General features: G+C 40.4%; 50 protein-coding genes (1 of these 50 cut by a window edge). 14 read left to right on the top strand and 36 right to left on the bottom strand.

Translation table 11 applies throughout. The annotated features are described in order from the left end of the window. The first annotated feature begins 60 nt into the window (after positions 1–60). Positions 61–1,092 carry a lipase secretion chaperone gene (locus tag F952_RS05800; RefSeq protein WP_004923856.1) on the top strand — a complete coding sequence of 344 codons (1,032 nt, stop codon included), beginning with the start codon at positions 61–63 and terminating at the stop codon, positions 1,090–1,092. Positions 1,093–1,223: 131 nt separating this feature from the next. Continuing rightward, positions 1,224–2,192, top strand: a complete 969-nt coding sequence (locus F952_RS05795; protein ID WP_004923853.1) for an esterase/lipase family protein — start codon at positions 1,224–1,226, stop codon at positions 2,190–2,192. A gap of 69 nt (positions 2,193–2,261) precedes the next feature. Here F952_RS05795 and rplS read toward each other — a convergent pair whose 3' ends face one another. The 12 genes from rplS to ispH all read right to left on the bottom strand — a co-directional run bounded on the left by rplS (position 2,262) and on the right by ispH (position 13,609). After that, complete coding sequence (gene rplS, locus F952_RS05790) at positions 2,262–2,633, bottom strand: 50S ribosomal protein L19 (protein WP_004923849.1); 372 nt, start codon at positions 2,631–2,633, stop codon at positions 2,262–2,264. A 141-nt stretch (positions 2,634–2,774) separates the two neighbouring features. After that, positions 2,775–3,524, bottom strand: coding sequence for a tRNA (guanosine(37)-N1)-methyltransferase TrmD (gene trmD, locus F952_RS05785; protein WP_004923847.1), 750 nt, complete (start codon positions 3,522–3,524; stop codon positions 2,775–2,777). A 47-nt stretch (positions 3,525–3,571) separates the two neighbouring features. After that, positions 3,572–4,120 carry a ribosome maturation factor RimM gene (gene rimM / locus F952_RS05780; protein WP_004923846.1) on the bottom strand — a complete coding sequence of 183 codons (549 nt, stop codon included), beginning with the start codon at positions 4,118–4,120 and terminating at the stop codon, positions 3,572–3,574. Positions 4,121–4,139: 19 nt separating this feature from the next. After that, on the bottom strand, positions 4,140–4,397 hold the full coding sequence (rpsP, locus tag F952_RS05775; RefSeq protein ID WP_004923845.1) for a 30S ribosomal protein S16: 258 nt from the start codon (positions 4,395–4,397) through the stop codon (positions 4,140–4,142). A 147-nt stretch (positions 4,398–4,544) separates the two neighbouring features. Further along, complete coding sequence (locus tag F952_RS05770) at positions 4,545–4,979, bottom strand: type IV pilin protein (protein ID WP_004923844.1); 435 nt, start codon at positions 4,977–4,979, stop codon at positions 4,545–4,547. After that, positions 4,979–5,488 (bottom strand): type IV pilin protein, encoded by a 510-nt coding sequence (locus F952_RS05765; RefSeq protein ID WP_004923843.1) that lies wholly within the window; start codon positions 5,486–5,488, stop codon positions 4,979–4,981. Before F952_RS05765 ends, F952_RS05770 begins: the two co-directional genes overlap by 1 nt. Before the next feature lie 61 nt (positions 5,489–5,549). After that, positions 5,550–9,902, bottom strand: a complete 4,353-nt coding sequence (locus F952_RS05760; RefSeq protein WP_004923840.1) for a pilus assembly protein — start codon at positions 9,900–9,902, stop codon at positions 5,550–5,552. Positions 9,903–9,918: 16 nt separating this feature from the next. Next, positions 9,919–10,587: a PilX N-terminal domain-containing pilus assembly protein gene (locus tag F952_RS05755; RefSeq protein ID WP_004923837.1), complete on the bottom strand. Its 669-nt coding sequence runs from the start codon at positions 10,585–10,587 to the stop codon at positions 9,919–9,921. Further along, positions 10,584–11,552, bottom strand: a complete 969-nt coding sequence (locus F952_RS05750; RefSeq protein ID WP_004923834.1) for a PilW family protein — start codon at positions 11,550–11,552, stop codon at positions 10,584–10,586. The genes F952_RS05755 and F952_RS05750 overlap by 4 nt, the downstream gene beginning before the upstream one ends. Continuing rightward, entirely contained in the window at positions 11,553–12,089 is a 537-nt protein-coding gene (gene pilV / locus F952_RS05745; RefSeq protein WP_004923832.1) for a type IV pilus modification protein PilV, read from the bottom strand. Then, complete coding sequence (locus F952_RS05740; RefSeq protein ID WP_004923829.1) at positions 12,086–12,532, bottom strand: GspH/FimT family pseudopilin; 447 nt, start codon at positions 12,530–12,532, stop codon at positions 12,086–12,088. The genes pilV and F952_RS05740 overlap by 4 nt, the downstream gene beginning before the upstream one ends. 126 nt (positions 12,533–12,658) lie before the next feature. Continuing rightward, positions 12,659–13,609, bottom strand: a complete 951-nt coding sequence (ispH, locus tag F952_RS05735; RefSeq protein WP_004923824.1) for a 4-hydroxy-3-methylbut-2-enyl diphosphate reductase — start codon at positions 13,607–13,609, stop codon at positions 12,659–12,661. A 134-nt stretch (positions 13,610–13,743) separates the two neighbouring features. Between ispH and gmk the strand changes: the two genes are divergently transcribed. The 7 genes from gmk (at position 13,744) to F952_RS05700 (ending at position 19,480) form a co-directional block, all read left to right on the top strand. After that, complete coding sequence (gene gmk / locus F952_RS05730; RefSeq protein WP_004923822.1) at positions 13,744–14,367, top strand: guanylate kinase; 624 nt, start codon at positions 13,744–13,746, stop codon at positions 14,365–14,367. A 68-nt stretch (positions 14,368–14,435) separates the two neighbouring features. Then, positions 14,436–14,717: a DNA-directed RNA polymerase subunit omega gene (rpoZ, locus tag F952_RS05725; RefSeq protein WP_004923811.1), complete on the top strand. Its 282-nt coding sequence runs from the start codon at positions 14,436–14,438 to the stop codon at positions 14,715–14,717. A gap of 338 nt (positions 14,718–15,055) precedes the next feature. Then, complete coding sequence (locus F952_RS05720) at positions 15,056–17,170, top strand: RelA/SpoT family protein (protein ID WP_004923808.1); 2,115 nt, start codon at positions 15,056–15,058, stop codon at positions 17,168–17,170. Positions 17,171–17,246: 76 nt separating this feature from the next. Next, complete coding sequence (locus F952_RS05715) at positions 17,247–17,630, top strand: RidA family protein (RefSeq protein ID WP_004923805.1); 384 nt, start codon at positions 17,247–17,249, stop codon at positions 17,628–17,630. 153 nt (positions 17,631–17,783) lie between these two features. Beyond that, positions 17,784–17,978 (top strand): bacterioferritin-associated ferredoxin, encoded by a 195-nt coding sequence (locus F952_RS05710; protein ID WP_026056916.1) that lies wholly within the window; start codon positions 17,784–17,786, stop codon positions 17,976–17,978. A gap of 261 nt (positions 17,979–18,239) precedes the next feature. After that, positions 18,240–18,704, top strand: a complete 465-nt coding sequence (gene bfr, locus F952_RS05705; protein WP_004923799.1) for a heteropolymeric bacterioferritin subunit Bfr — start codon at positions 18,240–18,242, stop codon at positions 18,702–18,704. 302 nt (positions 18,705–19,006) lie between these two features. Then, complete coding sequence (locus F952_RS05700; protein ID WP_004923796.1) at positions 19,007–19,480, top strand: Csu type fimbrial protein; 474 nt, start codon at positions 19,007–19,009, stop codon at positions 19,478–19,480. Here the strand turns inward: F952_RS05700 and F952_RS05695 are convergent. The 7 genes from F952_RS05695 to adhP form a co-directional block, all read right to left on the bottom strand. Then, the gene (locus F952_RS05695; RefSeq protein WP_004923793.1) at positions 19,477–20,394 is read right to left on the bottom strand and encodes a Csu type fimbrial protein; all 918 of its coding nucleotides are present in this window, start codon (positions 20,392–20,394) and stop codon (positions 19,477–19,479) included. The two genes, F952_RS05700 and F952_RS05695, sit on opposite strands and share 4 nt — an antisense overlap. Before the next feature lie 65 nt (positions 20,395–20,459). Beyond that, positions 20,460–22,814: a fimbria/pilus outer membrane usher protein gene (locus F952_RS05690; protein ID WP_004923790.1), complete on the bottom strand. Its 2,355-nt coding sequence runs from the start codon at positions 22,812–22,814 to the stop codon at positions 20,460–20,462. 13 nt (positions 22,815–22,827) lie between these two features. Continuing rightward, the gene (locus tag F952_RS05685; RefSeq protein WP_004923789.1) at positions 22,828–23,550 is read right to left on the bottom strand and encodes a fimbrial biogenesis chaperone; all 723 of its coding nucleotides are present in this window, start codon (positions 23,548–23,550) and stop codon (positions 22,828–22,830) included. 45 nt (positions 23,551–23,595) lie between these two features. Next, positions 23,596–24,048, bottom strand: a complete 453-nt coding sequence (locus F952_RS05680) for a Csu type fimbrial protein (RefSeq protein ID WP_004923785.1) — start codon at positions 24,046–24,048, stop codon at positions 23,596–23,598. A gap of 336 nt (positions 24,049–24,384) precedes the next feature. Next, the gene (gene pglL2 / locus F952_RS05675; RefSeq protein WP_004923783.1) at positions 24,385–26,031 is read right to left on the bottom strand and encodes a ComP-specific O-oligosaccharyltransferase PglL2; all 1,647 of its coding nucleotides are present in this window, start codon (positions 26,029–26,031) and stop codon (positions 24,385–24,387) included. Positions 26,032–26,092: 61 nt separating this feature from the next. Further along, positions 26,093–26,536 carry a pilin gene (locus tag F952_RS05670; RefSeq protein ID WP_004923779.1) on the bottom strand — a complete coding sequence of 148 codons (444 nt, stop codon included), beginning with the start codon at positions 26,534–26,536 and terminating at the stop codon, positions 26,093–26,095. A 367-nt stretch (positions 26,537–26,903) separates the two neighbouring features. Continuing rightward, positions 26,904–27,935, bottom strand: a complete 1,032-nt coding sequence (adhP, locus tag F952_RS05665) for an alcohol dehydrogenase AdhP (protein ID WP_004923772.1) — start codon at positions 27,933–27,935, stop codon at positions 26,904–26,906. An 804-nt stretch (positions 27,936–28,739) separates the two neighbouring features. Between adhP and F952_RS05660 the strand changes: the two genes are divergently transcribed. The 4 genes from F952_RS05660 to F952_RS05645 are packed head-to-tail and all read left to right on the top strand — an operon-like array spanning position 28,740 to position 35,085. After that, positions 28,740–29,603, top strand: a complete 864-nt coding sequence (locus tag F952_RS05660; protein WP_004923768.1) for a carbon-nitrogen hydrolase family protein — start codon at positions 28,740–28,742, stop codon at positions 29,601–29,603. Between the two features lie 59 nt (positions 29,604–29,662). Then, positions 29,663–32,452 carry an aminotransferase class I/II-fold pyridoxal phosphate-dependent enzyme gene (locus tag F952_RS05655; RefSeq protein ID WP_004923764.1) on the top strand — a complete coding sequence of 930 codons (2,790 nt, stop codon included), beginning with the start codon at positions 29,663–29,665 and terminating at the stop codon, positions 32,450–32,452. Between the two features lie 41 nt (positions 32,453–32,493). Continuing rightward, positions 32,494–34,053, top strand: a complete 1,560-nt coding sequence (locus F952_RS05650) for a biotin carboxylase (protein WP_004923761.1) — start codon at positions 32,494–32,496, stop codon at positions 34,051–34,053. A gap of 9 nt (positions 34,054–34,062) precedes the next feature. Then, positions 34,063–35,085 (top strand): C45 family autoproteolytic acyltransferase/hydrolase, encoded by a 1,023-nt coding sequence (locus F952_RS05645; protein WP_004923759.1) that lies wholly within the window; start codon positions 34,063–34,065, stop codon positions 35,083–35,085. Between the two features lie 49 nt (positions 35,086–35,134). On the opposite strand, the gene F952_RS05640 is transcribed toward F952_RS05645, so the two are convergent. From F952_RS05640 to F952_RS05575, 14 genes are all read right to left on the bottom strand, one after another. Next, the gene (locus tag F952_RS05640) at positions 35,135–35,695 is read right to left on the bottom strand and encodes a TPM domain-containing protein (protein WP_004923756.1); all 561 of its coding nucleotides are present in this window, start codon (positions 35,693–35,695) and stop codon (positions 35,135–35,137) included. Continuing rightward, complete coding sequence (locus F952_RS05635) at positions 35,689–36,738, bottom strand: TPM domain-containing protein (RefSeq protein ID WP_011182764.1); 1,050 nt, start codon at positions 36,736–36,738, stop codon at positions 35,689–35,691. The genes F952_RS05640 and F952_RS05635 overlap by 7 nt, the downstream gene beginning before the upstream one ends. A 42-nt stretch (positions 36,739–36,780) precedes the next feature. Further along, positions 36,781–37,371 carry a LemA family protein gene (locus F952_RS05630; RefSeq protein WP_004923751.1) on the bottom strand — a complete coding sequence of 197 codons (591 nt, stop codon included), beginning with the start codon at positions 37,369–37,371 and terminating at the stop codon, positions 36,781–36,783. Positions 37,372–37,504: 133 nt separating this feature from the next. Continuing rightward, positions 37,505–38,395, bottom strand: coding sequence for a metal-dependent hydrolase (locus F952_RS05625; RefSeq protein WP_004923749.1), 891 nt, complete (start codon positions 38,393–38,395; stop codon positions 37,505–37,507). Between the two features lie 173 nt (positions 38,396–38,568). Continuing rightward, entirely contained in the window at positions 38,569–39,990 is a 1,422-nt protein-coding gene (locus tag F952_RS05620; protein ID WP_004923742.1) for an FAD-dependent oxidoreductase, read from the bottom strand. A 74-nt stretch (positions 39,991–40,064) separates the two neighbouring features. Continuing rightward, positions 40,065–44,546: a glutamate synthase large subunit gene (gene gltB / locus F952_RS05615; protein ID WP_004923740.1), complete on the bottom strand. Its 4,482-nt coding sequence runs from the start codon at positions 44,544–44,546 to the stop codon at positions 40,065–40,067. Positions 44,547–44,998: 452 nt separating this feature from the next. After that, positions 44,999–45,850 carry a hypothetical protein gene (locus tag F952_RS05610; RefSeq protein WP_004923737.1) on the bottom strand — a complete coding sequence of 284 codons (852 nt, stop codon included), beginning with the start codon at positions 45,848–45,850 and terminating at the stop codon, positions 44,999–45,001. 9 nt (positions 45,851–45,859) lie between these two features. Beyond that, positions 45,860–46,948, bottom strand: coding sequence for a 3-dehydroquinate synthase (gene aroB, locus F952_RS05605; RefSeq protein WP_004923735.1), 1,089 nt, complete (start codon positions 46,946–46,948; stop codon positions 45,860–45,862). A gap of 21 nt (positions 46,949–46,969) precedes the next feature. After that, positions 46,970–47,512, bottom strand: a complete 543-nt coding sequence (gene aroK, locus F952_RS05600; protein ID WP_004923733.1) for a shikimate kinase AroK — start codon at positions 47,510–47,512, stop codon at positions 46,970–46,972. Positions 47,513–47,548: 36 nt separating this feature from the next. Next, a complete protein-coding gene (locus tag F952_RS05595; RefSeq protein ID WP_004923730.1) occupies positions 47,549–49,678 on the bottom strand; it encodes a type IV pilus secretin PilQ in 2,130 nt (709 codons plus the stop codon). 59 nt (positions 49,679–49,737) lie between these two features. Then, positions 49,738–50,262, bottom strand: coding sequence for a pilus assembly protein PilP (locus F952_RS05590; protein ID WP_004923726.1), 525 nt, complete (start codon positions 50,260–50,262; stop codon positions 49,738–49,740). After that, complete coding sequence (locus tag F952_RS05585) at positions 50,262–50,999, bottom strand: type IV pilus inner membrane component PilO (RefSeq protein ID WP_004923719.1); 738 nt, start codon at positions 50,997–50,999, stop codon at positions 50,262–50,264. Before F952_RS05585 ends, F952_RS05590 begins: the two co-directional genes overlap by 1 nt. Beyond that, positions 50,996–51,634: a PilN domain-containing protein gene (locus tag F952_RS05580; RefSeq protein WP_004923716.1), complete on the bottom strand. Its 639-nt coding sequence runs from the start codon at positions 51,632–51,634 to the stop codon at positions 50,996–50,998. Before F952_RS05580 ends, F952_RS05585 begins: the two co-directional genes overlap by 4 nt. Beyond that, positions 51,631–52,692, bottom strand: coding sequence for a pilus assembly protein PilM (locus F952_RS05575; RefSeq protein ID WP_004923715.1), 1,062 nt, complete (start codon positions 52,690–52,692; stop codon positions 51,631–51,633). The genes F952_RS05580 and F952_RS05575 overlap by 4 nt, the downstream gene beginning before the upstream one ends. A 165-nt stretch (positions 52,693–52,857) precedes the next feature. Here F952_RS05575 and ponA point away from each other — a divergent pair, with 165 nt between their 5' ends. Continuing rightward, positions 52,858–55,416 (top strand): penicillin-binding protein PBP1a, encoded by a 2,559-nt coding sequence (gene ponA / locus F952_RS05570; RefSeq protein WP_004923711.1) that lies wholly within the window; start codon positions 52,858–52,860, stop codon positions 55,414–55,416. Between the two features lie 12 nt (positions 55,417–55,428). Here the strand turns inward: ponA and F952_RS05565 are convergent, their stop codons facing one another. The 3 genes from F952_RS05565 to F952_RS05555 all read right to left on the bottom strand — a co-directional run. Continuing rightward, on the bottom strand, positions 55,429–56,250 hold the full coding sequence (locus F952_RS05565) for a putative RNA methyltransferase (RefSeq protein ID WP_011182767.1): 822 nt from the start codon (positions 56,248–56,250) through the stop codon (positions 55,429–55,431). Between the two features lie 65 nt (positions 56,251–56,315). Next, positions 56,316–57,434 (bottom strand): phospho-N-acetylmuramoyl-pentapeptide-transferase, encoded by a 1,119-nt coding sequence (gene mraY / locus F952_RS05560; RefSeq protein ID WP_004923704.1) that lies wholly within the window; start codon positions 57,432–57,434, stop codon positions 56,316–56,318. Beyond that, a protein-coding gene (locus tag F952_RS05555) for a UDP-N-acetylmuramoyl-tripeptide--D-alanyl-D-alanine ligase (protein ID WP_004923703.1) crosses the window boundary here: on the bottom strand, positions 57,435–57,671 show its final stretch. It continues 1,170 nt past the right edge of the window; only the last 237 of its 1,407 coding nucleotides appear in the window; its start codon lies beyond the right edge, outside the window; its stop codon occupies positions 57,435–57,437. It lies immediately after the preceding gene.

Genomic DNA, 57,671 nt, shown 5'->3' with positions numbered 1-57,671 from the left:
TTTTATAATCATTCAATTCAATGATGAAATAAAAATTGCGTCGTATTGGAATATAAAAACATGAATGGATCGAAAAAAATTTACCTAGGGATTGGGTTAGTCGCATTATTAATGATATTCATCTATTGGTTAATGCCAAAAGATACTGCCAATGCATCCTCTCAAATTGAGAGTACGAATGCCTCAGCAATTATAGCAACCAGTCCAGGGCAGCAGAATCAACTTTCTGAAAATACGACACCATTTGGTAGTGTAAGTCAGCATGATACTCAAGTGAATTGCCAACTTCAGCTCAATGCAGCTAACCACTTAATCGTCAATGAACAAACACGTAACTGCTTTGAATATTTTCTTACGCAATACGGCGAGAAAAGCCTGACTCAAATTGATCAAGACATCAAAAATTACTTCACTCAAAGTCTTCCCCAGCCTGCACGCGATCAGGCACAAGATTTATGGCAACGTTATCTCAAATATCGCGAAGAACTCGGAAATTTAAAAGAACCAGCGATCGCCAAAACTGATATTGCTTATTATCGTGCAGTATTTACCTCTAGACAGATGCTCAGACAACGTTTTTTTTCTGCGACAGAAATTGCAGGGCTGTTCGGCTCAGAAGATATTTATAACCAATATACCCTGGAACGGATGGCGATTCTAAATAATAGCAAACTCAGTGAGATTGAAAAAGCCAAGCAACTCAAAGCATTATTTGATCAATTGCCCCAAGACTGGAAAGCGAATCTTGAACAACTTTCAAAATTGGATGATTTAAAGCAATTAACCACATCAATCAAAAAGAATGGAGGCTCAGCACAAGAGTTACATGATATGCGAACCAATTTGGTTGGACATGATGCCACTGCACGTCTAGAACAATTGGATGTCGAACGCTCAAACTGGAAAAGTAACGTCACTCAGTATCTTGATGAGCGTCAGACTATTTTAAACAGCAATATGAGTGATACAGCGAAACAGAACGCCATCAGTGCACTTAGAAGTAAAAATTTTACTGCACCACAGGATCAGATTCGGGTACAAGCATTTGAATCTGCAAAAGATCAAGGACAAAGCTTACCCTTTTCTGAATAATTTTATATCACTATTTAATCAAGGAGAAAATAGACCTTAATTTAGCTTTACCCGTGTTTTAACGGAAATAATATGCGGTTTGAAAATGGATGAATTTTCAAACTCAGAAAAATGAAATTTAGGGAAATAAAATGAAATTCAAATTATTATTTACAACTTTATTGCTGGTTCTAACCCAACCTGTATTTGCAACCAGTCCAATTCAGAATCCAACTACATCTTTTGTCATATCCGATTATGCAAAGACCAAATATCCGATTGTTCTCTCACATGGACTATTCGGTTTTAATAAATTAGGCACAGAAGCCTTTGGGTTAGATTATTGGTATCAGATTCCACAAGATTTGGCCAGAAATGGTGCCAATGTCTGGGTAACCCGTCAATCTACTGCCAATACATCTGAATTTCGAGGCGAACAATTACTTGCTGAAGTTCAGGACATTCTGGCCATTACAGGCGCACAAAAAGTTAATCTGATTGGGCATAGTCATGGCTCCCAAACTGTACGCTATGTTGCTGGTGTTCTCCCTGCAAATATTGCTTCCGTTTCAACGATTGGTGGCCCTGCCAAAGGTGCCCCACTGGCTGATCTGATTTATAAAACACTGGCTGGCACACCATTAGAAGCGCCTATTGCGACCATTTTCAATGTCGCAATGAATTTTATTACGATAGGACAATTCGATGATCCGCAGAAATATCCAATGAACTCTGTCGGTGCAGCGTATAGTCTATCCACTGAAGGTGCTGGTAAATTTAATGCAATCTTTCCTGCTGGCGTACCAACGACTGCATGCGGTCAAGGTGAATCTTCTGTCAATGGTGTACGTTATTATTCATGGAGCGGTGCTTCTCCATTAACCAATCCACTCGATCCTTCAGATTATGGCCTGAGCTTGACCAGTGTATTTAGTGGCAAAAACAATGACGGGCTGGTACCTTCATGTAGCAGTCACTTGGGTACAGTAATTCGAGATAATTACGTATGGAATCATCTGGATGAAGTCAATCAAATTCTGGGTTTACGATCTATTTTTGCACAAGACCCCGTATCCATCTTTAGACAACATGCCAATCGTCTCAAAGGTCAAAATCTATAATTAAGATGCACCAGATGTAAAAAATGCGCCCAATCAGGCGCATTTTTATGCTGATAAGCGAAGTTAAAATTAACCTCGTTTACGCGCTGGCAATTTTTCACGAATACGCGCAGCTTTACCAGACAACTCACGAAGGTAGTAAAGTTTAGCACGACGCACGTCACCACGACGTTTCACTTCAATTTTAGCAACAACTGGTGAGTGAGTTTGGAAAACACGCTCAACACCAACACCGCTAGAAATTTTACGTACTGTAAACGCAGAGTTTAAACCACGATTTTTCTTCGCAATAACAACACCTTCAAATGCTTGAAGACGCTCACGATCACCCTCTTTTACTTTAACTTGGACAATCACTGTGTCACCAGGAGCAAAAGCAGGGATATCAGATTTTAACTGTGCATTTTCTACAGCTTGAACTAAAGGATGTTTACCACTCATTGTGGAATCTCCAGTATGTGCGGGAGAGAAGAGGTCTCTTACACCGCTGGGGACAGAGGCTAAAACGCATATCAACCCGTTTAACTTTCCCTCTATTACTTATACTCAAGGTATAAAAATAAAGAGCCTATATCAGATCACTCAATTTTTTGAGTCATCTAAAAATGTTAGCCATTTTCTTTGCTGCTTGGTCAACGTCACTTTTTCAACCAGTTCAGGTCGACGATCTAAAGTACGTTGATACCGCTGCAAAAAACGCCATTTTTCAATATTGGCATGATGTCCTGATTTTAGAACTTCAGGAACATCCAACCCTTCAAAATGGTCAGGCTTGGTATATTGTGGACAATCTAAAAGACCATCCACAAAAGAATCTTGTATATGAGATTGCTCGTCAGACATCGCATCTGGTAACCGCCGAATAATACTATCCAGTAACACCATCGCAGGAAGCTCACCTCCCGATAATACATAATCTCCAATTGACCATTCCTGATCAACATAGTGCTGGATCAAACGCTCATCGACACCTTCATAACGACCACACAACACAATCAAACCGTCATAATCGACAAATTGTTGTACCGCGTGTTCATTTAAGGTTTTGCCTTGTGGCGACATATATACCACTGGCGCATGAACACAACCTGCTTGCTCAGCAAGCTGTTTGGCATGAATAATCGCTTTTGCCAGAGGCTCCGCCATCATCACCATACCTGGGCCACCACCAAATGGACGTTCATCCACCCGTTTGTAGTTACCCTCTGCGAAATCACGTGGATTAATACAGCTAACTGTTGCAATCTGACGTTTGGTTGCACGTCCGCTGATTCCATAAGCAGTGATTGCCTCAAACATTTCTGGAAAAAGTGTAATGACTGCAAAAAACATCGCAGACTCCTATATTTTCCAACTGCGTTTGCCATCCATCAAGTGGATTAGTAATCTACGCCCCAATTGACATAAATACGGCCTGCTTCCAGATCAACCCGTTGTACCACATCTTTATGCCATGGGATCATGCGCTCTTCAGCATCCACACTGTCTGCTGTGGCACGGACCACCATCACATCATTAGCGCCAGTTTCAAACAATTCATGAATTTGACCAAGATTGACTTCCTGCTCTTCTTCATCAAGACCTAACACCGTTAAGCCTTTTAAATCTGACCAGTAGTATTCATCAACATCCGTTTTAGGAAGCTGAGACTTGGCAACCCAGATTGTCGATCCAATCAGGCTTTCTGCTGCATTGCGATCACTCACATTTTTCAGCGAAACGACCAGACCTTTGCCATGTGGTTTCCAACGTTTTACATCTACTGTTTGCCAGCCTGCTTTGGTTTCAATAAACCAAGGCAGGTAGTCAAACATATTGCTCATGGGTTCTGTATTGGAATACACCCAGAGCCACCCATTTAATCCATATGCTGAACGTAACTGTCCAATCTGAATACGATCTTCGGGAACATTCTGTGTTGGTGTCATGGGCTACCTACTACAAAACTTATGCAGCAGTCGCAGCTTTTTTAGCTTGAGCAGCTAAAGAAGCAACACGCTCAGACGGTTGAGCACCTTGAGATACCCAGTGAGCAAAACGATCAGCATCTAAACGAAGTTTTTCAGCCTGACCTTGAGCAGTCGGGTTGAAGAAACCAATACGTTCGATGAAACGACCATCACGTGCATTACGGCTATCAGTTACAACGATTTGATAGAATGGACGTTTTTTTGCGCCACCGCGTGCTAGACGAATAACAACCATGATAAAAGCCTTATAATTCTTACGGATTATCCCTGCGCCGACCACCGGCAACACTTCAAACCCCTTTCATAGAGGGCGATATTCTACGTCAAATTTAAAGTGAATGAAAGATTAAATTTTGGCTTATCCACAGTTTTGAATTTGCATTTAACGCCCATCCCAAGTCGAGTTGCTACTCAGGCTACATGCCGTTGCGGCTTTGCTCCAAAATTTTTGCCCATCCTGATTCAGACAGATAATGCCATTACCAGCTTGCATTGTGCTCGATATAGGTGTTGCTGTGAGTACATATCCCTGATTATCTGAATCTACCGCCAAATTTAGTGTGTAAAATGCTGTGCCAGTTACAGGATAACTGGCTGCATTGCCAAGTCCAGCAAGTGAAGCATTGGCATAACCATGATTCACCATTTTATAACTTTGCAATTGCTGTGAAACCCGAATCAGCTCAGACTGTACATCGCTACGATTCACTCTAATTTTATAGTTTTGATAAGAGGGATAAGCAATTGCTGCTAAAATTCCAATAATAGCAACTACAATCATGAGTTCAATCAATGTAAAGCCATGTCTTACTCTCATTACCAACTCTCCGAGCCTGTACCACAGGAGCTTGAACTAATATTAGCCCATGTTTTATTTTTACAGCTAAATCCTGTATTTGTGAGCAATAATGAATAATTATTATTATCTGCACTCATTGCCTTAATCGCCCAGCCCTGTCCAATAGCATTTGCTGAAGTTAGTAACGGATTATTGGTTGTTGTATCTACAACAGCCAAAGTATACTTTGTATTTGATGTATCTAATGGTAGCTGTACAATCTGTTTTGTACTATCAAATTTTGCAAGGGTTTGACCACTTTTATCTTGATATAAATACGTTGCATCAAACCCTTTATAGGAAAAATTTCTAGAGCGATAACGCTCAAGCTGTTCTGCTAGTTTTTGCATTTCCTGTTGAGCCATTGCTAGATTTGAACGACGTATATATTCCTGATAGCTAGGAATCGCAATGGCAGCAAAAATTGCAATAATCACAACTACGACCATCAATTCAATCAGCGTAAAACCCTGTCTGTGATGCTGCATTATGTTCTCCATTGAGCATTAACGCCATACCAAATCATCATTCAGTATGGCGATTTTCAGATTAAGGGGTGCTTTGCTCATACCATTTTAATGGTACGATCTGACGGCGTAGGGTATTTTGCCCAAGTACGTTGGCAGCGTTGGTACGCTCGTCTTTGCTAAATCCACCGATCAATTGTCTCGTCGATTTATTATCCGTTGAGCCTGAGCCAATTGTTACAGGTAAAATCCCTTTTCCGAGTTTTAGCATTCCTGATAAATCGGTCTGTTTTTCACATACGCCATAAGGTAAACAATAACGACGGATGCTACTTAAGCCTTGTATACCAATTGAGCAATCTGCAACACGCCCATCCTGAGCAATCGGATCATAGATACTGACATACAAACTCTTATTGATTACTGCTGTTTCATCCATTACTTTTTGCTGATCAATGAGTTTCACATACCAACCATATTGCGGTTTATTTTCATTGGTCAAAGCCCCCCATTTAGGTAATTGAGAATATGCAACCAGATTTTTATTATCTGTATAGGTATCCCGTGTGGTGAAACTGACTTGAGTTACATCCTTGTCAAAGATATTAAAAATAGCACCCGCACTTTTATCACTAATTGGCAAACTACGATTGCTTGAAGCAATGCTCAAAACTGCAAGCGACTCACTACCATAACCATAAATACTAAATACAGGTGCTTCATAGAAACGGACATTTGTATCTTTAAGATCTGTAGGTCTGTTAGATTGTAAATCGAGAAGAAGCGCAGCCGAAGCAAACTGCTTGGCATCTACACGATTATTAATATCGACTCGCCATAACTGCCCCCCCAAATCACCAAAGTAAAGATGATCTATTAAACCATCTCCATCTCGATCTACTGTATTGATTCTACCGACAACACTGAATTGCATATTTGTATTTAAGGCACTATTCGAAACGTCATTTGATGTCGTTGCCAAATTATTTGCCCACCAAAGCAAATCACCATTTTCGGCATCAAACATGTAAACGCCTGCACCACGCTTATTGGTCTGATTATAATTCGCAAGTTCATAGCCACCGTTATTACTATTGCCATCTGTACCGCCAGCGTCGTAGCCACCACCTACAAACATAACCAACTTACGTTTGCCTTGCCAGTTAATCCAAGCAATGGTCGGTTTTGACCAACTTTGTCCCATATTTTTAATTGCATCAAAACTTTTGCCACCAGGATAGGCATCGGAATAAACCCGACCACTTGCTGGATCGATATAGAATTTGAGTTTTGGTGCAGCAAGATCATTCAGATCAAGCGCATAATAACTACGCCCTCCCATACGCAAACCACCATAAAGATATTGTTTTCCACATGCTCCTGTAAATACACCATCTTTAATACAAACAGCATCAGTAGTAGATTTACCTACAGTTAATTTATTGTCTTTGCTATTCCAGACATATTCGGTATAGGCAGTCCATGGCCCATCTACACCATATTGCATGTTACTAAAACTATCATGGCCTTCAAGACCATTGCCTGTAAATGCTTTACGTTGTTTAGAATTTTCCAGCATTTCATTTGGTAAAAATGCTAGCTTTTCTACGCCTGTATCTGCATTTACAACGTGTAATAGACCTTCTGCTGAACCGAATACAAGATAGTCATCTCGTGTCAAAGAACCATCATCCTTAACTGTGGCAGACTGTGTGATTTTGATAGGTGTTGAATGTAAAACCATACCAATCTTGCGGTACTCAGGCTTGGCAACTAAAGTTTCCTGATTATTGACACTTTGAATCTGGTAGCCCAACAGATTCATCAGATCATTACGGCGCGGATCCGTAGTCTGGCCTGCACAGAGCTGAGTATAGTAATTATTACCAACTGCACTAATCGCATTAGAGACATCGTATTTTTTGGCTTTTGTATCACAAGTCCGATTGATATAAAGCTGACGCGTAGATGCGTTGTTGCCAGAAGCAATAGGTAATTTATCAATCACGCCACCACTCAAAATATTAGTCTGATCAATATTCTGATTACTCCAGACATCTTGAAAAGTTTTAGTCTGGATTGTTTCACCAGTATCTGTCATATATTTTTTAACGTTACCAAACCATGTTTGTTTATCATCTGGAACAAACATATTTTGAAAAACGTAATTATTTAAATTGTATGGTGTTAAAGGATCTGTTGGAATTACTGGTGCTCCCAAGAAAGTCTCTCGTTTCGTAACCCCTAAATCTGAGTAAAATGAATAAACACTATTCGCAATATTCTCTGAACTTGCAGAGTTGTACCATCCACCCTTGCCCAGCACACCCCAACGTGCCAAATTTTTAACATCTTCTGCATCTGTTGGAAATAAATTTCCAAGTAAGTTAGTCAATCCATTCACCAATGGTCCACCCAAAAGCACATTCAAAGTATCTTTAACTAGATTAGGAACAGTCTGTCCTAATAGTGAATTATTCAAGTTACTCATTGATGCTTCAAGTTGTGCAGAATCTTTTGTGCTCGGAATGGTAATAAACTCCCGCCCCACTCCAATCACGCCAGTGGACACATTTTTATCCAGCAATTTTTTGCTGTAATTTCCAATACAACTCCATGTAGCATAATCGCGACTACTGAGAGTTGTAGATTTTAAACCAGCACTCTCATCGCATTGAAAGACACTTTGCAGATCCAATCTGGAAAGATCTGTTGCTTGGGTATCCAATGAACGTCCCATTAAACGCTCTATTGCATTTTTTGTTCCCAAACCTTCTTTACCTGATGGTTGTAGTAAAACATCCGTTGTAGTTGGGGTAATATTTGGAACACCTCCAGTAATCACCATAATTCCGCTGGCATTACATTGTGGCTGATTTGCTGGTGCCTGATAAAACTGATTATTATTTCTGGTTGGAACAGAATTATCTCGATAATTAAAACCACTATATTCAATATCGGCTTGTGAATCATAGCCATAGTAAAGATGTTTCTCTGAGACCTTGATTCCCAAGATGTTACCAACCACACCATTTAAGAGTCCCCCCACCACACCATCACTGATAAGGGAGCTGACCAGATCATCATTTACCTGTATAAGATTGGTTGTTGATATTCCACCAAGCTTATACTGCCAGGCATCATCCTTACACGTCACACCATCAGCTTGCCAGCTGTCTTTTCCATATTTATCACATTTATAATCGTACCAGCCTAACAGCGGAATAAATAGAATTTTTACTGGAATAATTCTCATTGCTATTTGTCTAGCGCCTGTACCCTTGGTCGATGTTCCAAGCAGGTACGCCCCCGTTTCTGCGTAGGTACTTGCTGTTGGAATATTCCCAGATAAACCCAGTGTTTTTAACAAGTCATTAATAACATTTGCTGTGTTTTCAAATTCAAGAAGATCTGTTAACCCTCGAATTGGATTGGTAAGAATTCCTATTAGCTTGTTGAATACATCCCCTACCAATGCAGCAACTAGCTTGGGAACAATCAACAATATATTCTGAAGATTAAATTCACCTTTAGATTGAATACCATTAGCAACTTTTTCCACTAAATAACCACGATAGGTCGTTGCCGAACCCGCATATCCCTTTTCAAAACATTGATTTGATGTATCGCTGGCTTTTGTTGTAGATAACTTACATGCTGGTGCCAGAATCCGACCTGCTCGATCTTTAGTCATGATATCTACAGGCATCGCTGATAATCCAACACTGACATTATCTGGCAAAGGTTTTAAGCCAGTTTTATCATTCCCCAGCAACACATCTGTCAAAGCATTTTTTACACGGGACAATTTATCATAGCAACGATAAACGCCTACAACAGAAACACTGTTTAATAATTGGATATTCGCCTGAAAGTCGCAAGTATTTTCAATATAACTTTTTGCATCTAACCCTGTTGCCCCAAGTAAAGGTTTTAATAAACCATCTAATGTTTTCACTACCAAATCGGTTGTAACAACAGTACAGTAATTACGTGCATAGTTATATTTACTACTGGGTGATTCAGTAGTGATTTTTAAAAGCGGATCAAGACTTCCACCCAGTAAGCCTTGTAAAACAACCTGATCGACCGCACCTACTGTATCGGTCACCAATTCCAGCGCGTCTTTGTCGCCGAGTATGCCTAACCCGCCACCAGAGCCCAAAACATTGGATACCCCTTTGCCCACACAAATTGGATATTCTTTTAATAGATCAAGTGCTCCAGCTCCTCCCATGCTTCGCGACTGATCGACCATAAGCATCAGTCGTTTATCAAACTGCGCTCCCTGCTGGTAAACCTCTACATCGCTTGCCTGCACAACAGAAGTCATGATTAGCATACAGCTAAATACTGAAATACTGAAAATACTGAACTTATGCTGCAAGACCAAATAAAGAGAGTTGAGATACTGAGTGTATATCGATTTTTTCATTGTTATTCTCCCTTTATTATTGTGGTGGTTCAAAATCTGACAAGAAACGATATTCTGCAACTTGCGAATTATATAAAGCTTGCTGCTCACTTAAGCAGGACACCGCATTTGCAGAACTTTTATTTAAACAATTGGCTAAATCGTCCGAAGATATAAATCCCGTTAGCACTGATACAGAGGTTAAGCGTAACCGCACACTACTTTCTGTTTTAGCTGTTGTGATATCCGTACCACGTGCCAGATCTGCAAATGGCTGGTTATTTGTAGATGAGACTTTTGTAATATAAACCTGTGTCACGACCTGATTACGACCACCTGACGCATCTGTACTTTTACAAGAAGCCTGATTGTCTACCTTACCTGAACTATTCACTGTTCCCATTCTGACCAAACGAAATGGATCTGTCTTGTTGAAGCAAGTGACTAGTTCCTGCGTATTGTTGCTGTTATTACGAAAATAGTTAACTACACCATCTGGTGCAGCAAGCGTTGTAGTATTGACGGGGTTTTGAAAATACATTAATGCAGCATCTGAGTTTTGCAACAATAATGCCTGTATCTGATTATTCGATACCATTTTTAATGAACTGATACTTTGCCGAATCGCTAAAGTACCCACCACCATAATCAGTAAGAGAATCATCAATACGATGATGAGGGTCGCACCTTGTTGTTGTTTTTTCATGGCGTTACATACCCCTCTTCAACCCATCCCATCGCATTTCTTAAGGAAATAGTTTGCGTAACTACTTGGCGCAATCGGGTATCCTGATTTTTTTCATTGAGTGTGACAGATTGCCCCAAGACATCGAACGCCTGTTTATTACGATTCCGAACAATGCTGTCATTTCCAGCAGTTTCATTGGATTGCACCAATAATCCAATCTGAATCACATTAATATTTGGCTTAATAGATTGCTGAATTCCATTAATATTTTTTTTGACTGCTGATGTTTTATTGGTATCCAAATAATCACCAATTGAGACATAACTCATGGCAGTTGGATTGTTCAATGCACCTTTAACATATCCAAGTTGAACGCGCATATAATCAACATTTGGAATAATAATCTGACCATTTCCCGAAAGATCCAATGTCGTTTTTGTTTTATTATCCATTCCCGTAATAGTATTTCCAGTCTGTTGGTACTGATCTGAAACACATCGCAAGGCTTTATCACTTCCTATGAAATACCGTTGAACTACATAGGTATTCGCAGGCAATGTCTTACCTGTACAATCATAGCCCGGCTCAACTGCCTGATAGCGAATAGTTAATTGATCACTTTTCTGTGACACGTTTCCATCACCTACAGCAGATTTAGTAAGATAAGCATCATTTAAGGTGAGTAAGGGTTTATTGTCTTTTAATTCACTTACATTACTGCTCGTCAGGATTAATCCTGAATTGGGCTGTTGATCATTCATATATGCAGACGGTGCACTTAAATTGGCTCTACGTACATCATCTAAAATATAATTGACTCCAAAGCTTGCACTGTCCTGAATGCTAGACATCGCTTTTTGCACATTGTAACTGGTGATCCCTGTGATATAGAGCTGAATTGCAGCGGCTGTAACAAGCAAACCCAATGTAATGGCCACCATGAGTTCAACTAGCGTAAATCCTGAATGGCGAGAGATTTTCATTTAGTACGCCTCCAGAAACAAACACGTTGTATTTCGCTCATAACTACTTCCACCACTTTTGTAACAGGTGTCAGAGTTGGTAAAGTTCTGTGCAGTTTTATCCCAAGCAATATAAACACACTGTCGCCCCAAATTATTGCCTGCATTTGTGGCATTTGGACAGGTGTTAATAATTACCGCCATACCTAAAGTATTAGCCTGATTATAGATAAATAAAAGATCACTATTTGCCTGAGCCGTGGCTTGAGTGCTCACAGAACCCGAACAATTTGATGCTTTGGTATAGGCTTTAGTATCTTTAGCCAATGCACCTTCGGTATGATAAAGCTTACATTGAGTAGCTTGAGGATTAGCTCGCATACGTTCAGTCAGATCACGCGCCAAATTCAAAGCCAGAACCTGATTACTCGCCTCCATACTGGCACTTACCGCACGTAATTGTAAGGCGGTAAATCCAAGTACACCTATTGCCAGCAACAGCAGCGCCACCAAAACCTCGACCATCCCCACACCACGCTGTGCTCTCATCTTGCTCATGTACAGGCTCCTTCTTTATAATAGGTATCACCTGTAATCCCTACTTCCACACAGCGAGATTGACCATTTCGTGTTAAGGTAAATTTTGCAGTGGTGATCGGGATGCCCTCTACTCTAAAAGCAATTTGAGTGGCAGAACCTGTACCCGCGACGACATTCTTTTCAAGTTGTGCGATATAAACACGATTGGTCTGATTGGTCGTGATAGAAAGCGCACTCGCACAGTCACTGACCGTACTTAAACAGACCCCCGTCGTTTGACGTAATGTCACCGCTTGTGTTCTGGCTTCTGCAATCTTGGACATTAATTCACGGGTAGATGCATTAAGTTTCTGATTGTTTAAAATACTGTTAAAAGACGGCACTGCAATCGTTGCTAATATCGCAATAACCGCAATGGTGACTAATAATTCTATGAGGGTAAATCCGTTCATTTTTGTCATAAAGTTCCACTCCCCGTCTTATTCTAGCTTAACTTATTTTTTTACATAACCAATACAATCAAGATTAAGTGCATAAAAAAGCGGATGAGTGACACTCATCCGCTTCAGAATATTATTAAAATCACATTACGCTTGCGTAACTTGAATTCTTAATTCTTTAGGCAAACTAAACGTGATATTTTCTTCACGACCATCAAGCTCTTTTGGCGCTTCTGCACCCCAGTCCTGTAAACGCTGAATCACTTGTTTAATCAAGATTTCTGGTGCCGATGCACCTGCGGTTACACCAATTTTAGCCACACCATCAAACCATTGCTGTTCAAGCTGATCTGCATTATCGACCAAATATGCAGCTTTGCCCATACGTTCCGCCAATTCGCGTAAACGATTGGAGTTAGATGAATTTGGTGAACCCACAACAAGCACAACATCACAACGACTTGCAAGATCACGCACTGCATCCTGACGGTTTTGCGTGGCATAGCAGATATCGTCTTTACGTGGTCCCTGAATTTGGGGGAACTTGGTTCGCAAGGCATCAATAACTTTTGCTGTATCATCAATGGATAAAGTGGTTTGGGTGACAAAGGCCAATTTCTCTGGGTGATTTACAGCAAGTGCTTCGACATCAGCCTCATCTTCTACCAGATAAATATGACCACCTTTACTTTTGTCATATTGCCCCATGGTACCTTCAACTTCTGGATGTCCTTCATGACCAATGAGAATCGCTTCGGTACCTTCACGTGCATATTTGGTCACTTCAATATGGACCTTGGTGACCAGCGGACAAGTGGCATCAAATACTTTTAAACCACGGTGCTCTGCTTCTTGCTGAACAGCTTTAGATACACCATGTGCGCTAAAAATAACAATCGAATCGTCAGGCACCTGATCCAGTTCATCAACAAAAATTGCGCCACGCTGACGCAGATCATCGACCACGAACTTATTATGTACCACTTCATGACGCACATAGATGGGTGGATTAAAGCATTCGAGCGCGCGATTTACGATTGCTATGGCACGGTCAACACCTGCACAAAAACCACGCGGATTTGCCAACACAATTTCCATAGAATCCTCAATTATTCGCTAGATATTTCGTTCAAATTTGGCATCTATACAAACTTTTATAGTGGACTATATTCAGTTTAGTCCCGTAGTACACTACAATAGCCAAGATATTTTATCATATCAGGAAAAATATCATGTCGGGTCTATTGTTTGTCGTTTCTGCTGCATCAGGAACAGGCAAAACTTCTCTCGTCAAAGCTCTTCTGGAACGTGTAACCAACTTACACGTTTCTGTATCGCATACTACGCGAGGCCAAAGACCTGGTGAGCTCGATGGTGTTCACTATCACTTTACCACGAAAGAAAACTTTCTCTCACAAGTTGAAGATAACGGTTTTATCGAATATGCCGAAGTGTTTGGCAATTATTATGGAACCTCTCAAGCCACGGTAAAACAACAACTGGCAAAAGGTCATGATGTATTGTTAGAAATCGATTGGCAAGGTGCACAGCAGGTTCGCCGTATTTTTCCTGAATCCAAACAAATTTTTATTTTGCCACCAAGTCAGTTCGATTTACGTCAACGGTTATCCAACCGTGGAACAGATGCGGTTGATGTCATTGAACATCGCTTGAGCTGCGCCGTCGAAGACATGCAACAATATGTCAATTTTGACTATATTATCATCAATGACGACTTTAATAAGGCGCTTCATGACCTTGAATCAGTGATTACTGCAAATCGATTAATGCTTGCTCAGCAAGTACAGCGTCATCATAAGCTGATCGAACAACTCATCACACCAAATAGCGAATAAACTTGAGTATAAATTGAAAGCATTTTATACTTTGCAGTCTAGTCAGATTTACTTAACCGAGAACTTATATGGCACGCGTAACCGTTGAAGATTGTTTAGACCATGTAGACAACCGCTTTGAGCTTGTACTAGTGGCAAGCAAGCGCGCGCGTCAACTTGCTCGTCAAGGCATTGAGCCAACTGTAGAGTGGGACAACGACAAACCTACTGTTGTTTCACTTCGTGAAATTGCAGAAGGTCATGTGACTAAAGATATTTTAAAACAACGCGATCAAGATTATCAAACCTCTTCACTTGATCTGGCATTGTCTGCAAATAGCTTAAATCTGGAAGGTTTTTCATTTCAATAAGCCGAAATAATGAGTATTAAAGCGTCTTTTAAGGCGCTTTTTTATTATCAACATGCACTGCAATCTCATCTTACAAAGAGTTTATTTTTTAGTTTTAATTACACACGTATAAAAAACAGGCAAATTATGATAAAAAAACAGACATATTGTGAAATACTTCTCATTAAAATAGTGCGCTTTAATTCAAGATTTGATACAAATGTAGGTTTACATCGTTTCTCCCTATCTCTTCGATTGAAAAAATTATGCGATTTTTTTTGTGAACAAATTGACAAGTTTCGCAATATGCTTTTCATTAAGAGAGATAAATTTTATCTCCCATATATAAAAGGTGTTTTATGCCAGGTGAAGAGGTCAGCCAAGCTAAGCAACAGCTTAAATTAATTATTGATGCCTACTTAAGTGAAAGTGACGTTGATAATGTGCTTGCTGCCTGCGATTTTGCCGATCTCGCACACAGCGGTATAACACGTAAAAGCGGCGAACCATATATTCTACATCCGATTGCAGTCAGTTGTATTCTGGCACACATGCGTCTGGATGCTGAAACCCTGATGGCGGCACTATTACATGATGTCATCGAAGATACCGAACACACCAAAGATGAAATTGGTGAGCGTTTTGGTGAAGTTGTGGCTGATCTGGTGGATGGGGTAACTAAACTCACTCATTCAAGCGATAAGCAATATAATAAGGCGGCTTCTTTTCGGAAAATTCTGCAAGCGACGCTGCAAGATCCACGAGTCATTATTATCAAGCTCGCAGACCGCTATCATAACATGACTACACTGGATGCCCTGCGACCAGACAAACGTGCACGCATTGCGCAAGAAACGTTTGATATATTTGTGCCTATGGCCCGTATCGTGGGCATGAATGAAATGGGCGATAATCTTGAATTATTGTGTTATCAGAATCTTGATTTAGATATGTACAATAATGTGCAAGAAGCACTCCTTGAAACCAAACCAAGACGTTGTGAATATCAGACCAAATGGGAACATCATCTAGGTGAATTACTTACCACTTATCACATCCATGGTCGCGTTAAAAAGAAAAATAATAATATTGAGCTATTACGCCATTTTGTAAAAAATGAAATCGATCTTCAGGAACTTACCCATAGCCATGCTTTTGAAATTATTTTAAATAGTATTTCAGATTGTGATCGTCTGGTGGATGCCTTAAAAGAAAATTTCCAGATTTTACATTTTGAAGATCATATTCGACGCCCATTACCTGGTGGCAATCAGTCGATCATGATGAAGTTAAAAGGTGAACAAACAACGTTGTCACTCACCATCCAGACTGAACTGATGCGTAAAGCTGCACGCTTTGGTGTGGTACTCGGTGAAAATGCACCGCAAGCTTGCCGCTCCGCGATTCAGGCCTCAATGCAGAATCTCACCACTTTAATTGATGGTGAATGCGCTAAAACGACGTTCAATGATTTGCTGGACTATTTGCATCAAGAAAAAATCTGGGTATATACCCCGCATGGTCATTTGCACGAATTACCGCAAGGTGCGACCGTAATTGATTTTGCCTATTCAGCCAGTTTATTTCTTGGCAACCATGCTGTAGGTGCCAAAATTGACGGTGAAATCCGACCGCTTTCGACACCACTGGTCAGTGGTCAAGTGATTGATGTTATTACCGATGTGCTCGCAACTCCTAATCCTGACTGGCTCAGCTTCATCAATACACAAAAAGCACGACGCGCAATACAAAATATGCTTCGTGATCAGGATATTGAAGAACAGCTTCTGGTTGGACAGCAAGCGTTAAATCGTGCACTCAAATTATTTAATCGTTCTATGCATGATTTATCCGAATCTGATTGGTTAAATGTCTTGCAATGGCGTCATGTCGAAAATAAAGAAGCGCTGTTTGAACAAATTGCGGTAGGCGATTTGCTGCCACAACTGGTTGCCAATCATTTGTATGCTCAAGATACCTCTGATAAAACAGGACATGCGCCTGATCGTCTGATTCAGGGAACAGAAGGGGTCGATGTCAAATATGCACATTGTTGTAATCCAATTTTAGGTGATCCAATACAAGGGCATTTATCACGTCGTGGATTGATTGTACATCGGGCTCGTTGCCATAACTTATTACATGAACAACACCTTCATCCTGAAAACATCATGCCACTGCAATGGACATCCGATGATTTAGACGATGTCAGTTTTACTGCCTATCTCTGTATTGACATGCCACTTGATGGTGAACAGATCTCAGAATTAATTTATTTATGCCGTAAGTCACATACAGGCGTAGAAATGGTGCAACCACATGGGGATCATACCTATGTGAATATCGTGGTCAATAATCGTAAAGTAGTGGCACAAATTATTCGTGATTTGCGTATGCTGTTTGGCTTTCCTCGTGTTTCCCGCTTGTTTACTCCTGCTGCTGTGACGGAATCTGTAAAAATTAAAGTAAGTTAATCAATTATATCGATGATACTTTTGTCATGTGGTTTCATCGATTATGATGTTTTTATATAGAGAAAAGGAGTAATCGATGTCACGCCAAGTTATTCATACTGAAAATGCGCCTGCAGCTATTGGTACATATTCTCAAGCCATTCTGATTGATAACACTTTATATTTATCAGGCCAAATTGGTTTAGATCCTTATAGTATGGAACTGGTCGATGGAATCGAAGCACAAATCCGACGTGTATTTGATAATTTAAAAGCAGTGTGTGAAGCTGCTGGTGGCACACTCGCCGATATTGCCAAGCTCAATATTTTTATGACAGATCTTTCACATTTCCAACTGGTCAATCAAATTATGGGAGAGTATTTTGCTCAACCTTATCCTGCTCGTGCAGCATTAGGGGTTGCCAGTTTACCTAAAGGTGCTTTGGTTGAAATGGACGGAATTGTCTTTATTAATCAGTAAATTAAAATTATTTAATTAACACCACCTATTGCGTGGTGTTTTTTTATTCAAAATACCAATCATAGATTATTTTTTTACAAATGAATTTCATTGACAAACGATAACTATTATCAATAATATCTATTATCCCATTTAAGAATGCGAATGACTCTGATGTACGTTTGTTTGTGTCGTGGTATTACAGATCAAGATATTAAAGATGCCGTTGCAAGCGGTGCTGAAAGTTACCGCGAAGTTCGTGAGCGCTTAGATCTTGGTACGTGCTGTGGACGCTGTGCACCAGAAGCCAAAAGTATCATTAATGAAGAACTTGCAGAAATTGCAGCTCGCATCTCTGTTGCTGCATAGATTGATAAAAAAGACTCAGTTACACTCAAAGAAATTATTAAAACTAAAATAACATCATGATCTTTAGATCATATTCTCCTCCCCGCTTCTGACTCTAAGCGGGTTTATTTTGAGCATCTTCGTGTATTTTATTGTTTTTGATTGCGATTTTCATTTGCTGTTCAATAAAGTACTCGCCAGCATCGCTATTGTTGATTAAACTTAACTCAAATACTGCCTTATTTATCGCTAAGGTATACAGCTTGTTTTTGGAGTCATACTATGAAAGGCAATCGGGATGTTATTAATCAACTCAATCAAGTGCTTTATCATCACCTGACAGCAATTAATCAATACTTCCTGCATTCACGTATGTTTAATGACTGGGGCATTGAAAAATTAGGTTCATCAGAATACAAAGAATCAATTCGTCAGATGAAACACGCCGATAAGATTATTGAACGTATCCTGTTTTTAGAAGGTTTACCAAACTTGCAACATTTGGGTAAGCTTTATATCGGTCAGCATACTCAAGAAGTACTGAATTGTGATGTACGTAAAGTCAAAGAGAATATCGAAACGCTTAAAAAAGCAGTTGAGATCAGTGAAATTCAGCAAGATTATGTTTCACGTGATCTAGTTCAGGAAATTCTTGAAAAAGAAGAAGAATACTGGGACTGGACCACTACCCAACTTGATCTGATTGAAAGTATTGGTATTGAAAATTATATTCAAAGCCAAGTTTAAGTTTTATTGCCACCGTATAAAAAAGATCCCGATATCGGGATCTTTTTTTATGCTCAATCAAATCAAGCCTATTTCGCGGATTGAGAAATTTAATCCCGTATAAACTGTGGATTTTTATTAACAATTCTTAACAAACAAAAAGTAAAATACATCACATTTTTTAAAAAATAAACAATTCGTATCATGATAATTCCTAGCATTTTTTTAATTAATTCCAGGGTTTTATTGTATGCTGATAATTAAGATGATTTAGCAACTTCTATAAATATCTTTACTTTATAAATAACATAAAGCGATTATCCATGAAACTTAGAATTGCCACACTGTTTGGCGTTGTGATGTTATCGGTAGCTTTATCACATGCTGACTCTATTGCAAATACATTCAACGTCAGCATTACTGTGAAAGAATCTTGCGATATACGGACTTTGACGGCCACAGATATTGATTTTGGAACAGTCACACAGGCAGCACAAAATGCCTATAATTCTGGTCAGCTTAACGTTGCCTGTACCAGTGGCACCTCTTATGCTATCGCATTACAAAGTAGCCGCAAAATGGTCAATATTGCGGATCCAACTGTGCAAGTCCCTTACACCTTATTTCAAGATTCAAATTATTCTAAGGTATGGGGTTCAGATTCTGGAACTGGCCTATCTCAAATAGGAACTGGCGAAACCCAAATGATCAAGATCTGGGGTAAAGTTGATGCTCAGGATACTGCCGTACCCGCGGGTCAATATCTTGATACCGTAACCGCCATTGTAACGTACTAATAAGTCAGCTTAATAGTAATGGTATCGCGGTATTCCCCAGCTTTTAGATTTTGATTTTGTGGCAGAATTCGTCCATATACAGGAATGGTAAACACAGGCTGGTAGGTATCCAACTTGAGTACAGAATTGTCAGAAGTTCCCCAAGCTATACTATATGCACTATCTTGATATAAATCATATTGAATAAATTGCCCTGCATTGGTCATACGCCGTTGAGTACCACTGGCATATAACCCTGTATCCAAACCCACCTTTAAAGCAGTATTGGTAGGACATTTCAACTGAATACTGGTTTGCCCATATATGGGTTGATTCAAACTTATAATACTTCCAAAATCCAGTGTGTTTACGCCAACCACTGCACAGCTATTTTCAAATTTTGTGGTTGTTTTCATATAGTTTTGCACCATATTCTGTTGCGCTAATGTTTCCTCAACAGAAGGTACGACATCACCTGTTTTGCTTTTATAAAGCAACTTAACTGTCATGTTATAACTTTGATAATTATCAGCCTTAACATTCTGATTGGCATATACCTTGCCATAAATCGGGATTTGGACTGTCTGCTGGCCGTTATTTTCTATCTGTAGCGACTTACAGAGCAAGTTATTAGGCGCAGCTTTATTATCAATCATTCGAGAAAAAGACGGATCGTAATATAGATCATAATTTAAATAATCAAATGGCCATGATAATGAAATGAGGCGTCTTGGATTGATCCCTAAAGGAGAATTATCTTCAATATAAAAACATAAGTTGAATGAGGTTTTGACATTGTTATATTGATTACACGTTACATCCAGATCAGTTTTGGATGACACTTGTTGCGTGTTGACAGAGCCAAAATTTAATGTAGGTGATGAGATCCAGCAAGAATCGGCATATACACTTTTACAGCCCAAACAAAGCAGCACAACAACAAGGCTCCTAAATAAATATGCATTTTTGGAAATCTGAGCGATTATACAATTGCTGTGAATTATTGACATGTGACTTTCCCCAAATCAACAAATCCAGACTTATCTTTTAATTCAGGTAATGTGATCTGACAATGTTGATGATTATTCTGGATAAAAAAGTGACGCTGAGCTGGGTTTTCGAAATATACGATCCCTTCCCGTCCTACGACTGTTTCAATTTCTTGTTGATCTGACGAGCGAAACACTGGACTTCCCATTTCGACTATATTGCCATTAATATCGATGACTTGCATTTGAATTGAGATCATTTTATAGATCGGAAAATTAACCAGAATCCCACTGGATTGACGAGGAACGCCATCCAGTTGTGTTTCCTTGATTTGTAAATCTAATGGTAACTTTAAAGTATCAATTGAAAGCTTATTATGCTGATAGGCATTTAAACTATTGACCAGCAAAAAACCTTGATCATTGGTATAGCCCACGTTACGATTTTCAAGCATCACAGGCACATGAGGGATCCCCGATGTTGAAACCAGTGCAAATGCCCCCAGACTTCTACGCATCGGTGCAAATTGCCCTCCCATCCACAGCAAAGATCCATCGAGAGATGCGCTTATAGCAGTTTGTTGCTGACCCGAAAACTGTGATTGTTGTAACTCGATTGCCATCTCTGAAGAATTGCCCAGATAACCCAGTCGTCCTAAATAACTCTGTCCATCATCATATTGATTCACACGTAATTGCCCGCCCCAACCACCACGATCCTGATTAATCGATTGCATGAAGGTTGCAGAGCTTTGCTGCCTTCCCGCTGTATTTTGGGTACTGACCGTTACAGATTTACGTTGCGCCCATGGAAATGAGAATCCAAGATAAATTTCATTTTGACGCTGTTCAATATTATAGTTATAGCTCAGACTCAGATTGGCATGTGACTGAAATGTTTGAGACCACGTAAAAGATGCATAGCGACTGGACGTGTGATCAAGAGCATAACGCTGTGCAATATAACTTCCACCAAACTGCCCAAAACGCGTATAGAAACCCAGATAAACCTGATCCATTTTTTCTGGAAAAGCATATCCCATTAATCCAGCAATATCTGTATATGTACCTTGCTGCTTAAAGGTATTGTACGAAAAATTAAAGTTTCTGGAACTCCAGCTATAACCAAGTTGATATAAACCACCCTGATCCTCTTGATGTTGACTATAGGCATAGGCAGCATTGACTACACCACCCCGTGTTCCAAGCTGTTGCACCACACCAGCGCCCAATAAACCAAGCTGCGGACTAAGTTCTGAATGTAATTCCACTGTGGTATGTGCGTTTAAACCATAACGGTAATTACCATTGAATAATGGCTGATCATCATAGTGAAAAGATGCTGTAGCATAGTCTAACTTGGTTACCCCTAGATTAAACGACCATTCATCTAGCCCTTTTTGTAATAAAGATTTTGTACCATACAACTTAAAACTCAAGGTTTTTTGCTCACCATTAATATCTGTAATCACTAATTGAGCATTACCCGCTCCATTCAGTGTAGGCTTGCTTTGAATTTCAAACTGACCAGGTGAAATCGATTGTGTATTTTGTTTTAGACCATCAATAAATAAATCAACTGTCGAAGGCAAAATACTTTCCCCTTTAAACTTTAATAAAGGAGTTACAACACGATACGGCTGCAAATTATAGTTTTTAGACAGGGATATACCACTGATCCGTGTTGAACGTGCCCATGAAAATGCCGCTGACTGTGCATCCCCAATCACCAAGCTCATTAATTGGTCTGGATAATCTTTTTGCCAGTAAGTATCCAGAATATAAGAACGGAACTGATTATTTTCAGATGATTTTGAGAATGTCGAACTTGATGAAATACTTAATAGACCACCTTGTACACCAAATAATCGCATTTCATTCCACAAATTCAACTCGTGCTGGTTTTCGATTGATTGTGCATAAACATCATAATTCATCAACATCCCAAACTTTTGCTGGTCTGGGTTTAGTTTTGCTATTTCCTTTTTATTATCATATGCATATTCATTTTTACGATTCAATAAATTGAGAGAAACATGCAAATTCAGTTTTTGTGCTGCTTCATCATATTCATAGGTTAAACCTGCAACAGTTTTAAGATCAATATGTTGAATATCAGTTTGCGGTGTAAATAATCCAGAGGTATTTATTCCAAGTTTCTGTAATATTTCTAAAGATGTAAATAATGAATTACCCTCTTGAGTAAATTGGAAAATATCTGGAACAGGTGCATTATTTAATGTGACTTCCAGATATAAATCTTGATGTATAGGCTGTTCAGATAAGACATCAGCATATGCATAGGGCGTGACCCATGCATAAGTAATGCCTACACCTGCCCCAAGCAGATAAGCAAATTTAGACATTGAATACTAAAAATTAAGGTGTTAGCGGCAAGGGTTGTGCAATATCATCTGAATTAATCAACGCTTCAAAATGCCCTTTTGGCGAAATAGCAATGCCTTTAGGTATTGGCCATTGCATCATTTGTCCAACCAGCGCATATCCGACCAATCCGCCAAGAACTGGTATGTTCTTGCCAGTTTCATCAATGTAGTTCAACTGACTCAAACGTATATAGTGTGACGACTGATTTTTGACTATTAATTGATGATCTTTAAATGAAAACTGGACGCCATTTAAAGACATTGGCTTTTTAGGATCTGTAATGACGGGTTGAGTGCTAGGGGCTTTAAAAAAAACAGGAATAGAATATTGCAATAAAAGCTGCACACCATTGATTTTAATTGCTTTATCACTTGGAAGCTCATCTACAATTAATCGGAAAGCCTGCTCTGTCGTCAACGTCGGATTGAGTTTAACCACACGAACCAATTGTTTCTGACCCGGTTGGATAGACAAGATCATCGGACTTGCAATCAAATCTTTGGTGTCCTCAAGAACATTCTGATTTTCTTTTTGCGTCCAGCTTTTCGCCCGCACTTGCGCACGAATCGTTTCATCGCCTGTATTCATCAGCCAAAGCTCTTGAATTTTTTCATTCGGATTAAATTCAAGAAGAATTGGTGCGACCTGTAAACTGGCAGCATGAGTAAACATTGCCCATAGGCTTAAAATAAATAAGATGACTCCACGTATCATTTATAACATCCCATGATAAATATTTACCCACACCTTAATCACAAATTAATAAGAAATTTGTGCAGTAACAGTATCGCTATATTGTCCTTCTTTTACATTTGTATTTTGTCCAGTCAATGTTGCTACAACTGTATAATCCTGATTATTACCTGTACCACTGCTTGCTACATTTGCAGTATTATTACTATCAAATTTAATGTTATAACCAAGGATTGAATTTTGATCATTCACATTCTTTAAGTTATTTTGTCCCCACATCGCAATATTATAACCAGTACCTGCTGTACAAGCTACAGTTAAGGTGGTATTTGCAGATTGTGTTTTTAGATCAGAAAGCAATAAATTACCAAAATTAATATCATTTGGTTTTGCAATAGAACATGACTTTAAAACATTAAGTTTTACATCAAAATTAGTTGATGCAGTTTCTGCATTTACTTGAGAAACGACAAGAGAAGAACTTACAGCCAAGATAGCAAGAGATAAAAAACGTTTCATAAGAGACACCAAGAAATAAAATTAAAACAAAATAAATAAACAGTAAGCACATTATAAGACCAAACTTTGAACAAATCTATAAATTTATATTAAATAATTAAAAATATTTTTAGAGCATTAACTCAAAATAAAATATTGAATAAATGAAAAATAAGTAATTGTTTTAATTATATTTTTAAAATAAAGCTATTATTATTTATTTTAAGAAAAATTTAACAATTGTAATATTTAGAATAAAAAAATGAATATTTTAAAAATATATACATTATTTAAATAAATTCAAAAATAAAACCACTCAATATAATAATAATGATTATCAATTGATAATAAAATATATCAATATTCTATTGAACAAAATTTTAACTTAGGTTTTATAATTTTTTGATTTTTTATTACACTATATGCTCTTATAATTTGATTTGCACTTTTTTGATCCATTTTCATTTCAGCAGAAATTGAATAATACTTATAAACAATAGATGCATTTGGATATCGATAAGCAACTTTCTTAAAATCTAATAGTTGATATTTATCTTTCAGTTCACAATAGTCTAAATATTGAAAATCTAATTGTTTAGAAAAGCCATCAAGTATATAGTTTTCTATATTATAAAATTTAACATGATTACTAAAAAGAAATTGTCTAGCATATATTTCATTTTTCTTTGAAATATCTAAAACTTCAACCCAAAAAGCTACATAGCCTAACCAACAACACCCAAGAAACAAAGTCAATTTTCTTTTTGATAAATTAAAATAAGATATAGAATTTTTGATATTTTGAGTAGAGATATAACCACATAGAAAGCCAACAGGAATTAAAAAGTAAGTATATGCAAAAGGATATTCCAATAAACAATGTACAAAAAAAGCCACAACACAAAAAAATAAAAATAAATCAGATTTATTTTTAATTGAAGAATATAGCTCAATCAAAAAGCATAAAATTAAAATAGAGATTATTAAACCTATAAAAAAACCATTCCATAACATTAAATCTAAGAACAAATTGTGTGAGTATGTAAACCATTCTCCTTTTGTTGAAGATTTATTAATTGTTTCTAATTGTGCTACTCCTGTCTGACCCCAACCATATCCGATAAATGGTTTATGAAATACAGCTTTTAATAATTGAGGCCAAATTTCAAACCGAGAAGATCCCATAGTAAGACGATCAAACGTAGAATAGCTATTTTTTTGAAAAAAAATTAAATTAAATAGTAATGGAACACAATAAACTAATGTCCAAAATACAATATTGAAAAAAATAACTCTTCTTAATTCTATCTTTTTTTGAAATTTTAAAAGATATAATAGAGAAATCAGAATTACACTTATCCATGCACTTCTAGACTGCGTCATTACATTAGCAAAAATCAAACAAAAAGATAAAATATTAAATACCATATTATTTAAACTATTTTTTTCTCTTAAATAGCATAATAGAAATAAAGTTATTAAAATCAAAGTCGAAAATTGATTTGGTTGACCCAGATTAGCAGTAGAACGACCATTATATGAGGAGCTAAATAGAAAAAAATTTTGAACTATTTCTATTTTTTGATTTATAGCAATAAGAAATGAAATCTGAACCACAATAATAAAAATCCAAGCAATCTTTTTTACTATTAGGTCATCACCATTTAATCTTTCATTAAAACCTAAAAGAAAACTCAGAAATAGAATTACTAAAAATGAAATTGAAAAGAAAAAATCTTGGAAAAAATAAATCTCACCTACAATTAACTGAATAAAAATTATGAATATGACAAATAAGAACCAGTAAAAATTTTTAGGAATTAGAATTTTTTTATAATCAAAGGACTTCACAGTTAGCAATATTAGCAAACCTAAAACTGCAATTAGCTCTTTATATAAAGTAGAAGATAAATTTGAAGTATTTGGAATTATAAAAGCACTACCAAGGAAAAATACACCAGAAACTATCGTGTAATTTTTGATTTTTTTAAAAATACTATTCATTTTTTATAATTTAAAGAAGAACTTATAAAAGTTCTTCTTTTAAAGCCATATAGTACTACTATCAACCACGACATTCTGATGGTACATATTTTTTATCAGAAGTTGTCGTACATTTCCATGTTACAGCGCCACTAGCATATGTTGGCGTTAATGTTATATTAGCGCCCTTAGCCTTAGTAGTATCCATAGTTACAATGATTTGTCCAGCACTACTCGCTCCACATGTAGCAGTTGCTACGTTCGTAGTGGCATTACTTGCTGAAATTTCTTGGACTCCAACGCAAGATGAGCCTGCAGTTGAAGGAGTACCTGCAACTAATGCACCTGCATTTAAAATATTTTCTGAAACCGTCGTTTTCATGGATGATGCTGCTGTTAATCCTTCAGAAACACGTGCACGGACTGTATAATCTGTATAAGCAGGAATCGCAATCGCTGCCAAAATACCAATGATCGCAATGACAATCATCAATTCAATTAAGGTAAAACCCTTTTGTGCATTCATAAAATTTCTCCACCAATGTTGTGATTTTATTTCGCGTTGGTCGCTGTATAAGTTATTGCATAGAGTGTGCCAAGTTTTAAAAATATTTTTTTAAATAATACAATCATATACTTAAATAAATATTTTAATTCTATCCATCTTTTTTTATTTACATAAAGTGTAAGAAAGTGACAATTTTTGTCAGGTGCGTATTGTAAAAAATTGTCACTTTATTGAGTTATTGTCTTTATGAGACACCTATTCGGAATGATAGATCTACTGTGTATCTCCTATATGATGGATGATAGTCACAAATACTGATTTTATTTCATCGCCTTAAAAATTATAAAACCAGCCTTAAAGACTGGTTCTAATTAAACTATTTAACTTAGAGTTTAAGGTCAATCACAATACGTCCATCAATTTTACCCTGTTCCATTCGCTCAAAAATATCATTGATATTTTCTAGGGGTTCTACGCTAATATGTGCTTTTACTTTTCCACGCGCTGCAATATCCAACGCTTCTTTCAGATCCAGCCGAGTTCCTACAATCGAACCACGCACGGTGATTCCATCCAGCACCATATCAAAAATTGAAAGGTCAAATTTACCTGGTGGTAAGCCGTTTAAAACCATGGTTCCACCACGTCGTACAACGGATACTGCCTGTTCAAAAGCCTTAGGAGAAACAGCAGTCACCAATACCCCATGACAACCTTCACCTGTCGCTTTTAGGACCTCTTCTTTTACATCAACTTTAAGTGCATTGATTCCCACATCTGCACCTAACTGTTTGGCAAGTTCCAATTTGCTGTCATCTACATCAATTGCAACCACATTAAAGCCCATCGTTTTTGCATACTGTACGGCAACATGACCTAAGCCACCAATACCAGAAATTGCAACCCAATCACCAGTTTTGGCTTCTGTCATTTTTAAACCTTTATATACAGTTACCCCTGCACATAAAATTGGCGCGATTTCAAGTAAATCTACGCCCTCAGGAATCACTCCAACATATTCGCCATCGGCCAGACAGTATTCTGCAAAACTACCATTTACAGAGTAACCAGAGTTTTGCTGTTGCTTACATAATGTTTCCCAGCCGGCGTAACAATGGTCACAATGACCACATGCCGAATATAACCAAGGAACACCCACTGTATCGCCAATTTTTAAGTGTGTAATGCCTTCTCCAATTTCGACCACCTCACCTACACCTTCGTGTCCAGGAATGAAAGGGAGACTGGGTTTGATCGGCCAATCACCGTGCATAGCGTGTAAATCGGTATGACAGACTCCCGTTGCAATCATCTTCACCAATACTTTGCCTGAAGTAACTTTCGGTATTTCTACATCCTTGATCTCTAACGGTTGATTAAAAGCAGTGACTACTGCAGCTTTCATTAAACTTCCCATTTTATTATCTCCGTGTATTTTTAAGAATTAAGAACCATATGTAAGAATGATTCTCAATTAAAATAAGATAAGTCCAATAAGGTAGGAGTTTGGTAGGTTATTTCGGATATTTTTCAATCAAACTACAATCTCGTAACAATTATTTCAGTAAGCTTTTCATCGGTCTTATTTCAAAATTGTCACTTTTTCTCCTTGATTCAAAAATTTCATTCTTACAGCTTGATTTACAACTCACGATTATTTCTTGTATTTTTTTACTTTTATAGACTTAAAACCTATTAAGTATTAAGTGATTTATCCACTTTCTTAAAAACTCTGCTTAAAAGCGACTTGAATAGAAAAGCTTTTGTCTGATTGCCTCTAAGCCGATTTTGATCAAAAAAGTTCATCTTTCTTCAAATATGCAAAAATTCTTGCCTATTATTTTTTAATCATTTTTTCAATAAAAATTACAAGACTTGCTAAAACATATTTATTTAACAATACTTTACAATAGCTAAAATTGGCTCCTGATTATTTTTAAAAATTGGCACTTGCTTGAGTGTGATTGAAGGCAGAAATTAACTTTAAAGGTGTCAAAAAAATGATCATGGAGTGATAGGTTTTTTTCAAAAAAAATAGATTTTTTATGCAATTAATTTGATTTTTTTATTGCCAAATTTGATTAATAGTGGCTCATAGATTTGTGTCTTTATTGAAATGGTGCGGATACAAATCAATTCCAGCGATGATGCATTATGTAATTTAACTGTAGGTTCGATGCTTGATGTTCATGATCTCTGGAAAAGCAAGTAAGGAGAAAATATGTTAAGCAACTTTGGTATCGCCGGCATACAAATGCAGGTCTCTGCATTTACCAGTAATGTAGAACAAATGGGTAATTATATGCGTCATATTCGCATGCGTTATCCATGGGTCAAAATGGTTTTATTTTCAGAACTCGCCCCGTTAGGACCAAAGCATAGTACCGCAGAAGTTTTTCCAAGCCAGACCGAAGCGCAATTGGCCGAACTTGCCCGTGAAACGGGACTATGGCTGATTCCAGGTTCATTGTTTGAACGTGTCGAAAGCCCAGAAGGTGACGTCATTTACAACACGTTATCTGTGATTAATCCTCAAGGACAAATTGTTGCACGTTATCGCAAGATGTTTCCATTTCGTCCTTATGAAAAAAGTGTCGCTGGTGGTAATGAGTTCTGTGTTTTTGACGTGCCAGAGGTGGGGCGCTTTGGCGTTTCGATCTGCTATGACATGTGGTTCCCAGAAACAACGCGTACTTTGGTCGCCATGGGCGCGGAAGTGATTTTGCATCCAACCATGACCGATACCATTGACCGTGATATTGAGCTTTCAATTGCACGGGCATCCGCTGCACAAAATCAGGTTTATTTTATTGATATTAACGGTGTTGGAGACGGCGGTATTGGTCGATCTATCGTAATTGATCCATCTGGTTATGTTCTGCATCAATCTGAGGCAGGCCCAGAAATTATTCCTATTGATGTTGACCTTGAAAAAGTACGCAGGGAGCGTAGACGTGGCTTACGCAGCCTAGGCCAGCCTCTAAAAAGTTTTAGAGATCGTGACTGTAATTTTACAGTTTATCAAGATACGACAGCTTTCCCTTATCTGGATAGTTTAGGTCCATTGGTCAAACCAGACGACTAAATTGATTAAAAACTAAAACGTAAAAGATAAAGAAAGATTGATAACAAAGATATAAGCTTATGACGAATACAAATTCATTAAGCCAGCATCGTAGCGTATGGGAGATACGTTCTGATAGCTGGATTAATCTCGTAGAAGATATTGGGTATCTGGCAGATCTTCAGATTAATAACCAAGATCGTGCCAAAGTTTTAACTCGTTTACGGCTCACTCTGGATTTTTTAATTCCAATTGAAAGTTATTGGGCATTTCCAAGCAAGCGAGTTTTTGCTGAACTCTGTCAGTATATTGAACGTGAAGATTTTACTACCGCTCGACAGCTTGCACGCCGTATTCATCGTGCCTTGTCTGCGGGGACTTATCGTCACGATAACAAAGTGCTCCAAAGTGAACGTGAATTACCCTCTCACATTGAAACCACAAGTGAGCAACAGGCACGTCTATCTCAGCCTTATTTTGAAGTGCTCATCGTGGATGAAATGTCTCCAGCAGAAGAGGATGCACTGCGTCGTCGAGTGATTAGCAAGCGCTGTTCTGACGATCCATTTATTTTTGATATTGTGGTTGTTCCGAGCTTTGAAGATGCCCTGATTGCATCCCTAATTAATTTCAACTTACAAGCTGTGGTGATTCGGCACGGCTTTCCAGCACGATCGGTCAATCATGTTGATATGCTGGAACGTTTATTTATAGATGTCGATCAGGATATTGAATCCCTTCCAGAAATGGAGCGTGGAACACTATTAGGCCGCCATATCGCGAAGTTACGTCCAGAACTGGATCTCTATTTAGTGACCGATGCAGGTGTGGAAAATATTGCTTCTCATGCTGGCAGTGAAATCTTTAAACGCATTTTCTTTGGCGAAGAAGACCATATCGAGCTCTACAATGCGATTATGAAAGGTGTGGGTGAGCGTTACCGTACACCATTCTTTAATGCATTACGCGATTATTCCAAACAACCAACAGGTATGTTCCATGCACTGCCACTGGCACGTGGTAAAGCCATTCTTAATAGCAACTGGATTGGTGATCTGGCACAGTTTTATGGCATGAATTTATTTATGGCCGAAACATCAGCCACTTCAGGCGGTCTGGATTCATTACTGGAACCTGTTGGCCCATTAAAACATGCGCAGGAATATGCAGCCCGTGCATTTGGTGCCAAACGGACTTTCTTTGCAACCAATGGAACCTCCACCTGTAACAAGATTGTGGTGCAATCTCTGGTACGTGAAGGTGATATTGTACTGGTAGATCGCAACTGTCATAAATCACATCATTATGGTTTGGTGCTTACAGGCGCCAGTGCCGCCTATCTCGATTCGTATCCACTCAATGAATACTCAATGTATGGGGCGGTGCCAATTTGGCACATTAAACAAACTTTATTGAGCTTTAAACGAGCAGGTACGCTTGATCGCGTTAAACTGGTTCTACTCACCAATTGTACCTTTGATGGTGTTGTCTATGACGTAGAACGGGTGATGATGGAATGCCTGGCCATTAAACCTGATCTGATTTTTTTATGGGATGAAGCATGGTTTGCTTTTGCAAGTTGTCATCCCATTTATCGCCAACGCACAGCCATGGCCAATGCCGCTAAGCTGGCTGAACGTTTTAAAACGCCTGAATATGCCCGAGAATATGCCGAGTGGAAAGACAGTATTGACTGGGAAGATGATCAACAGCTCATCAACACTCGTCTCATGCCAGACCCTGCTTTGGCACGTGTTCGCGTTTATTCAACGCATTCGACACACAAGACCTTAACTGCACTGCGTCAGGGTTCCATGATTCATATCTGGGATCAGGATTTTAAAGAAAAGAGCGAAGAAGCTTTTATTGAAGCTTACATGACCCATACTTCAACTTCGGCCAATTATCAGATTCTGGCATCGCTGGATGTAGGACGGCGTCAGGTTGAAATGGAAGGTTATCAACTGGTACAGCGACAGCTTGAACTTGCGATGAGCCTGCGCGAACAGGTCATGCATCACCCCTTACTCAAGCGTCATTTCCACTTCTTGCGCGTTGGCAATATCATTCCAACTGCTTACCGTGAATCTGGAGTCAATAGCTATTTTGATGAAGGTAAAGGCTGGGCAAATTTAGAGAAAGCGTGGAGCATGGATGAGTTTGTCATGGATCCTACCCGCGCAACGCTGATGATTGGTATGGTCGGGATGGATGGAGATACCTTCAAAAATACCGAACTCATGAATAAATACGGGATTCAAATCAATAAGACCTCTCGTAATACTGTTCTGTTTATTATCAATATTGGAACCACACGTTCTGCAATTGCTTATCTGATTGAAGTGCTGGTCAAGATTGCACGTGATGTAGATCGTCGTGTAGCTGACATGAGCTCAGCCGAGCGTCGCATTCACTTAAAACGTGTTAACTCTCTCACTCAAGAGCAACCACCATTACCTGATTTCTCTGCTTTCCATCGTGCATTTCGGGGTCAAAGTCTAAACCCAGCCATTCAAACCCGTGACGGTAATATTCGTCAGGCATTTTTTCTGTCCTATGAAGATTCGAGCTGTGAATATATTGATATGCAGGAAGCAGCCGTAGCTATTGCATCAGGTCGTGAACTGGTTTCAGCCCTGTTTGTAATTCCATATCCGCCTGGCTTTCCAATTTTAGTACCTGGGCAGGTCATCAGCTCTGAAATTTTAAAATTCATGGCAGCACTGGATGTGAAAGAAATTCATGGTTTCCGCCCTGAACTCGGATTTCGTGTCTTTACACAAGAAACGCTTGATCGAGTTCTACACGCAAAAGAATCTTTTGAATCGATTATGCAATATCAGCAAATCAATAACTTACGTGCTGGATAGATCATTAAAAAACTGAACCCGAAACAGATGGAACACAATATATGAGTATCCAGTATCCACCCTCTATTTGTGCATTCATCCGACACTATTGGCAAAGTCTCTATCCTCAGAAAAGACCAGACCCTAAGGAACTGAATATGAATTATAGTAATAAAGTCACGAGCATCTCTGATATGTTGCTCATGTTTCACCGTAATGAAAGACCAATTTATTTCATTAGTGCAACAAACTTTAATTTATTGGGCATAGACCGTTGGGTGAATCGCTTTCGCTATATCAATTATATTGACTGCTTTGATGGGCGCCATCCTAATGTTTTTGTACCGCCTGAATCATTACACGATGAATTTAACTCGATTGAAGACATCAACAATTATCTACTCCAGCATAAAGATGTAGTTGATCTGATTGAGCGTCGTGGTGGTAATCCCGTTGCAACATTCTTGATGTTTGATGAAAAAACAGAAGAACTGGCCAAAGAAATTGGTCTGGACATTTGGTTTCCACCTGCAGCATTACGCCAGCGCTGCGACAACAAGATGGAGACGGTACGTATCGGCAATAAAGCAGGTGTTTATTCAGTTCCAAATGCATTGGTGAAAGTGGATAGCTATGAACATCTCATGAAAATTGCAGAAGAATATGGCTTAGGTCAAGATTTGGTCATTCAAACGGCATTTGGCGATTCAGGTCACACCACGTTCTTTATCGCAAATCAGCATGATTTCAGTAAATATGAACAAGAAATTATTCAGGATCCTGAAGTAAAGGTCATGAAACGTATCAATTGCCGTGGTGCAACGCTTGAAGCATGTGCTACCCAGTCTGGTACGTTGGTTGGCCCCTTACTGACTGAAGTGGTTGGTGCTAAAGAATTAACCCCCTATCAGGGTGGCTGGTGTGGCAACGAAATTTTCCCAGGCGCATTTTCTGAACGTGTGCGAATTAAAGCACGTGAAATGGCAGAAAAATTTGGTAATCAGCTTCTCAATGAAGGCTATCGTGGATATTTCGATTTAGATTTTCTGATTGATATTGATACAGACGAAGTCTATCTTGGCGAGTTAAATCCACGCATCTGTGGCGCGAGCCCAATGACCAATCATGCTGCTTTTGCCTATGCAGATGCACCATTATTCCTTTTCCATTTACTTGAGTTTTCTGGTGTTCCTTTCGATCTAAATGTGAAAGAAATTAATGAACGCTGGGCACAACCACATTTTATTGACTCTTGGTCACAAGTGGTCATCAAGTACACAGAAGATAAAGTTGATCAGGTGACTCACGCACCACCAACAGGAATTTACCGTATGGCTGAAGACGGTAGTGTATCCTATCAACGTTTTGATTACGCACGTCGCGCAATTGATACAGAACGTGAGGCATTTTTCTTGCGTATCACAGGCCCAGGCGATTATCGCTATGAAGGTGCAGATTTAGGCATTTTAATTACACGCGGTCGATCTATGGATGACAACTTTAGATTGAATATTCGTGCTCGTGACTGGATCCGTGGTATTAAAAGTTATTATGCAGGAAAACCAATTGCAACCACACATCATGAATTAGCCCCTGCTCCAGGATCATTCAAAATATTATAAGGAAAATTTATGTCTGTCGAATTTCAATTTCAGGCGCTGGTCGAAGATACGCCCAACGAAAAATGGAAAGCAATATTCCAGCAACTCTGGCCAGGATACCGTGCCTGGTTTCTACGCAGTGGAGTGACTGGACGCCCCACCTATTTAGAATGTCGACAGGCATTACGCACTTACATGCCAGAATTAGTTCCACTTTGGGAACAATTGATTGAGCTGACTGGGGGAGGTGATGTTGAGTCACGCTTTTTGTCTCTCTGGTGTCCGCCTCCATATATTGCAGGATGTTCACAAGGCGTCTGGTTTGATCCTAAAGGGCAAGAAGAACCCATCTTATTGCGAAATTATGATTTTGCACCAGTTTTACTGGAAGGGAATTTACTCAATACCCGTTGGTTAGATCAACGTGTCATTGCCATGAGTGACTGTTTGTGGGGTGCACTCGATGGCGTCAATGAAGCAGGATTATCTGCGTCCTTGTCTTTTGGAGGGCGCACTGTTACAGGTACAGGTTTTGGAATTCCCCTAGTTTTAAGATATATTCTGGAATTGGCACACACCACTCAAGATGCAGTCAACATTCTAAAACGTATTCCAGTGCATATGACCTATAGTGTCACACTGCTCGACCGTAAAGGTGAATGGAATACGGTTTTTGTGAGTCCTGATCGCCAACCTGAAGTGGTGAAACGCCATGCCGTCACCAATTATCAAAATGCCATTGAATGGCCGCAACATGCGACTGCAACACATTCGGCAGAACGACTGACTTTTTTGGAACAAGTACTACATCACGCTACCAATTCACATGAAGTCCTTCAAGGTTTACTCACCAAGCCGCTCTATCAAGATGCATGGTTAAGAGGTTATGGAACTTTATATTCTGCAATTTACCGACCACTTTCGCAAAAAGTCGAGATTTGCTGGCCGCATGACTACTCGCAGCAGTCTTTTGAACATTTTACCGAGGAACAAAAGTTGATTCTACTTTCTGTAGAGCCAGCCCCGATTCCACCTGCACCTTTACCACTTTAATTTAGATTAGCCCTTTTAAAAGCAGTATGACTATTCACTGATGCTGCTTTTAATTCAAAATAATAGGTTGATTATCCAATTCATCTTGATCATTCTGATTACACCCATCATAAAACTGATCAAGCACTTGACCGATTTCCGTCACGGCATTGACTACTGCCTCACGATATTGATCTTGTTTAAGTTTTTGGATCATTTGTTCACATATCATCTGCCATGCCTGAGTATGTGATTCGGTACAGATTCCTCGATCGACCACCAGTTCTACTTTTTTTTCACATAAATTAAGATAAAGTAAAATACCGCTGTTGTATTGGGTATCCCATACGCCAAGTTCGGCAAATAACTGCTCTGCACGTCGTCGTGTATTTTGATGGTAAGCTTGAGAACAAGGAATATGGCCCTCTATCACCACCTGAATTTCACCAATATGACCGTGCTCTGCCAGCTTCACTGCCGCCGCAATAGCAGCCTGATCTGCCTGAGAAAAAAAGCGTTTACTGGCAGGTAAATAGAAAAAATGCTTAAACCAACGCTTCAAACTTGGTTGATTATTTTCTTTTAATTTTGGCTGGGTAATGATTCGTGTTGTATCTGTTTTTGTTACCATGATCCTGATGCTCCCCCACCACCAAAACTTCCACCGCCACCACTGTAGCCGCCGCCTCCACCACCTCCGAAGCCGCCACCGCCACCACGCCCACCACCCGACGCAAAAATCTGCAAAATGAGTTGAGCAAGTGAAGTAATGAGAAGTAAAAATATTCCAAGTCCGATCAATAGACTGGTGATCAGCCCAACGCCACTGATCACGCCAGCGGCAATACCCGCGACACCCGCTGTTGCAGCACTTAAACGGTTACCTACGATATAAGAGGCAAAAATTCCCACCACCACAATTATTAATGAATACACCATCATTTGTGAGCGGGCTTGTTGCTCGTGCAGGGCTTGCTCCTGACGCTGTTTTAAATCCTGAGCAGCTTGTTGTGCTATTTCTGGATCCATATTCACTATTTTTTCAATTTCATTGACACCAGACTGAATACCCTGTGCATACTGCGCCTGCTTGAAATAAGGCGTGATCTGATCACGGATGATCCGTCCTACCACAATATCAGGTAACACGCCTTCAAGCCCATATCCTGTCAGAATCTGGATGCGCCGATCATTGACTGCAATTGCCATCAGTATGCCATTGTCACGTTTAGCGGATCCTAATTGCCACTTTTCGCCCACACGCATGGCATAATCAAAAATATCTTCCTGACCTGTAGTCGGTACAATGACAACTGCCATTTGCGCCTTGCCCGTTTGATATAATTGACGAATCTGGTCAGACAGCGCCTGCCTTTGCTCAGAACTTAGTAAATTAGCCTGATCAATGACAGGCTCATTTAACGATGGCAAATTACGGATCGATTGACCATCAGCCATATCATTGGCAATTTGAGGCTGCTGAACCGCAACTGCGCTTGCAGATGATGATTTTTCAGTCTGCTGTTGATTCTTAATTATTTTCTGAGCAACCACTAAATCAGTTGCATCATCAGTAGATGTAGTTTCAGCGCTTTTGGCTATACTCGAAAAAGTGATCGTCAAACAACATAACAGCAATGCCAAAAACAGCTGTATGATGAACTGTCGAGACATGGCCATTTTCTTTTGAATCATGATCACCCCAGCTCAGTAAACTTAATTAAACGATACTGTGGGCGCTTTCTCTGCACCCGCGTCAGCACTAAAGTTTTGCTTGGTGTGCATACCAATCACTTTTGCGGTCATCGCCTGTGGGAACTGACGAACGTAAGTATTGTAATCCTGAACCGTTGTAATATAACGGTTACGCGCAACAGCAATACGGTTTTCAGTACCTTCAAGTTGTACCTGCAAATCACGGAACTGCTCATTTGCTTTCAAGTCTGGATAATTTTCAGAAACAGCAATCAAGCGTGACAAAGCACCTGTTAATTGACTTTGTGCTTGCTGGTATTTTTCAAATAATTGTGGGTCTTCGAGTACTTCTTTATCTACTTTTAGACCAGCTACATTGGATCGTGCCTGAGTCACATCAGTCAGGACCTGTTGTTCATGTTTGGCATATCCCTTCACCACATTAACCAGATTTGGCACCAAATCTGCGCGACGTTGATACTGGTTCTGAACTTCTGACCAAGCAGCCGTAACCGACTCATCTTTTGCCTGTAAAGTATTATAGCCACATCCAGAAAATACCAGCGTACTTGCCAAGACAGTCGAAAGTGCTAATTTTTTAAATAAATTCATATAACTAACCTCATGTTTCTTGATATTTTTGCTTTAGAGACATTGTAGCGAGGAATAAAGTCGATTGTTGTGTATTTTCTTTAATACATAAAAAACGGGTGCTTGACCCGTTTCTATGTTTACCCTGTTTAAATCAGCTATAACGCATTTCAATCTGATCTTCCTGAAAACTACTCATAGCATAGTCATCGAGCATTTTTTGTTTCCAGTACGCCACGATTTTACTGTAATCATGCTCGGCCGGATGAAACCCAGATTTATAATAAGATAAATATTCTGGCAGGAGTTGAATCACCATTTTACCCAACAAATATAGGCCAAATAAATTACCACCCACTTTAGGCAAACTTTGGCGCTTATCCTGTAAAAACAAACGCGTCGCAGAATAAAATGTCAGGCTTGCAAAGCCCGTGGTGACACTACGCATCAATAATTTACGAATTTTATCATCGCCATAGACTGCCTGATATACATCAAATGCGACTGAACGATGTTCAATTTCTTCAATCGCATGCCAGACCCAGAGTTTCATCGCATCTTCATCCAGACTGCTGAGAACTTCGGGATGGCGCAATATATAACCGCCAAGCAACGCCGTAAAATGCTCAAATGCACAGGTCATGGCAAGTTGAATTTTAGGATGCAAACTCCGAACATAGATATCCTTACGCGCAAGCCATGCCTGAAACCGATCCAGATTATAATCGTCTGTACGCCAGGCCTGATTAAACTCGGAATGTGCTTTGGAATGCATCGCTTCTTGCCCAACAAATGCAGCAATTTGAGTTTGTAATTGTGGATCTGTAATACGGTCACGTACATTTCTGACACTATGCACAAAGAACTGTTCACCAATTGGAAAAGTTGAAGATAGTGCCGTCAATAAATGTGACATGACAGGAGAATTTGCAAAATAATGACGTTTAATCTTTTCGGGATGAAACTGTAAACGCCTCACGGTGATCCCCAGTGCTTTGGGGCGGTTCTGATAAGCAGGTGATCGATCCATCATTACCGTTGCCATAACATGTTCCTTTTATTTTTCTATTTTTGAGTATGGCGTGATGTATCAGGCATCCCTATGGCGAAAATGCTTAGTAAATTGACAGAATTGCTCAATCTGGGTATGTGTCATACAAAAACACAAAAGCCTGCATCTTTGCAGGCTTTTGAAATGGATCTTTAAATATTTAAAAGTTAGACATCAAGGTAATCCAAAATACCTTCTGCGGCCTCACGGCCTTCCCAAATTGCAGTTACCACCAGATCAGAACCACGTACCATATCGCCACCCGCAAAGATTTTTGGGTTAGATGTCTGGAATTTATATTGTTGCTGTTCTGCTGCCACTACACGACCTGAACCATCCAAGTTAATACTTGATGATGCAAACCAATCTGCTGGACTAGGACGGAAACCAAAAGCAAGTAGCACCGCATCGGCTGCAAGCACTTCTTCCGAACCTGGAATTGGCTCTGGACTACGACGGCCACGGCTGTCTGGAGCTCCAAGCTGAGTAGTGACCACTTTTACGCCTGTCACCTGACCATTTTCACCTACAATCTCGATAGGCTGGCGATTAAACAGGAAGTTGACGCCTTCTTCACGTGCATTTTGTACTTCACGACGTGAACCTGGCATATTGGCTTCGTCACGACGGTATGCACACGTTACTTCTTCAGCACCTTGACGAATGGAGGTACGGTTACAGTCCATCGCTGTATCACCGCCACCCAATACAATCACTTTTTTGCCTTCAACACTAATATAATCGCTCGGATTTTGCTCCCAGCCCTGAGTACGGTTAACATTGGCAATCAAAAAGTCGAGTGCATCGTATACGCCATCTAAGTCTTCACCTGGGAAGCCACCTTTCATATAGGTGTAGGTGCCCATACCCATGAATACAGCATCATAGTCTTCAAGCAATTGCTCGATTGTGACATCTTTACCAATTTCAACATTTAGACGGAACTCAACCCCCATACCCGTGAAAATTTCACGGCGGCGTTTCATAACATCTTTTTCCATCTTGAATTCTGGAATACCAAAGGTCAGCAATCCACCAATTTCTGGACGCTTGTCAAATACCACTGGCTTTACACCATTACGCACCAGAATATCTGCACAGCCCAAGCCCGCAGGGCCTGCACCAATAATCGCAACTTTTTTATTGGTCCATTTAACTGAAGACATATCTGGACGCCAGCCCAATGCAAAAGCGGTGTCATTAATATATTTTTCTGCATTACCAATTGTGACAGCACCAAAGCCGTCATTCAATGTACATGCACCTTCACACAAGCGGTCTTGCGGACAAACACGACCACACACTTCAGGCAAAGTATTGGTTTGATGACACAATTCAGCCGCCTGAAAAATACGGCCCTCTGCAATCAACTTCAACCAGTTTGGAATATAGTTATGTACTGGGCATTTCCATTCACAGTACGGATTACCACAGCCCAAACAACGATGCGTCTGATTTGCAGCAACTTCAGCAGTAAATGGTTTGTAAATTTCCACAAACTCAGATTTGCGGACATCAATATCTTTTTTCTCTGGATCTTGGCGTGCTACATCCAGAAACTGAAAGTCATTATTTAGGCGCTCTGCCATGTCTTGCTCCGTGGGTCAATGTGGAAAACTCGAAAGTTATCCACACCTGCCTATCAAAATATGAGTAAGTGGAATTATTGAGGATCTGCTTTAGTCGCTTTCAACAGGGTCAGTAAGTTAGCAGCTTTTGGCTTGACTAACCAGAACTTACGACTGTAGAAATCAAACTCGTTGCGGATCTTATACGCCCAAGCACTACCTGTTTCCTGAATATGTTCATCAAGAATACGCAATAGATTTTCTTGATGGTCTTCCATCGATTCTGTAGAAATACGAGTCAAGTCAATCAACTCATGGTTATAGTAATCGACAAAGTCATTTTCTAGATCAAGCACATACGCAAAGCCACCTGTCATACCTGCACCGAAGTTATGGCCTACTTTTCCAAGCACAGTCACGATACCGCCAGTCATGTATTCACAGCAGTGATCGCCAGCACCTTCAATGACTGCAAATGCACCAGAGTTACGAACTGCAAAGCGTTCACCCGCAGTACCTGCTGCAAATAATTTACCGCCTGTTGCACCATATAAACAGGTGTTACCAATAATCGCAGTGTTTTGTGTTTGGAATGGCGAACCTTTTGGTGGGAAGATAGAGACTCGACCACCAGCCATACCTTTACCGACGTAATCGTTGGCATCACCTTCTAGTTTGATATGCAAACCACCTGCATTCCAAACACCCAGTGACTGACCAGCCGTTCCTTTCAAATTAAGCACTACAGGATGTGCTTCCATATCAAGGTTGCCATAGCGACGTGCAATTTCACCCGACAAACGCGCACCAATCGAACGGTCACAGTTACCAATTTCGAAATGGAACTCACCGCCTGTACCCGCTTCAATCGCAGGAAGCATCTCTGCAACCATTTTCTCGGCCAATAGACCTTTATCAAATGGTGCATTGCCTTGAACCTGACAGTATTGCGCCTTACCTTCTGCCGAAGGATGCGACTGAATCAATGGCGAAAGATCAAGATGGGCATGTTTGTCGGTTTCACCTGGTAAAATTTCAAGCAAATCGACACGACCAATCAAATCTTTAAGTGATGCAACACCCAGTGCAGCCAGCCACTCACGTGTTTCTTCCGCAATAAAGTGGAAGAAGTTGATCAACATTTCAGGCTCACCAATGTAGTGTTCCTGACGTAAGTGATCTTGCTGAGTTGCAACACCAGTCGCACAGTTATTCAGGTGACAAATACGCAGGTATTTACAACCCAATGCAATCATTGGCGTTGAACCAAAGCCAAAGCTTTCTGCACCTAAAATCGCGGCCTTAATGACATCTAGACCTGTTTTTAAACCACCATCAGTTTGAACACGAACCTTGCCACGCAAATCATTCACACGAAGTGCCTGATGTGCTTCACTTAAACCCAGCTCCCAAGGCGAGCCTGCATGGTGAATCGATGACAATGGCGATGCCGCTGTGCCACCATCGTAACCAGAAATGGTGATGAAATCAGCGTAAGCTTTCGCAACACCCGCCGCAATTGTACCTACACCTGGTTCTGAAACCAGCTTCACTGAGACCATCGCTTGTGGATTGACTTGTTTCAAGTCAAAGATCAACTGCGACAAATCTTCAATGGAGTAAATATCGTGATGTGGTGGTGGAGAAATCAGTGTGACCCCAGGAACTGCATAACGTAGACGTGCGATTAAGCTATTTACCTTACCACCTGGTAGCTGACCACCTTCACCTGGTTTTGCACCTTGCGCAACCTTAATCTGCAAGACTTCGGCAGAGGTTAGGTAAGCAGGGGTTACACCAAAACGGCCCGATGCAATCTGTTTGATTTTTGAGTTGCGAATGGTGCCATAACGTGCTGGATCTTCACCGCCTTCACCTGAGTTTGAACGACCGCCCATCGTGTTCATTGCAATCGCAATTGCTTCGTGTGCCTCTGGTGACAATGCACCAATTGACATCCCCGCAGAGTCAAAGCGCGGTAAAATCTGCTCAACAGCTTCTACTTGCTCAAGCGGAATTGAATTGCCTATTTTAAGTTTGAATAGATCGCGAATCGTTGCCACTGGACGATTGTTAACAAGCTCTGCATATTCTTTGAAGTCTTGATAATTACCAGAACGTACAGCTTTATGTAGTGAATTAATCACATCAGGGTTAAATGCATGGTATTCCTTACCAAATACAAATTTAAGCATACCCCCCTGATCAATTGGCTGACGATTTTTCCATGCAGTTGCAGCCAGTTTTTTCTGGTCGTTTTCAAGATCGTTAAAGGTCGCACCTTCGATACGACTTGGAACCCCTACGAAACAGGTATTCACAACTTCTTTAGATAGACCAACCGCTTCAAACAATTGTCCGCCACGATAAGATGCAACAGTCGAAATACCCATTTTGGAGAGTACTTTGAGCAAGCCTTTTTCTATCCCTTTACGGAAATTTGCCTGTGCATGTACGGGATCGCCCAACAACTCACCTTTAGCGACCAGATCATTGATCACATCATAAGCCAAATATGGATAAATCGCGGTGGCACCAAAGCCCAAGATGACTGCAAATTGATGCGGATCACGTGCAACACCAGTTTCCACAATGATATTGGCATCAGTACGTAAGCCAATATTGATTAAATAATGGTGAATTGCACCTGTTGCCAAAATCGCATTGGCAGGTAAATAGCCTTCACGAATTTTTTTATCAGAAATCACCAATAGTGTTTTGCCATCACGGATCGCTTGTGCAGATTCTTCGCAAATGCGTTGGATTGCAGCCTGTAATCCTTCTGACTCTGGATAGTTCAAATCAATATCCGCAATTTCATAACCCTTACGGCCAAGTGTGCGAATTTGGTGCATTTTTGAATTTGACAGTACTGGACTTGAGATGATCAAACGATCTGCATGCTCTGGTCCCTGTTCAAATACGTTCTGTTCACGTCCCATACAGGTTTCAAGCGACATGACAATCGATTCACGTAAAGGATCGATTGGTGGATTGGTCACCTGTGCAAACTGCTGACGGAAGTAATCAGAAACTGGACGTACTTGGCGAGACAATACGGCCATTGGCGTATCATCGCCCATTGAACCTACAGCTTCCTGACCACTTTCAGCAATTGGACGTAACAATTGATCACGTTCCTCAAAAGTCACCAAGAACATTTTTTGGGCAGCTTTCAGGCTATCACCTGCCAACCCTTTATCAATTAAATGTTCTTCAAGCTCAGGACTACCTTGTAAACGCAATGAATTTTCACGCAACCATTGACGATATGGACGCATGCGTTTGAGGTGATTGCTGACATCCTGAGTATCTAGCACTTTACCTGTAAAGGTATCAATAACCAAAATTTGTCCAGGTCCCACACGACCTTTCGAAATGACATCTTCTGGCTGATAGTCCCAAACACCGATTTCAGAAGCGAGCGTAATATAGTCATTTTTCGTGACAACCCAGCGCGCAGGACGTAACCCATTACGATCTAGCATACAGATCGCATGACGGCCATCCTGAATTACTAAACCTGCAGGGCCATCCCATGCTTCCATGTGCTTAGAGTTAAACTCATAAAATGCACGTAGGTCGGCATCCAATGTTTCAACGTTTTGCCATGCTGGTGGTACAAGCATACGTAGAGCACGGAATAGATCCATCCCTCCGCCAATCAGGATCTCAAGCATGTTATCCAAGCTTGAAGAGTCTGAACCAGTACGGTTTACAATCGGCTTAAGCTCGGTCAAACCAGGCAATAACGGGTTTTCAAATTTTGGTGTACGTGCCATTGCCCAGTTACGGTTTGCCGTAATGGTATTAATCTCACCATTATGTGCAAGATAACGGAATGGCTGAGCCAATGGCCAACGTGGCAAAGTGTTGGTCGAAAAGCGTTGGTGGAATACCACAATATGAGATGCAAGACGCTCATCAGCCAGGTCGGTATAGAAGTCAGCAATTGCTGCTGGCATCATTAGACCTTTATAGCTAATTACAGTCGAACACAGTGTAGTCACATAAAATAATGGATCGTTAGTGAGCTGTTGCTCTGCACGACGACGTGCCAAGAAAAGCTTACGGTTAAACTCAACTTCAGTCACACCCATTGGGCAGTTGACCAAGACCTGTTCAAATGCAGGTAAAGACTGAAGCGCAATTTCACCCAAAACATCGTTGTTGGTTGGAACAACACGCCATGCCAGTACGCGTAAGCCTTCAGACTCGATCTCTTTGGTTAAAATCGCTTTCGCATGTTGTGCCAATGCAGGATCAATATTTAAAAATACCGTCCCTACCGCAAAAATTTCGCTAAGTGTAATGTCACTAAGCTTTTTAGCTTCTTCACGGAAAAATTGTTTTGGCATAGCCAAAAGTAAACCGCATCCGTCCCCTGTCTTACCGTCTGCGGCAATCCCACCACGATGCGTCATGCAACTTAAACTGTGAATTGCGGTCTGAACAAGATGATGACTTGAATCACCCTTCATATGGGCAATCAAACCAAAACCACAGTTATCTTTAAACTCATCCGGTTGGTATAAACCTTGAGCGGGAGCTACAGTGTTAGGCGATGGCAAATGCATAGCGTACCCTTCTTCAACATGGCTCTTTCGAGCGTATAACGATCAATTACTTCGCGACGTTGTCTATCTACTCACGTAAAGCTAAATGTTTCACAAAACATTTTTGCGTTACTTCCTGAATATACGCTTTTTTAGCAGTATATGGCATAAAGTTAATGACAAAAACGTGTTGAGTTATTTCGCACTTTTTTAAAGCAGGCGAAACGACGATTTCGCATGCTAACTGAATTTTATGACGGCTTGGCGCCAAAATAGGACAAATTGATCAATTAGCGCATCAAAAATGCAAAAAGGATGCCAACTTCCTTAAGATTTATTTAAGCTATTTATATATAAAGCAATAATTTTTTTTATATTTTTGCAACTTTAATTCGCTAAGCATTTTACGAACCAAAATAGTGCAATTTATGTTATTTGATCAAAATTAATGCTCTATTTTGGAACTTTTATTATCAATTGAATGGATCACTAATCTCGCGTTCTTGCGTTTTTGGTAACTTCTGTTCTGTAGTTGGTGCTTTCGTAGTTGCTGGAACAGGGTCAACGCTCGTTTTTGATTGACGCACATCCACAACATTACCTTGTGTATCACGTCGTGTGACTGTCGTGCTGGTCGTTGCTGTTGAACTGGTGACCGATGGCGCATTGGTTGATGATGGTGTCTCAACTCTTGGCAGTGCCACTGGATTAAGATTGACCTCATAAAGCTGTGCATTAAGTCCTAATTCATCTGCCCCCAAATCATTAATTAAAGGTGCATAACTTGAAAACAAGACAGTGTGAGGATGTACCGAAGCTGGCAATTTTAAATTCAACTGTTTAAGCTCTAATGCCGCTGCACTGTCACTCGTAAAGTTACCATAAGTCAGAACATACTGTTCTTGTTGCGTATCGCCAGTTAAACGTAAATAAATAAAATTTTTACGGTCATCTCGGGTTTTTAAATAATTTTTGACGATATCTTCATCAGAAGTACGAAAAACCTCAATCGTCCAGTTTTTCTTATTTTCCTGTATGAATTTGGTTCCTCGAAACTCAGACTCATGCAAATTCGCGGTCACAACGCGAGTGGTCAGATCGAGAGGTTTTACTTCATCGGACAACATGCCTAAATGACTGGTCGCGGTTACTTTTTCTGGCTGGATTTGTACTTGTGTCTGGGCAACATCGGAACGATCCATTTCAATCAGTTTATCTGAATCATTAACTGCCCAAAATATCAGCGCCAGAAACAGACAGGCAAGCGCACAGACCAGCCAGCTATAGTGCTGAATCTTTTGCCAAACTGTGCGATGTGCTGTCATGCTTTCACCTTATGTATGACTTGCTTGATTTGCTAGAATTGCTGCTTTCATCATCTCAACATCAAATGTCTTGGTAATGATTGCTTGTCCTAACTGTTGCAATAATACCAGTCTTAATTGTCCATTGAGTACTTTCTTATCATGCGACATGTAAGACAAGAACTCATCCAGTGGAATTGGCGGACATGATATCGGCAAATTGGCACGCTGGATAATTTTTTTTGTACGCTCAAGATCACCTGATGAAATCCAGCCCAGACGGTGTGATAAATCTGCTGCCATCACCATACCTGTTGCAACCGCCTCACCATGTAGCCACTCACCATAGCCAAGATAAGACTCAATGGCATGACCAAAAGTATGCCCTAGATTCAGCAAGGCACGTTCGCCCTGCTCTTTTTCATCATTGGCAACTATTCGGGCTTTGTGTGCACAAGAGCGATATACAGCCTCGGCCAACAAAGTTTCATCGCCTGCAATCAGGCCGTCCATATGCGTTTCAAGCCAGCCTAAAAACTCAATATCCCCAAGTAGCGCATACTTGATGACCTCAGCCAAGCCTGCTGAAAGTTCACGTGGTGGCAGAGTCTTTAACTGTGACATATCTGCCATGACCACTTCAGGCTGCTTAAATGCACCAATCATATTTTTGCCAAGTGGATGGTTAATACCTGTTTTACCACCTACACTTGAATCGACCTGAGATAACAAAGTGGTAGGTATCTGCACAAAATACACACCGCGCTGAAAACTCGCAGCGGCAAAGCCAGCCATATCCCCAATGACACCTCCACCTAAAGCTAAAACAGTACAGTCCCGATTGAAGCCAGCCTTTAGCAATGCATCAAAAATCAGATTAAGGTGTTCAATATTTTTATATTTTTCACCGTCAGGCAATACACAAACCGCCACCTGCTTATCAAGTGCATGTAATGCATCTTGATAATGTTGCAAATATAATTGTTCTAACGTGGTGTTGGTCACAATCATGACCTGACGACCCTTGATATAAGGTGCGAGTAGATTCTGAGGATTTAGCTGACTACCAATAAATATCGGATAACGGCGATCGCCTAATTCAACGTGTAGAGTTTGCATAAAATTTAAACCAGTAAAAACTTAATGTGATCCAGAACTTAAAATCACACGTAAAATTTGCTGAGCCAGCTCTCGGGCAGCACCTTGATTTGTTTCGATAATATGATGTGCAACATCGCGATATAAAGGATCTCTTAACTTTAATAAATCACGAAGACGCTGTTCAGGGTTTTCAACCTGTAATAAAGGTCTATTTTTATCACGATAGGTACGCTGTAACTGAAGCTCAACAGGCGTGTATAAATAAACAACAACACCTCGTGTTTTTAAATAGCTCCGGTTGGCTGGTTGTGTTACCACCCCACCACCTGTTGCTAACACTAAATCCCGTCGAGATGTTAAATCATCCAGCACAATGGTTTCCCGACTTCTAAATCCGATTTCACCCTCTTTTTCAAAAATCCATGGGATGGTTGCACCTGTTCTACGCTCAATTTCATGATCACTGTCTAGAAACTCACGCCCTAACAACTCTGCTAAATGTCGACCGACTGTTGTCTTTCCTGCTCCCATGGGCCCTACCAAATAAATATTTGGCAGGGTGTCAAACTCTTTGCTTGGCAAGGAGTCACCTATTGAATTACTTGAATTAAAACTATATTAATGATTTCCAACAATAGTGTCATTAACTATTCGAGGCGTCACAAAAATTAGCAGCTCATTTTTTGCCTCACTTTTGGCCGTCTTCTTAAATAGGCGTCCAACGTAAGGAAGATCACCTAAAAATGGTACTTTAGTCACGGCATTGTTGGTTGTTTGCTCAAATACGCCACCCAATACTACAGTTTCGCCATTATTCACCAGCACATTGGTGTTAATGGTATTTTTATTTAAAATCGCTTCGCCATTTTGGGCATAACTGTTAATTGAGTCGTTGGCAATGTTGAGTTCCATCAAGATTTTGCCGTCTGGGGTAATATTAGGTGTTACTTCAAGGCTGAGTAATGCTTCTTTAAATGATGTTGTCGCCGTTGAACCAGCAGCCGAATTGGTTGTTGATTGATACGGAACTTCAACACCGGTTGCAACTTTAGCCTTTTGCTTATCTGCCGACATGACTTTAGGTGTCGAAATGACTTCACCATATCCATCTGCCTGCAACGCAGAAAGTTCTAAATCCAGCATAAAATCAGAAAGACTAATCAAACCAAAGGCAATACTGCTTGCACCTGTGGTGGTCACACCAAGATCCACATTCAGATTGTCTGGACGTTCTATCGTATACGTCCCGTTACTATCAGGGTTACGCAAGTTCCAAAGCGTTGTTTCACTCCCGCCCACTAACAGATTGCTATTTTGATTGATACCTTGAGATAAAATCCCCCATTTCACACCCATTTCTTTACTAAAAGATGTCGTCGCACGTACGATCCGTGCTTCAATCATCACCTGCTTGACTGGAATATCCAGTAAGTCAATCATCTTACGAATCTGGTCAATTTTTTGTGAGGTATCATTAATAATTAAGGTATTGGTTCGCGGATCAAGGGAAATGGTTCCTCTTGGACTCAGCAAAGTTCCAACACTATCGCCTAAAGGTTCAACAGTCGCACTGCCATTCGTATTGCTATTGGATGTACCACTATTACGCCCTTGGGTAATTAACTTTTCAATATCTGCAGCTTTAGCATATTTCAATAAAATATATTCAGTTTGTAGCGGTGCAAGCTTGGTACTTTGCGCAATTGCCTTCGCTTCATCTTCTTCAGATTTAATCAACTCTGAAACAGGCGCAATCCAGATCACATTCCCATTACGGCGTTTATCCAGATTTTTTGTTTTTAAAATAATATCCAGTGCCTGATCCCAAGGTACATCTTTAAGATGCAACGTAATATTACCCTGTACAGAATCGGCAGTGACCATATTAATATTGGTGAAGTCTGCAAGTAGCTGTAGTACACGGCGCACTTCAATATCCTGAAAATCTAGAGAAATCTTTTTCCCTGTATAATTCTGATTGTTTTTGGAATTGAGGCGTACATTATCCTGCGGACGTTTTAAACTAATGGTGAGCTTATTTTCAGCCTGATAGGCCATATATTCGTAGCTACCCGTAGACTGAATGGAAATAACCCCATTACTGCCATCATTATAGGAATCTATTGAAGCAACAGGTGTTGCAAAATCAGTTGTATTTAGACGACGAGCTAAATGTGTGGGTATTTTGATTCCTGGGAAACGCACCACCACTTTGCTGCCTTGTTGCTGCACATCAACAGGCGTATTTGTTCCTTGCAAATCAATAACAACCAGCCCTTCACCTTGAGCACCACGCTGAAAACCGATATTACCAATGCCCTGCTGAGGCGCAGGTGCTGACGTTGCAACAGGCGTTGCAGTCGATTGAATATTGTTAATTTTAAGAATGAAAACATTGCCTTCAACGCGTGTGGTGAATGCGCCAGCATCTTTTAGATTAACCACAACTCTGGCGCGTTTATCATCCGAACTAACATCAATTGAGCTAGCTTCATTAGTGGTCACAGGAATCAAGCTTTTTGCAAGCTTCTGACCTGCTTTATCAAAATCCAGAATCAGACGCGCTGGCTGCTCAAGTTGATAGGCTTGAGGCTGAGGCGGCAATCCATTAAACATGACCCGAATTTCTGTGCCTTGTCCTGGAATATTCATTGGAACCACGTTAGTGATTGCAACCTGAGCACTTGCAACCTGCATGATGGCATAAGCAACTGTCCCGATCGAAAATTGACGTATGATCTGTTTCATCGGAGCTCCCCCAGTCGTAAAAACGTTAAAATCTGTTCTCATTGTTATCCCTTTATACTTTAAGGCTTAGGCCCAATTAAGACCAAACTTCGAGGTCGTTCGATATACCCATCATGTCCATCTGGTACAATTTCCATTAAATCAATTTGCGTAGGGGTAATTCGAATAATTCGTCCATAATTTAACCCTATATAGTTGCCGACCTGTACGCGTTCAATTTCATTATCTGGTGTCTGGATCAATGCCATGATTTGTGCATTTATTTTACGCATACTACCTTTCATGGTCAGAGATTCTAGTGCGTAACTTTCTAAAGGTTGTTTCGGTCTCGCAAGGTTCGGATAGACGCGTTTACCCGACATAATCTTAAGCTCGGCAGCCAATGAACTTGGTAAAAATGGATTTCTCAACTGGCTTGCAGAATATTGAAAGCTGGGTACAGGCATAAATACAGGCGCTGGCTCAATAGGTAATGGCGGCTGGTTACGAATAGTCGCCATCTCCTGATGAATAGCATCTATACGGGAGTCGCACCCTGAAAGCCCAAGTATAACTAAACCCAACCACAAAATTTTATTGTTCATTATGGTGTACCTCCTTGTGCAGGAGTTGTCGTTGAGGTATTGGCCTGAACAGCTGATGCATTGCCCTGCTCATCGACACCAATGTAACGATATGTTTTCGCTTTCACAGCGTAATCAACTTCTGGAATATCGGTTTTCTCTTTACTCTGTTTGGCTTCAATTACAAAATCATGCAAGGTCACAATTCGAGGTAATGCAGCAATACCACTCACAAAGGCACCAAAGGCATGATAATCCCCGGTAGCCTCTATTGAAATGGGTTGCTCAATAAAGAATTCCTGCTTAACCTCATTTTCAAGACGAATGTTCTTAAATTTCAGACCAGAATTTACGCCTGTCATATTAATATCTTCGACCAATCCAGGAATTTCGCTTTCTTTGGGAAGTTGTGTGAGCTGCTGATTAAAGCTCGCACGCATTTCTTCAAGCTGATGTTGGTACTGTTGTAAATTTCTAAGTTTGGACTGTTTTTCGCGAAATTCATTTAACAGATTTTTTTCTTGCGCCTGCGCTGTCTGAATATCGTCAAGCTGAGGTCGAATCACCACAAAGTAGCCCAACGCACAGACTAGAAAGAAAATAAAAATCCAGCATGTTATCTTGACTGAGAGCGGCCAACTGCCGTAATTGCTCATATCCAGCATATTGAATTGTTGAAAGAATTTTTCAACATTCATGCGTTTTTTCTTAGGTTGGCCAGATTCTTTTGGGGTTTTATCAAGCTGATCAAGTTTCATGGTTTTACTCCCGCAGTAGGTGGAGTCTGAGGTTGATCCGATGTCGCGAGAGAAGTTCCTAGCTCACCAAGATCGACACTCACCAAGAAACTGCCGTAGCCCGCCTCGACACGTGGCACAACAGAACTTGGGGTTTTATCCTTATTGTCTTCTGCTGCCAGAAACGAGTTCATAAAGGCATTTCGATACCATGCTGATGCCTCAAGATTGCGTAATAATTCGGCCACAGTATTCGGACTTTCAGCTTTACCTTCAATGGTAAACTTATCGCCTGTACGGGTAAATTTAGTTAAATACATATTGCTCGGAGTAACACGTACCAATTCATCAATAAGGCGAACAGTGACTGGTCGCTGAGCCTGTAAACCTTGAATGAGTTTCATCCGCTCCACAATGGCATTCCGTTGCTGTTGCAGGCCATCCAGTGATTTTAATTGTTGATCTAATCCTTGGTTAGTCGTCAAGATGAGCTGATTTGCTTGTTCCTGATCGTTTAATTTATGCCCAAAATAGAACCATCCCATTAATACTGCAGCACAACCCAACAACCCAACCAATATGCTAAATACCAGAAATTCTTTTTTTCTTTTTTCTCGCAGCTTATCTCGCCACGGAAGCAGGTTAATTTTTGTCATTCATCAAAACTCCTCAGAGCCAGACCACAAGCGACCATGAGTGAAGCAGCATCATTTTCGACTTTCTTAATATCGACCTGAGGCGAAAACTCCATTTGTAAAAATGGATTGGCAATCGTCACCCGATAACCAAGCTTTTGCTGTAATAACCGAGATAATCCTAGAATGTTTGCATTGCCTCCTGCCAATAAAATATGGTCAATTTCATTGTATTGCGAAGATGAAAAGAAAAACTGCAAAGAACGTGCCGCTTGCTGGACCAAGGCTTCCAAATAAGGCTCAAAAACTTCCTGAGTGAAATCTTCAGGTAAAGAACCGTCCTTCTTCGCACGTCCAGCTTCCTCATAAGACATGCCATAGCGTTTTTGAACTTCCTGAGTAAGCTGCTTACCACCAAAAACCTGCTCACGCGTATAGATGATTTTTCCTTTTTGCATCACAGACAGGGTGGTCATGGTATGTCCAATATCCAAAATACCGACGGTATTTACGCCCATAGGCAGCGTATCTGCAAATACGCTAAATGCGCGTTCCATGGCATAGCTTTCCACATCTGCGACCTTTGGTGTCAACCCTGCCAGCTCAAGCACCTCAATACGTGTATCTACATTTTCTGTACGGGTTGCAGCAATTAAAACACTCACGCGATTAGGATTGGCAAGAGGCTCTGACATCACTTCAAAATCTAGGCTGACCTCATCCAGAGGAAAGGGAATGTAACGCTCAGCATCCATACGGATCTGAACTTCCCTTTCATCATCGGTCATATCTGCATCCATCTCTATAATCTTGTGTACGACCATAGAAGTAGGAACAGCAATCGCTGCATTGATAGCTTGGGGATTGGCCAGATTGATTGAACGCGTGAGTGCATCTGCAACCGCTTCTGGATTGAGAATATTTTTTTCTACAACACTATTTTCAAGCAACGGCACCAGACCATAGCTCTCAACACGATACTGATTATTCTTTACAGATAGCTCTAATACTTTAACAGAAGTCGAACTAATATCGACTCCCACTAACCCCTTCTTTGGCCTACGATATAACCTGAGCACGATACGATGTCCTATTATTTTTTTATCCCCAAGAAAACAGCATACCAATCCATTTAGGTCATTAATTTTATACGGATACAATAACTCATCTAACAATCCGTATTTCTAAAGGATATACTGACCGACAATTAGTTTGCTATTCGCTCTTATTAAAACCCACTTGTTATGAAAAAGCTATCCAGTTCGGGCCGTGTTCACCCATTTTTTTTGTTGATACTCATGGTACTTGTTTCAGTTCCAATGGGTTTCTACGGCATGTATCTTTACATTGCACCCTCACTTCCTGAAATGAGCTCGCTCAAGAAAGCGCCACTTCTTAAACCATTACAAGTATACACCTCGGATAACCAGCTGATTGCTGAGTATGGTGGTAAGCTTTCTGTGCCTGTTGAATACAACCAGATTCCACCAACATTTATTCATGCTTTTCTGGCAGCAGAGGATTCTTCTTTTTTTGAGCATAGCGGAATTAGCTTCAAAGGTCTGGGGCGTGCCTTAAGCGAGACAGTGACTGGTTCAAATGTACAAACAGGTGGTTCAACCATTACCATGCAGGTGGCTAAAAATTATTATTTATCACCTGAGCGAACACTCAAACGTAAATTGACCGAAATTTTCCTTGCGCGGAAAATTGAACAGAATTTAACCAAACAAGAAATTCTAAGCCTATATGTCAATAAAATTTTCTTAGGCAAAAATGCGTATGGTATCGCTGCCGCTGCAAAAATTTATTATAACAAAACCCTCGATCAGCTTAGTATTGCTGAAATGGCCATGATTTCAGGTTTACCGAAAGCACCGTCAAAATACAATCCTGTGGTTAATCCTGAGCGTGCACTAGAGCGCCGTAACTGGATTCTGGGAAGAATGCTACAACTGGGCTATATCAATCAAACCCAATACCAGCAAGCCGTGGCAGAACCGATTAACCTAGACATGCCAGATCGTGGTGTAAGTAACCGTTATCCGTACATCGGGGAAATGGTTCGTGCCGAACTGGTCGAAAAATTTGGTGAACAGGCTGTTGATTCAGGCTATAAAGTGTATACCACAATCAATAGCCAGCGTCAGGCATATGCCGAGCAATCGGTACAAGATGGTCTCGAAGCCTATGATCGACGTCATGGCTGGCGTGGTGCAGAAGCACACGACAAACCATTGCGCAATTTTATTCCTTATGCAAATACCTTCCCTGCCGAAGTAATTAAGGTTGGAAACAATAGCTTTGATGCCTTAATGCAAGATGGTAAAACCGTGACGGTGCCTTGGTCAGGTATGTCATGGGCACGACGCTATCGTAATGCAAATAGTGTCGGTGAGTCTCCTTCTCGTGCCTCTCAAATTGTAAAAGTGAAAGACATTGTCCGTCTACGTCCAAATGGCGATAAAAGTGCATGGTCTCTGGTTCAGATTCCTAAAGTACAAGGGCAATTAATCGCACTTAATCCAAATGATGGTTCAATCGAAGCATTGGTAGGTGGATATAACTTTTATCAATCTAAATTTAACCGTGCCCTACAAGGCTGGCGTCAACCTGGTTCAACTATTAAGCCATTTATTTATGCCCTGGCACTCGAACGCGGCATGACACCTTATACCATGGTCAACGATAGCCCAATCAGTATTGGGCGTTGGTCGCCTAAAAACTCAGATGGTCGTTATCTGGGCATGATTCCCCTGCGCCGTGCCTTATATTTATCACGTAATACGGTGTCTGTACGCTTACTGCAAAGTGTTGGGGTCGAACGTGCACGTCAGTTACTCATGGATTTTGGCTTACAGGAAAATCAAATTCCACGTAACTTTACCATTGCCCTTGGAACACCACAGGTTTTACCTATCCAGATGGCAACAGGTTATGCCACTTTTGCCAATGGTGGTTATCGTATTCAGCCACACTTTATTCGTCGGATTGAAGATGCTTATGGCAATGTGATTTTTGAAACCAAGCCAGAGTATGCGTGCATTCCTTGTATTAATGAAACAAACAATACCGAAACAGAAATCAAGCCACAAACGCCTGATGATGAAGTGATTGAGGTCAATAACCAGTCTTTAGATGAAGCGAAAACTCTTGTATCTCCAGCAAAAACCAACCCAGACAATAACAACTATCGTCAGGCACAGCGAATCCTGAAATCTAGCTCTGCTTACGATATGGCCAATATTCTGCGTGATGTCATTTTGCATGGTACAGGACGTGCTGCCCTAAAAATTGGACGTGATGATTTAGGCGGTAAAACAGGAACAACCAATGATGCCAAAGATGCATGGTTTGCAGGATTTAATGGCAAATTGGTTGCGGTAGCATGGGTAGGCTTTGACCAGCCAACAACACTGGGCCGACGTGAATATGGGGGAGTTGCGGCACTTCCAATCTGGACCAACTTTATGGATCAGTCTTTAAAAGGCACGCCATCGGCTTGGGTTCGTTTTGATAAAAATGCGAAAGCACCACTTTCACGAGAAAAGCCAACCATTGAAATCCAGAATCGTGAAGATGATCAGGCATCCCCACCTTTAGCACGTCCATTATATGTTCCTGCGCCGGTCACCCCAGCACGCACACCAGACAGTGACTTTGCTGATTTACCAGGCGAAGAAATTTTGGTACCGTCTCAGGGCCAGCCGCCGAGTATGCAGCAACAGCCATCCTCACCAAAGAAAAATGAGACGCCCAAACGAGGCGATGCACTGGAAGGATTGATTAATCAAGTGACATAAAAAAAACAGCCATCAAATTGATGGCTGTTTTTTTATTTTTTGAAAGATATAAATCTGGAAACATGCGGTCAGTTTTATACAAGACTGATTTTCTATCTCTGTTCGTTTTTCTGGTTTAGCCTTGTAAGCATAAGGCGTCATGGCAATCAAATTTTTTAATTGCGCCTGCTCAAGTTCAAAGGTACTTTCCACCATGTGTTGTTGCACCAATGCTAAGCCATCATTCAACTGCTCAACAAATTTTTCTGGCTCATGCAGTTTAACTTCATCAAACAGCGCTGCACGCAAATTATAAAGATGCGAAGGTGCAGGTGTCACAACAATTAGATGACCTTCTGGCTTCAGCACCCGCAAAATTTCTGCTTTGGGAATGGGGCTAAAAAGACTGCTACACACATCCATCGATTGATCAAGAACAGGCAAGATCGCTCCTGTACCCACCACCCATGTCACATCAGCATTGGTTTTGGCAGCCCGCTGTACGGCTGTTTTTGCAATATCCAGACCGATACAAACCTTCGCATGCTTTTGCATGGCATCGGTGTAATAACCTTCACCACAACCAATATCTAGAATCGTTTTTACCTTCAATGCGGATATCTGGGCCTCAATTGCATCACGTAACGGCTGATAGAACCCACCAGAGAGAAACTCACGGCGTGCCTGAACAGATTCAGGTGTATCACCAGGTGTCTTACTATGCTTATGCTGCACCACATGCAAGTTTACATAACCCTGTTTTGCCACATCATAGCTATGGCCTTGTTTACAACGCCAAGTGGCGTGTTGTAATGCCAATTCACCACGACACACAGGGCACATCAACACATTCATCATCATTTTCCTAATAAAAAAGCCGGCGTGGCCGGCTTTCTTCAATTATATAGTGACAGCTTAACTTAACGTAATTTTAAAGTCATTAGACCCAAAACCACCAGCATAATCGTAATAATCCAAAAACGGGTCACGACCTGTGTTTCTTTCCAGCCTTGCTTTTCATAGTGGTGATGTAAAGGCGCCATCAGAAATACACGTTTGTTTCGCATGCGCAATGAACCAATTTGCAAGAAAACTGAAATTGCTTCCATTACAAATACGCCACCCATGATCGCAAATACAATTTCCTGACGGACCATGACCGCAATGGTACCCAACATCGCACCGAGTGCCAGCGCACCAACATCACCCATAAAAATTTGTGCAGGGTGTGCGTTGTACCATAAGAATGCTAAACCTGCACCCACCATGGCAGAACAGATGACCACCAGCTCAGACGTATATTTTACATAAGGGATGTGCAGATAATTGGCAAAACGAATGTCACCCGCCAAATAGGCAAATACACCCAACCCTGCAGCAACCATCACGATGGGCATAATTGCTAGGCCATCAAGACCATCGGTGAGATTGACTGCATTGGAGGCACCATTGATCACCAGATAAGTGAAAATAATAAAAGCAATTCCAAGTGGCACAGCCGAAAGTGGGATCGACAAATTTTTAAAGAATGGAATTAATAAATCCAGCATGTTTGCCGTGTGAATTGGATTGGGTTGATTCTGGGCAATCACATACAATGAAATACCCGCCCCAAGCGAAGCCACCGATGTCCAGAAGAACTTTTTGCGAGCAGGCAAGCCAGCATTATCTTTATAACGGATCTTGATCCAGTCATCGGCCCAGCCCACAGCACCAAACACCACCATAACACCCAGTACAATCCAGACATAAGGGTTGGATAAATCGGCCCAGAGTAAGGTACTAATCCCAATCGACATCAGGATTAATACGCCACCCATGGTTGGTGTACCCATTTTTTTGGCATGGTTTTCAGGTGCAAACGAACTGACTGCCTGACCATATTTTAATGCCTGAAGTTTACGAATCATCACCGGACCAAGCATTAGGCCAATTGCAAGTGACGTCAAAATACTTAGCAATGAACGTAATGTTAAATAACGAATAACTTGGAACGAGCTGTTGTAGCCCGATAGATGTTCAAACAACCATAACAGCATTTAAAGTTTCTCCATCAAGTCAGCCATCAACGTTTCCATATGGGTATAACGAGAACCTTTAAACAGGAAACTCATGGACTGGGGTTGATGTTGTTGAATTAATTCAATTAAAAAAGGAAGTGCTTGGGCCTGAGTGGTAAATGCCTTCAATTTTTCTGGATGATCACTGCTCGCAGCACCCTGCTGCATCGCCCCAGCAAATTCTCCTACCGCAACAATATAGTCAAGCTGCTCATT

The organism is Acinetobacter baylyi DSM 14961 = CIP 107474, assembly GCF_000368685.1.
Taxonomy (GTDB): domain Bacteria; phylum Pseudomonadota; class Gammaproteobacteria; order Pseudomonadales; family Moraxellaceae; genus Acinetobacter; species Acinetobacter baylyi.
This window is presented reverse-complemented; position numbering and strand designations above follow the sequence as displayed.

Coding starts and splice junctions, on each gene's coding strand:
- trmD (WP_004923847.1), bottom strand. CDS start 3,524: ATGTTTTTTGCAGTCATTACACTTTTTCCAGAAATGTTTGAGGCAATC.
- F952_RS05770 (WP_004923844.1), bottom strand. CDS start 4,979: ATGAGAGTAAGACATGGCTTTACATTGATTGAACTCATGATTGTAGTT.
- F952_RS05585 (WP_004923719.1), bottom strand. CDS start 50,999: ATGAAACTTGATCAGCTTGATAAAACCCCAAAAGAATCTGGCCAACCT.
- F952_RS05630 (WP_004923751.1), bottom strand. CDS start 37,371: ATGAATTTATTTAAAAAATTAGCACTTTCGACTGTCTTGGCAAGTACG.
- gmk (WP_004923822.1), top strand. CDS start 13,744: ATGTCGGGTCTATTGTTTGTCGTTTCTGCTGCATCAGGAACAGGCAAA.
- pglL2 (WP_004923783.1), bottom strand. CDS start 26,031: ATGAATAGTATTTTTAAAAAAATCAAAAATTACACGATAGTTTCTGGT.
- F952_RS05740 (WP_004923829.1), bottom strand. CDS start 12,532: ATGACAAAAATGAACGGATTTACCCTCATAGAATTATTAGTCACCATT.
- F952_RS05655 (WP_004923764.1), top strand. CDS start 29,663: ATGACGAATACAAATTCATTAAGCCAGCATCGTAGCGTATGGGAGATA.
- F952_RS05800 (WP_004923856.1), top strand. CDS start 61: ATGAATGGATCGAAAAAAATTTACCTAGGGATTGGGTTAGTCGCATTA.
- F952_RS05580 (WP_004923716.1), bottom strand. CDS start 51,634: ATGACAAAAATTAACCTGCTTCCGTGGCGAGATAAGCTGCGAGAAAAA.
- F952_RS05690 (WP_004923790.1), bottom strand. CDS start 22,814: ATGTCTAAATTTGCTTATCTGCTTGGGGCAGGTGTAGGCATTACTTAT.
- F952_RS05595 (WP_004923730.1), bottom strand. CDS start 49,678: ATGAAACAGATCATACGTCAATTTTCGATCGGGACAGTTGCTTATGCC.
- F952_RS05720 (WP_004923808.1), top strand. CDS start 15,056: ATGCCAGGTGAAGAGGTCAGCCAAGCTAAGCAACAGCTTAAATTAATT.
- F952_RS05620 (WP_004923742.1), bottom strand. CDS start 39,990: ATGGCAGAGCGCCTAAATAATGACTTTCAGTTTCTGGATGTAGCACGC.
- mraY (WP_004923704.1), bottom strand. CDS start 57,434: ATGCTGTTATGGTTGTTTGAACATCTATCGGGCTACAACAGCTCGTTC.
- gltB (WP_004923740.1), bottom strand. CDS start 44,546: ATGCATTTGCCATCGCCTAACACTGTAGCTCCCGCTCAAGGTTTATAC.
- pilV (WP_004923832.1), bottom strand. CDS start 12,089: ATGAGCAAGATGAGAGCACAGCGTGGTGTGGGGATGGTCGAGGTTTTG.
- ponA (WP_004923711.1), top strand. CDS start 52,858: ATGAAAAAGCTATCCAGTTCGGGCCGTGTTCACCCATTTTTTTTGTTG.
- F952_RS05700 (WP_004923796.1), top strand. CDS start 19,007: ATGAAACTTAGAATTGCCACACTGTTTGGCGTTGTGATGTTATCGGTA.
- aroB (WP_004923735.1), bottom strand. CDS start 46,948: ATGCAAACTCTACACGTTGAATTAGGCGATCGCCGTTATCCGATATTT.
- F952_RS05625 (WP_004923749.1), bottom strand. CDS start 38,395: ATGGCAACGGTAATGATGGATCGATCACCTGCTTATCAGAACCGCCCC.
- adhP (WP_004923772.1), bottom strand. CDS start 27,935: ATGGGAAGTTTAATGAAAGCTGCAGTAGTCACTGCTTTTAATCAACCG.
- F952_RS05710 (WP_026056916.1), top strand. CDS start 17,784: ATGTACGTTTGTTTGTGTCGTGGTATTACAGATCAAGATATTAAAGAT.
- F952_RS05760 (WP_004923840.1), bottom strand. CDS start 9,902: ATGAAAAAATCGATATACACTCAGTATCTCAACTCTCTTTATTTGGTC.
- ispH (WP_004923824.1), bottom strand. CDS start 13,609: ATGGAAATTGTGTTGGCAAATCCGCGTGGTTTTTGTGCAGGTGTTGAC.
- bfr (WP_004923799.1), top strand. CDS start 18,240: ATGAAAGGCAATCGGGATGTTATTAATCAACTCAATCAAGTGCTTTAT.
- rplS (WP_004923849.1), bottom strand. CDS start 2,633: ATGAGTGGTAAACATCCTTTAGTTCAAGCTGTAGAAAATGCACAGTTA.
- rpoZ (WP_004923811.1), top strand. CDS start 14,436: ATGGCACGCGTAACCGTTGAAGATTGTTTAGACCATGTAGACAACCGC.
- F952_RS05590 (WP_004923726.1), bottom strand. CDS start 50,262: ATGAACAATAAAATTTTGTGGTTGGGTTTAGTTATACTTGGGCTTTCA.
- rimM (WP_004923846.1), bottom strand. CDS start 4,120: ATGACACCAACACAGAATGTTCCCGAAGATCGTATTCAGATTGGACAG.
- F952_RS05795 (WP_004923853.1), top strand. CDS start 1,224: ATGAAATTCAAATTATTATTTACAACTTTATTGCTGGTTCTAACCCAA.
- rpsP (WP_004923845.1), bottom strand. CDS start 4,397: ATGGTTGTTATTCGTCTAGCACGCGGTGGCGCAAAAAAACGTCCATTC.
- F952_RS05765 (WP_004923843.1), bottom strand. CDS start 5,488: ATGCAGCATCACAGACAGGGTTTTACGCTGATTGAATTGATGGTCGTA.
- F952_RS05610 (WP_004923737.1), bottom strand. CDS start 45,850: ATGACAGCACATCGCACAGTTTGGCAAAAGATTCAGCACTATAGCTGG.
- F952_RS05715 (WP_004923805.1), top strand. CDS start 17,247: ATGTCACGCCAAGTTATTCATACTGAAAATGCGCCTGCAGCTATTGGT.
- F952_RS05680 (WP_004923785.1), bottom strand. CDS start 24,048: ATGAAACGTTTTTTATCTCTTGCTATCTTGGCTGTAAGTTCTTCTCTT.
- F952_RS05640 (WP_004923756.1), bottom strand. CDS start 35,695: ATGGTAACAAAAACAGATACAACACGAATCATTACCCAGCCAAAATTA.
- F952_RS05685 (WP_004923789.1), bottom strand. CDS start 23,550: ATGATACGTGGAGTCATCTTATTTATTTTAAGCCTATGGGCAATGTTT.
- F952_RS05635 (WP_011182764.1), bottom strand. CDS start 36,738: ATGTCTCGACAGTTCATCATACAGCTGTTTTTGGCATTGCTGTTATGT.
- F952_RS05565 (WP_011182767.1), bottom strand. CDS start 56,250: ATGAATGTGTTGATGTGCCCTGTGTGTCGTGGTGAATTGGCATTACAA.
- F952_RS05750 (WP_004923834.1), bottom strand. CDS start 11,552: ATGAAAATCTCTCGCCATTCAGGATTTACGCTAGTTGAACTCATGGTG.
- F952_RS05755 (WP_004923837.1), bottom strand. CDS start 10,587: ATGAAAAAACAACAACAAGGTGCGACCCTCATCATCGTATTGATGATT.
- F952_RS05645 (WP_004923759.1), top strand. CDS start 34,063: ATGTCTGTCGAATTTCAATTTCAGGCGCTGGTCGAAGATACGCCCAAC.
- F952_RS05660 (WP_004923768.1), top strand. CDS start 28,740: ATGTTAAGCAACTTTGGTATCGCCGGCATACAAATGCAGGTCTCTGCA.
- F952_RS05670 (WP_004923779.1), bottom strand. CDS start 26,536: ATGAATGCACAAAAGGGTTTTACCTTAATTGAATTGATGATTGTCATT.
- F952_RS05650 (WP_004923761.1), top strand. CDS start 32,494: ATGAGTATCCAGTATCCACCCTCTATTTGTGCATTCATCCGACACTAT.